At 45.4% G+C, this 48021-nt stretch carries 44 protein-coding genes, 1 pseudogene and 1 CRISPR repeat array; of the genes and pseudogenes, 19 read left to right on the forward strand and 26 right to left on the reverse strand.

Annotated features, from left to right (window positions below):
• The 3 genes from QUA80_RS23035 to QUA80_RS23045 form a co-directional block, all read left to right on the forward strand.
• Positions 1–339, forward strand: a 339-nt coding sequence (locus QUA80_RS23035; RefSeq protein WP_333427347.1) for a hypothetical protein, incomplete at its 5' end; no start/stop codon positions are given.
• Between the two features lie 12 nt (positions 340–351).
• Positions 352–834: a hypothetical protein gene (locus tag QUA80_RS23040; protein ID WP_015175484.1), complete on the forward strand. Its 483-nt coding sequence runs from the start codon at positions 352–354 to the stop codon at positions 832–834.
• A 4-nt stretch (positions 835–838) separates the two neighbouring features.
• Complete coding sequence (locus QUA80_RS23045; RefSeq protein WP_333427348.1) at positions 839–1237, forward strand: hypothetical protein; 399 nt, start codon at positions 839–841, stop codon at positions 1235–1237.
• A 78-nt stretch (positions 1238–1315) separates the two neighbouring features.
• On the opposite strand, the gene QUA80_RS23050 is transcribed toward QUA80_RS23045, so the two are convergent.
• Together QUA80_RS23050 and QUA80_RS23055 are read right to left on the reverse strand one after the other, a co-directional pair.
• Entirely contained in the window at positions 1316–1477 is a 162-nt protein-coding gene (locus QUA80_RS23050; RefSeq protein ID WP_333427349.1) for a hypothetical protein, read from the reverse strand.
• 16 nt (positions 1478–1493) lie between these two features.
• Positions 1494–2780 carry a Glu/Leu/Phe/Val dehydrogenase gene (locus QUA80_RS23055; protein WP_333427350.1) on the reverse strand — a complete coding sequence of 429 codons (1287 nt, stop codon included), beginning with the start codon at positions 2778–2780 and terminating at the stop codon, positions 1494–1496.
• A gap of 407 nt (positions 2781–3187) precedes the next feature.
• Between QUA80_RS23055 and QUA80_RS23060 the strand changes: the two genes are divergently transcribed.
• Positions 3188–3799 (forward strand): DUF4126 domain-containing protein, encoded by a 612-nt coding sequence (locus QUA80_RS23060; protein WP_333427351.1) that lies wholly within the window; start codon positions 3188–3190, stop codon positions 3797–3799.
• 208 nt (positions 3800–4007) lie between these two features.
• Here the strand turns inward: QUA80_RS23060 and hemH are convergent, their stop codons facing one another.
• Positions 4008–5171 carry a ferrochelatase gene (gene hemH, locus QUA80_RS23065; protein WP_333427352.1) on the reverse strand — a complete coding sequence of 388 codons (1164 nt, stop codon included), beginning with the start codon at positions 5169–5171 and terminating at the stop codon, positions 4008–4010.
• 94 nt (positions 5172–5265) lie between these two features.
• Here hemH and QUA80_RS23070 point away from each other — a divergent pair, with 94 nt between their 5' ends.
• The gene (locus tag QUA80_RS23070) at positions 5266–5439 is read left to right on the forward strand and encodes a hypothetical protein (RefSeq protein ID WP_333427353.1); all 174 of its coding nucleotides are present in this window, start codon (positions 5266–5268) and stop codon (positions 5437–5439) included.
• A 259-nt stretch (positions 5440–5698) separates the two neighbouring features.
• Positions 5699–5896: a hypothetical protein gene (locus tag QUA80_RS23080; RefSeq protein WP_333427355.1), complete on the forward strand. Its 198-nt coding sequence runs from the start codon at positions 5699–5701 to the stop codon at positions 5894–5896.
• 322 nt (positions 5897–6218) lie between these two features.
• Here QUA80_RS23080 and QUA80_RS23085 read toward each other — a convergent pair whose 3' ends face one another.
• The 3 genes from QUA80_RS23085 to QUA80_RS23095 form a co-directional block, all read right to left on the reverse strand.
• Complete coding sequence (locus QUA80_RS23085; protein WP_333427356.1) at positions 6219–7340, reverse strand: hypothetical protein; 1122 nt, start codon at positions 7338–7340, stop codon at positions 6219–6221.
• Between the two features lie 354 nt (positions 7341–7694).
• Positions 7695–8411 carry a GDYXXLXY domain-containing protein gene (locus QUA80_RS23090; protein WP_333427357.1) on the reverse strand — a complete coding sequence of 239 codons (717 nt, stop codon included), beginning with the start codon at positions 8409–8411 and terminating at the stop codon, positions 7695–7697.
• A gap of 116 nt (positions 8412–8527) precedes the next feature.
• On the reverse strand, positions 8528–9949 hold the full coding sequence (locus tag QUA80_RS23095; RefSeq protein WP_333427358.1) for a DUF2157 domain-containing protein: 1422 nt from the start codon (positions 9947–9949) through the stop codon (positions 8528–8530).
• Between the two features lie 191 nt (positions 9950–10140).
• Here QUA80_RS23095 and QUA80_RS23100 point away from each other — a divergent pair, with 191 nt between their 5' ends.
• Positions 10141–10794 (forward strand): Uma2 family endonuclease, encoded by a 654-nt coding sequence (locus QUA80_RS23100; RefSeq protein WP_333427359.1) that lies wholly within the window; start codon positions 10141–10143, stop codon positions 10792–10794.
• Positions 10795–10960: 166 nt separating this feature from the next.
• Here the strand turns inward: QUA80_RS23100 and QUA80_RS23105 are convergent, their stop codons facing one another.
• The 4 genes and pseudogenes from QUA80_RS23105 to QUA80_RS33910 all read right to left on the reverse strand — a co-directional run.
• Entirely contained in the window at positions 10961–11107 is a 147-nt protein-coding gene (locus tag QUA80_RS23105; protein ID WP_333427360.1) for a hypothetical protein, read from the reverse strand.
• A 23-nt stretch (positions 11108–11130) separates the two neighbouring features.
• The gene (locus tag QUA80_RS23110; protein WP_333427361.1) at positions 11131–11973 is read right to left on the reverse strand and encodes a GNAT family N-acetyltransferase; all 843 of its coding nucleotides are present in this window, start codon (positions 11971–11973) and stop codon (positions 11131–11133) included.
• 79 nt (positions 11974–12052) lie between these two features.
• Positions 12053–14875: direct repeats of the CRISPR family, unit length 37 nt; unit sequence GTTTCAATCCCTAATAGGGGTTTAGTTTGATTGCGGC.
• A 253-nt stretch (positions 14876–15128) separates the two neighbouring features.
• Positions 15129–15839: a DUF547 domain-containing protein gene (locus tag QUA80_RS23115; protein WP_333427362.1), complete on the reverse strand. Its 711-nt coding sequence runs from the start codon at positions 15837–15839 to the stop codon at positions 15129–15131.
• A 229-nt stretch (positions 15840–16068) separates the two neighbouring features.
• Positions 16069–16215 (reverse strand): annotated as a pseudogene (locus tag QUA80_RS33910) (pentapeptide repeat-containing protein); the annotation flags it as partial.
• 261 nt (positions 16216–16476) lie between these two features.
• Between QUA80_RS33910 and QUA80_RS23120 the strand changes: the two are divergent.
• Positions 16477–17955 carry a bifunctional orotidine-5'-phosphate decarboxylase/orotate phosphoribosyltransferase gene (locus QUA80_RS23120; RefSeq protein ID WP_333427363.1) on the forward strand — a complete coding sequence of 493 codons (1479 nt, stop codon included), beginning with the start codon at positions 16477–16479 and terminating at the stop codon, positions 17953–17955.
• A 220-nt stretch (positions 17956–18175) separates the two neighbouring features.
• On the opposite strand, the gene QUA80_RS23125 is transcribed toward QUA80_RS23120, so the two are convergent.
• Positions 18176–18322 (reverse strand): hypothetical protein, encoded by a 147-nt coding sequence (locus tag QUA80_RS23125; RefSeq protein WP_333427364.1) that lies wholly within the window; start codon positions 18320–18322, stop codon positions 18176–18178.
• A gap of 184 nt (positions 18323–18506) precedes the next feature.
• A complete protein-coding gene (gene leuB, locus QUA80_RS23130) occupies positions 18507–19592 on the reverse strand; it encodes a 3-isopropylmalate dehydrogenase (RefSeq protein ID WP_333427365.1) in 1086 nt (361 codons plus the stop codon).
• A 119-nt stretch (positions 19593–19711) separates the two neighbouring features.
• Here leuB and QUA80_RS23135 point away from each other — a divergent pair, with 119 nt between their 5' ends.
• Entirely contained in the window at positions 19712–20533 is an 822-nt protein-coding gene (locus QUA80_RS23135) for a Uma2 family endonuclease (protein ID WP_333427366.1), read from the forward strand.
• A 126-nt stretch (positions 20534–20659) separates the two neighbouring features.
• Positions 20660–21865, forward strand: a complete 1206-nt coding sequence (locus tag QUA80_RS23140) for a DUF4336 domain-containing protein (RefSeq protein WP_333427367.1) — start codon at positions 20660–20662, stop codon at positions 21863–21865.
• A gap of 157 nt (positions 21866–22022) precedes the next feature.
• On the opposite strand, the gene QUA80_RS23145 is transcribed toward QUA80_RS23140, so the two are convergent.
• The 3 genes from QUA80_RS23145 to QUA80_RS23155 form a co-directional block, all read right to left on the reverse strand.
• On the reverse strand, positions 22023–22664 hold the full coding sequence (locus QUA80_RS23145; RefSeq protein WP_333427368.1) for a HEPN domain-containing protein: 642 nt from the start codon (positions 22662–22664) through the stop codon (positions 22023–22025).
• A 13-nt stretch (positions 22665–22677) separates the two neighbouring features.
• Complete coding sequence (locus QUA80_RS23150; protein ID WP_333427369.1) at positions 22678–23925, reverse strand: DUF262 domain-containing protein; 1248 nt, start codon at positions 23923–23925, stop codon at positions 22678–22680.
• A 117-nt stretch (positions 23926–24042) separates the two neighbouring features.
• Entirely contained in the window at positions 24043–25866 is a 1824-nt protein-coding gene (locus tag QUA80_RS23155) for a metallophosphoesterase (protein WP_333427370.1), read from the reverse strand.
• 330 nt (positions 25867–26196) lie between these two features.
• On the opposite strand from QUA80_RS23155, the gene QUA80_RS23160 reads away from it, so the two are divergent.
• Both QUA80_RS23160 and QUA80_RS23165 read left to right on the forward strand, forming a co-directional pair.
• Positions 26197–27174 (forward strand): acetamidase/formamidase family protein, encoded by a 978-nt coding sequence (locus QUA80_RS23160; protein WP_333427371.1) that lies wholly within the window; start codon positions 26197–26199, stop codon positions 27172–27174.
• Between the two features lie 156 nt (positions 27175–27330).
• Positions 27331–27615, forward strand: coding sequence for a hypothetical protein (locus QUA80_RS23165; RefSeq protein ID WP_333427372.1), 285 nt, complete (start codon positions 27331–27333; stop codon positions 27613–27615).
• Between the two features lie 249 nt (positions 27616–27864).
• On the opposite strand, the gene galT is transcribed toward QUA80_RS23165, so the two are convergent.
• Together galT and QUA80_RS23175 are read right to left on the reverse strand one after the other, a co-directional pair.
• Positions 27865–28887: a galactose-1-phosphate uridylyltransferase gene (galT, locus tag QUA80_RS23170; RefSeq protein ID WP_333427373.1), complete on the reverse strand. Its 1023-nt coding sequence runs from the start codon at positions 28885–28887 to the stop codon at positions 27865–27867.
• A 238-nt stretch (positions 28888–29125) separates the two neighbouring features.
• Positions 29126–29785 carry a restriction endonuclease subunit R gene (locus tag QUA80_RS23175; RefSeq protein WP_333427374.1) on the reverse strand — a complete coding sequence of 220 codons (660 nt, stop codon included), beginning with the start codon at positions 29783–29785 and terminating at the stop codon, positions 29126–29128.
• Positions 29786–29902: 117 nt separating this feature from the next.
• Here QUA80_RS23175 and QUA80_RS23180 point away from each other — a divergent pair, with 117 nt between their 5' ends.
• The 3 genes from QUA80_RS23180 (at position 29903) to acs (ending at position 32850) form a co-directional block, all read left to right on the forward strand.
• Positions 29903–30418, forward strand: coding sequence for a DUF433 domain-containing protein (locus QUA80_RS23180; protein ID WP_445302280.1), 516 nt, complete (start codon positions 29903–29905; stop codon positions 30416–30418).
• Positions 30396–30758, forward strand: a complete 363-nt coding sequence (locus QUA80_RS23185) for a DUF5615 family PIN-like protein (RefSeq protein WP_015175460.1) — start codon at positions 30396–30398, stop codon at positions 30756–30758. The genes QUA80_RS23180 and QUA80_RS23185 overlap by 23 nt, the downstream gene beginning before the upstream one ends.
• A gap of 121 nt (positions 30759–30879) precedes the next feature.
• Positions 30880–32850 carry an acetate--CoA ligase gene (gene acs, locus QUA80_RS23190; protein ID WP_333427375.1) on the forward strand — a complete coding sequence of 657 codons (1971 nt, stop codon included), beginning with the start codon at positions 30880–30882 and terminating at the stop codon, positions 32848–32850.
• A gap of 110 nt (positions 32851–32960) precedes the next feature.
• Here the strand turns inward: acs and QUA80_RS23195 are convergent, their stop codons facing one another.
• Positions 32961–33248, reverse strand: coding sequence for a hypothetical protein (locus QUA80_RS23195; protein ID WP_333427376.1), 288 nt, complete (start codon positions 33246–33248; stop codon positions 32961–32963).
• Positions 33249–33267: 19 nt separating this feature from the next.
• Between QUA80_RS23195 and QUA80_RS23200 the strand changes: the two genes are divergently transcribed.
• Both QUA80_RS23200 and QUA80_RS23205 read left to right on the forward strand, forming a co-directional pair.
• Positions 33268–33870, forward strand: a complete 603-nt coding sequence (locus QUA80_RS23200) for an ACP phosphodiesterase (RefSeq protein WP_333427377.1) — start codon at positions 33268–33270, stop codon at positions 33868–33870.
• A 96-nt stretch (positions 33871–33966) separates the two neighbouring features.
• Complete coding sequence (locus QUA80_RS23205; RefSeq protein WP_333427378.1) at positions 33967–34857, forward strand: thermonuclease family protein; 891 nt, start codon at positions 33967–33969, stop codon at positions 34855–34857.
• A gap of 876 nt (positions 34858–35733) precedes the next feature.
• Here the strand turns inward: QUA80_RS23205 and QUA80_RS23210 are convergent.
• The gene (locus QUA80_RS23210; RefSeq protein WP_333427379.1) at positions 35734–37653 is read right to left on the reverse strand and encodes an iron uptake porin; all 1920 of its coding nucleotides are present in this window, start codon (positions 37651–37653) and stop codon (positions 35734–35736) included.
• Positions 37654–38475: 822 nt separating this feature from the next.
• On the opposite strand from QUA80_RS23210, the gene QUA80_RS23215 reads away from it, so the two are divergent.
• Entirely contained in the window at positions 38476–39255 is a 780-nt protein-coding gene (locus QUA80_RS23215; RefSeq protein ID WP_333427380.1) for a class II glutamine amidotransferase, read from the forward strand.
• 16 nt (positions 39256–39271) lie between these two features.
• On the opposite strand, the gene QUA80_RS23220 is transcribed toward QUA80_RS23215, so the two are convergent.
• The 7 genes from QUA80_RS23220 to gltB all read right to left on the reverse strand — a co-directional run bounded on the left by QUA80_RS23220 (position 39272) and on the right by gltB (position 47005).
• Positions 39272–39442 carry an element excision factor XisI family protein gene (locus QUA80_RS23220; RefSeq protein WP_333427381.1) on the reverse strand — a complete coding sequence of 57 codons (171 nt, stop codon included), beginning with the start codon at positions 39440–39442 and terminating at the stop codon, positions 39272–39274.
• 238 nt (positions 39443–39680) lie between these two features.
• Positions 39681–40538, reverse strand: coding sequence for a hypothetical protein (locus tag QUA80_RS23225; protein WP_333427382.1), 858 nt, complete (start codon positions 40536–40538; stop codon positions 39681–39683).
• 34 nt (positions 40539–40572) lie between these two features.
• Positions 40573–40797 carry a type II toxin-antitoxin system RelN family antitoxin gene (locus tag QUA80_RS23230; protein WP_333427383.1) on the reverse strand — a complete coding sequence of 75 codons (225 nt, stop codon included), beginning with the start codon at positions 40795–40797 and terminating at the stop codon, positions 40573–40575.
• Positions 40798–40819: 22 nt separating this feature from the next.
• A complete protein-coding gene (locus tag QUA80_RS23235) occupies positions 40820–41119 on the reverse strand; it encodes a type II toxin-antitoxin system RelE/ParE family toxin (protein ID WP_333427384.1) in 300 nt (99 codons plus the stop codon).
• The gene (locus tag QUA80_RS23240; RefSeq protein WP_333146877.1) at positions 41116–41370 is read right to left on the reverse strand and encodes a hypothetical protein; all 255 of its coding nucleotides are present in this window, start codon (positions 41368–41370) and stop codon (positions 41116–41118) included. The genes QUA80_RS23235 and QUA80_RS23240 overlap by 4 nt, the downstream gene beginning before the upstream one ends.
• Positions 41371–41790: 420 nt before the next feature.
• A complete protein-coding gene (locus QUA80_RS23245) occupies positions 41791–42345 on the reverse strand; it encodes a GNAT family N-acetyltransferase (RefSeq protein ID WP_333427385.1) in 555 nt (184 codons plus the stop codon).
• Positions 42346–42418: 73 nt separating this feature from the next.
• A complete protein-coding gene (gene gltB, locus QUA80_RS23250; RefSeq protein ID WP_333427386.1) occupies positions 42419–47005 on the reverse strand; it encodes a glutamate synthase large subunit in 4587 nt (1528 codons plus the stop codon).
• Positions 47006–47610: 605 nt separating this feature from the next.
• Between gltB and QUA80_RS23255 the strand changes: the two genes are divergently transcribed.
• A complete protein-coding gene (locus QUA80_RS23255; RefSeq protein WP_333427387.1) occupies positions 47611–47757 on the forward strand; it encodes a hypothetical protein in 147 nt (48 codons plus the stop codon).
• Positions 47758–48021 lie beyond the last annotated feature (264 nt).

Below are 48021 nucleotides of genomic sequence, written 5' to 3' on the forward strand. Positions count from 1 at the left end.
AGCAGACAACAGTCGCTAACTGACTCTCTGTCTTCATCTGGAGTGCTGGCGAGCGCGCGCAAACTTGACATGCTCCCGCAAATACTGCTGCAAGATGCTAAGGCTCAACCTGCCATCATGATTCAAGGCGGTTCCAGGAGACCGCTAGGAGATGCTCCCAGATTGGTTGCCAACTATGGCGGTCAGCCTGAAGATTGGTATAAAATGGCTAGTAACCAAAGCGCGATTATCGAAGGATCTGTCGTTGAAATCCATTGGTATAGAAATGCCCGCACTCTCCTAAATGTTGAGTACAAAATCAAACGTACATACCCCAAAATAGCACCTAAAAACCAGTGAGGTTAATATACTATGAAGATTCGCTGCATTGCCAATCAAGGGGCTTATTTGCCGGAAACTTACCTAAATCCACCGTTAGACATCACCAAAGAAACTGAATTTAAACTGATAGTAGGTAAAGAGTATATTGTCTATGCTATCTCTGAATGGCAAGGGAATTTATCGTACTATATTTGCGATGAGCGGTATACTTATTATCCCATACACAATCCAGCCCCGTTATTTGAGATAGTAGATGCCAGATATTCTCGATATTGGCAAGTGCAATTAGCAACTAACGGTTTGTTAGAGATTGCTTTTGAGCATTGGTTTTCCATACCTTATTTTTACGATAAACTAACGGACGGAGAAGAAGGAACAGTTTTGATTTTTGAGAAAATGAAAGAGCTCATGGATGCTGAAGCTGCAATTCCTCAACCCCAACCTTTCTCAGTTGAGGAATTGCTCGCGATGCCTCCATTGCAGCCCGACAAACTAGCAAAAGTCCCTGGTTGAAATCATGTCAAACCACCAAAATCAACCTAGAGAATACGATGCCGTCCTCGGCGGCCAAAATCCGCCCCCGATAGATGCTGCTGTCTTAGGAGGCATCTCTGGCCTTAAAAGCCGCTTAGCCTCGCCCGTTGTCTACATTAGAATCTCCGCACTCCCCGAAGCGCCTAAATATGGGGAAGCAGGCTTGGATTTGATAATTCAAGCATTGCAAGATCGGATAATGTCGGTGAGATTTGCTGCCTATTTGCTGCTAAAAGATCGCGATGAGGAGAAGATAAAACAATATTTACGAACCTATAATACATCTGACTTTGATGTCATCATAGAAGATGCTTATGGAAAAGAAAACAGCAGCAGTAACTCATTTGCTGACTTTTTTCCCAATATCGTAAAAAGGGATTGAAATCGGCGGTTTGAATCCCCTCTACACAAACTTTATTCCCCGCAACGCGAGACTAAGAGAACATAGCCGTGTTTTGCGTTATTTGAAAATATCTTTCCGCTTCTGCAACAGCAAAGTTGCGCTCAAATCAACGGCTGCGTGCAAACCTAAAATTCCCCAATTCAAAGCCAAGTTTTGCCAAGTTGGTTTGTAGACTGCGCTCTTCTCGAATAAGTGCGGTAAGATTGTACGATCGCACAATCTTACCGCGCTTCCCTCAACCCTTTATATAATAATCCCGCGTTCCCTTCGCATTCATCGCTTCTCCGAGTCGATTTAACCCGTACACGTAAGCAGCAGTTCTCATGGAAACAGACAATTCCTGAGATTTTTTCCAAATTGCTTCTGTTTCTTCGACCATTTTATGCTTCAACCGTTGGTTGACCTCATCCAGCGTCCAATAGAGTCCGCTGCGGTTTTGCACCCACTCAAAATAACTAACCGTTACGCCTCCGGCATTGACTAAAATATCAGGAATTACCTGAATTCCCCTCGCTTCTAAAATCAAATCAGCAGCCGAATCAATCGGGCCGTTAGCTACTTCAAAAATAAACTTAGCCTTAACATCATTAACATTGGCTTCCGTTATTTGATTCTCCAAAGCTGCTGGAACCAGCACGTCTACATCTAATGCTAAAAGTTGTTCATTTGTCAAGATTTCGTGTTCGATAATATTACAAACTGAACCTTCGCAGTAAAGAGCTTTGATACCTTTGTTAGACTCTTTAAAGCCTCGAATACTGGGGATGTCCAGCCCTTGTTTAGCATAAATTCCCCCTTGGGAATCGCTGACAGCAACAACTTTGTAACCTACTTTCCAGAGCAGTTCAGCTATTTCTGCACCGGCATTACCAAAACCTTGTACTGCGACAGTTGTATCTTGAGGATTTAGCTCAAATTTGGGCAAGATAGTTTGTACTACAAAAAAAGCACCCATTGCTGTTGCGGTATCTCTACCTAAACTGCCGCCGATTGTCACTGGTTTACCAGTCACAACCGCTGGAGAAAGCTGCCGCTTAATAATATTGTACTGATCCATCATCCAACCCATAATCATGGGATTGGTGTAGACATCCGGCGCGGGAATATCGACATCGGGGCCGATGAAATCTGCGATCGCATCGACATAGCCCCGGCTCAACCGTTCCAATTCCAGTTTGGACAATTCCTTGGGATTGAGAGTAATTCCGCCCTTGGCCCCTCCAAAAGGCAAGTTCAAAACTGCACATTTAAAAGTCATCCAAAAGGCTAAGGATTGCACTTCATCAAGGCATACTCCCGGATGATAGCGCACTCCTCCTTTAGACGGGCCTCTGGTATTGTCGTAGCGCACTCGATAACCTTGAAAAATTCGCAGGGAACCGTCATCCATCCGCACGGGAATCGATACCACTAAACTGGATTTGGGGTGTTTCAGCCGTTCGATTGTATCTTCGGAAAGCGACACATATTTTAAGGCTCGTTCTAATCGACGGCTGGCATCGGCAAATAATGAATCAGACATAATTGGAAGGAAGAAGGAAAGCACGACACGGATTTTGACACGGATACACGGATTAATTATTTAGTGTCCGTCAGATTTTTAAGTCAGAGGGAAGAAAGAAGAATAGCTGACATCTTAATTTTAAGTATCTCGGCTGATCTACTGGTTTTCCTATACATTTTAATTTAATCACAATCCAGGTGGAATTCTGTCAACTGTCAACGGTCAACTCTTCACAAACTGCCTGGTGTCGATCGACAATATCGCAGTGCCAAGCAGGATTAAGCAGATACACTTACAATAGAGGGTGATATTTAAGTTCAAGCCCCAATTTGAGTTCTATCGCTCAAATCACAGCCAGCCATCAGGGGAATTAAATTCTGAAATAGATCGAGGCTTTAGCTGACGTTAGAAACTGAATTATTATTATGGTTGGACTCCTAGCCGCACTCTCTGGGTCTGCGGCAGGGGGTATGAGAATTGCCCTGCCCCTGCTGTTAATTGGTTTGTTGCGGATTGACAAACTTTGGTCGGAAATACCTCTCTTGTCGGGGGTTCCCCCCCAGGTGGCGATCGCCATCTTGGTGAGTTGGTCGCTGTTAGAGTTATTTGCTTCTAAAACCTTTGTAGGACAGCGGGTACTGCAAATTGTGCAAATTATTTTCAGCCCCATTGTAGGAGCAATTATGGGAATTGCGATCGCTCAAGTAAGTTCGATCGAAGAAACTATTGCTCACCCTTGGATGCTGTGGATAATTGGTATTGTCGGAGGTTTGTTGGCTTTAGTGCTGCAACTGGTACAAGCCGGATGGTTTTACCGGCTGCGGGGTTTGCCGATTTGGGTGATTTTCCTCCAAGATGTTCTGTGCATTTCCTTGGTTTTGTTTGCCTTTGACGCCCCGCAGCAGGGAGGGTTAGTTGCTATGATGCTGCTGTGGCTGGCAATTCGCAGTTCTAAAGAGTGGTATCGCTGGTACAAAAGTCAGGGAATACCGGGCGATAAGGGAAATCCCCGCCGCCGCAAGCGCGATCCTGATTAATTAGTGATTAGTGATTGGTGATTAGTTATTGGTGATTAGTTATATCGTTTACGGTTGTTTCGGAATGATTTAACCGCAGAGACCGCAGAGGGCGCCCAGGAAGAGAATATAGAGATGAATAATTCCGATCCCAACGGATTTGATATCATTAGTCATTTGTAACAACAGTCAACAGTCAACGGTCAACTGTCAACTGTCAACTGTCAATTTAAAGCAATCCGATCGAGTGTAGCGGGCCCTGACCCGTAATTAACTCCATCAATAGTGCGATAAAACCAATCATTGCTAAACGACCGTTCCAGACTTCCGCCCCCGTAGTCAAACCCCACTCCCACTGCTCTTGAGGGTACATTTTCACTATTTTGGAAGGGCGTATAACATCAGAGAATTTAACGCTGGGAGATTCGAGCGACTCGATGACTAAATCGGCCAAGGCTTCAATAAACACCGGATGAGTATTTAGGGCGGGCACTCGGTAGAAATTCAGAATTCCCGATTCTTCTGCTAATTCTCGATACTCCATGTCAATTTCTTGTAGAGTCTCGATGTGTTCGGAAACAAAACTAATCGGAACTACCAACAAATCTTGGACTCCATTTTCTGCCAATTCGGTAATGGCGTCTTCGGTGTAAGGCTTGAGCCATTCCACCGGGCCAACCCGACTTTGATAAGCTAGAGTGTGTTCGTTCGATCGGTTCAAATTTTCCATAATCAGACGAGTGCAATCTTCTATCTCGCGCTGATAGGGGTCTCCAGCCTCTTCTACGTAGCTGAGGGGGACGCCGTGGGCGCTGAAAAAGATGTGAACTCGATCGGGATCAGGATTGTGGTCTAGTTCTTGGGCAATCAATTCCGACATTGCCTGAATGTAGCCTGGCCGCTGATACCAAGAAGGAATAGCGGTATATTCTATATCCTTGAGATCTGGATCTTTGCCCCACATTTCTTCTAGCTGCCGGAAGCTAGAACCGCTGGTGCTGATCGAAAATTGAGGATACAGCGGCAAAATGGTCAAATGTTCGATGCGATCGCGCTTAATTTTGGCTAGTGCCTCTTCGGTAAAAGGATGCCAGTAGCGCATCCCCACGTAAACTCGAGCATCCTGTCCCTTAGACTGCAAGAGTTCTTGCAGAGAAGCGGCTTGTTCCTCGGTAATCCGCCGTAAAGGAGAGCCGCCACCGATTTGGCGGTAGTTTTCCTGGGATTTCTGAAAACGCAGGGTCGAAATTAACCAGGCGAGCGGTTTTTGCATCCACGGAAACGGAATGCGAATGATTTCCGGGTCAGCAAACAAATTGAACAGGAAAGGACGGACATCCTCGATTTGATCTGGCCCGCCCAAGTTTAATAGCAATACTCCCACACGACCCATAGCGGTTACAGCTCTCCCATCGTCTCAGTTCTGTTACTTATCTTTATCATATAACTTAATAATATCTTAAATCGATAGCAAGGTATACATAATTTTGACTGTGGCAAGAATTTTGAGAGATTTAAGTTATCGGTATCAGTGGCTGTACGATACGATCGCGCGTCTGACTGCTTTGAGCGTAGGCGGCCAGGCTCGTTTGGGTCAACGACGCTGGGAAAATTTGACCGTCAGCGCGGAAACTAAAGTTTTAGACCTTGTGCTGCGGTAGCGGTCAAACTACGCAATTTCACGTGCAATATTCCCAGGATGTCACAGGACTTGACGCTTCGCCATTCTCTCTGTAACCGGCCAGGAAAAATGTGCCATCACCCAATTATGTAGAAGCTTTTGCCGAGTCGATGCCTTCTGCCGACTGTCAGTTTGACTTGGTATACAGCAGCGTTGCGATGCACGAAATGCGATCGCCACAGTTGCGATAAATCTTTCAAGAAGTGTACCGCGCGATCGATCCCGATGGTCTATTCATTTTGGTAGATTTTCATCGGCATACAAATCCGGTATTTAAGCCTGGGTTTGCTGTATTTTTGTGGTTGTTTGAGACTGAAACTGCTTGGAACTTGAGCGAAACAGACTTGGGGAGTTTGTTTGCCGAGGTGGGATTGCGATGTACAATTCCGAAGAAACTCAACAACCCAAAATTTTTGCTGGCGGCAGAATTCAAGTAATCCAAGTTCAAAAGTCATATCAAATCCGGTAGCATCGTCTGGCGTCAAATCCAGTCAACCGTCAACAATCACCAAAGGTGCAATCGGAATAGATATAATTTATCTGCGTTAATCTGTGTTTATCTGCCCTCATCTGCGGTAAAAACAAGAAAAATCAACCGCAGATGACAATGGATTGACGCTGATTCACGCAGATAAAGAGAATAGATATCTGAATAATTCCGATCCTAACAGATTTGATATCATTGCTTTCCGGATCAATCAAAAAATCGGCAGCAATAAGTCTACTACTGACTAATGACTACTGACTAACGACTGCTAACTAAACAAACTTTTTCGCTTCTGCCAAAGCCGCCTCAAACTTAAGCAATACATCCTTTTCTGTGTGAATAACTTTCTCTTGTTCCAGCAGCGGGCGGCCAAAGCGAAAAATGCCGTCCTGTTCTACGTGCTCTACATAAGGCAGCGTTTCTGGATGCGGCAAAAATTTTCTGCCGATGGTGTACGGCGTGTGGAAAGAAAAACTAAAATCGGGAAACTTGTCGCTTTTGATTTCAAGATAGTAAAGCGAGTAATAATCTTTGGTTTCGCAGTACAGACATTCGCGGCACTTATTTACAAGTTTGCGGTTCTGATAGAAAAAATCCCACTTGTCCCAATAGTAGCCATCTTTCATCATTTCCTGGTGGTCGTCGCACAGTTCGAGATATAATTTATCAGCATCCGCCGGACGGTAGAAGTAAAGCATGGCGTAGGGCATTTCAATCAGTAACTTGACTGCTTGATTTTTTCGCTGGTACCATTCCTGCTGGTGAGCTTCGTAAATTTCCTTATATTTAATTGCTTTAAAGCTGTTGAGCTGATTTTCTTTGGCCCAGCGCGATGCCCAAACAGTCCAGTAAGCTAGCTGGAAGGTTGCTGAAATTTCCGCCGAACCTTGTTCTTTCCAGTCGGCAATGATTTTTTCCCAAGCTGAACTAAAAGCTACTCGTGATTGTTCGTTTTCTTCAAGCTTTTCTGTATTGGTTGGGGTGGGTATTTGGCGATTATTTTTAATCAGCCCTTTGGGTTCTTTGCGCCAATTATTAATATCGGTTGGCGTTAGACTTAAGATTAATCTTCTGTCGTGAACGGGATATTCTAAATGGATTCCTGATTTGCGGAAAGAGCGGTATTCTAAAATAGGGAGTTTGTCTTGTTCAATCCACTGCTGGCGTTCTGCTGGCGAACACTTGAGTATTGCTTCTAATTCTACCGGATCGACGGCTAATTCACTTTTGAATGTCTCCCAAAATCTTTCTTGTTCGGCTGGATTTGTTTCCAGCAGGGATACAATTCGGTTGACGAGTTGATCGGTTTTGTCTTGGCAATTTTCGGGAAGTCCTAAGAAGTCGAGGAGTTTGGTCTTGACTATTCGTCTGGCAGAGATTAGCTCGGCTAACATGAGAAGCTCCAGTAGAGTCATGAGTTGCGCCCTTGAACTGGCAAGATTTGCACAAGTCTTATATATCTTAATAGATTCTCCTGGATTGTCGGCAATTGAAATGTCCGCGCGAGCGAAGCTATCCCCAACGCGCGTGCGAGCCCGTTGCGGTAGGGAATCGCCCAACCTCCGCACCCTCCCTAAGCTAAAATACTCAAAACAAGACAACCTTTTGGCTAAATTGGCTAAAACTCATAGGTTGCACCATTCTCAATTACTTGTTTAGGAACAGGCTTTTCGGCCCGTTCCGCGAGAAAATTTATATTTTGTGGAACAGGCAAGATGCCTGTTCCTGACAATGGTGCAAGATATCAGCTAAAATCGATAATTGCGATCGCGCACCCACAAACTCACAGGCACAGCATGGCCTGTTTTGTCAATCTTTACTTCTACCAAAAAAGATTGTCGCTGCTTCCTTTGAGCTTCGCTAATCTCCTGATTGACTTTTTCCCTTTCGTCCTCTGGCATATAATAAGTTTCTAAGCCGTATTCCATCCGCCAACCGTTATATTTGCCCTTAATTGCGATTTGGTTGGCGGGCAAATTGCCGGGATTTTCCAGACTGACGCGGACGGGTTTCCAAGCTTGGGGGCGGCCGGGATTAGTCGCGGTTTTTGGCGCTTCTAAGATTACATAAAAACTGGTTTTTGGCTTGACATTGTACGGATTTTTGGGACAAACAATTCCGGGCGGACAAGGTGTTTTTTCGGTAGGTAAATCTTTCCAGCCGGGAAGTTTTTGGAGATTTGTGAGATCGGAAATATCATAGCTCAAAACTTGGTAATATCCGCGCAAAAAGTCGTAAGGGTCTACTGGTGCTGTTTGCAGGACAACTGTTTTGCCAGTAATAAAAGTGTAAACTGCTGTCGCGGGTACGGCGGCAATTAGTCCGATTTGCAGCAGCAAAGGAACCCACAGCCGCCACGCGGGAAGGCGTTTCGCAGCGGGGGGAAGGGTGAAGGATGGAGGAGTAGCGCCGGTATCTGCTATTTCGGAACTTTTATCTGTTAAATCTTGCTGTTCGGTGTTCATATTGGGAATAGGGAATAGGGAATTGGTTCGCAGAATAATATTGTTGAGCTGTGAATCGGCACAATCATCTTCGGAGTGCAGTGCGAGGGGGACGATCGCACTATAGTAGAATGCTCCTATTCATGGGGGATTTTGGCGAAGTGGCGCTCGAACCACAAACCAGCAGCAATTACGCCAATTCCGCACAAAACAAATACAAAAGATTTGAGCAACAATCCTGTGTTGTATTCAAAGACTCGGCTGATAATTTGCAGGGTGATTAATACCAGGCCTCCCCAAAAACTCTGGCGGTTTCCTAAAGCTAAACCTTCTCGGATTAAGCCGACAGCGAGCAGAAATGATAAAACATTGAACAGAAAAGTCGCTAATTCGGGAATCCGAATAAAATTCAAGTGGTAAAGCGGTATTAAAGCGGTGATGAGTATCAAAAGTCCGATCGCACCTGTGGTCAAATCGACTCCTTTTTGTTTGTGCCGCCGCGGTTCCAAACGTCCCAAACGCAGCCATTCAAACACCGTTAAAGCGCCCAAAACAGCCACATTTGTTGTAAAAAGATTCCAACTCCAATCGGGCTGTGGGGGCGCAGGATTGAGGTAAGGATTGGGGGCATCCGGCCAAAACCAGTGGAAAGAAAGAATATAAAAAAGACTGGCGAGAAACACGAGTGCGAAACTGCGGGCGGTAGGTTGAAACAGCCTGCTGTCTATATTCGGCCACATTGCATCGTCGTATCCCCACAGCAAAGCGGGCGGTAGGGCGCAAAAAATTATCACAGCCCAAGTTTGATTTAACCCTTGGACGATAGAAACTTGTAGGGACAAAATTAGGACGATCGCACCTATGGCAAAAATAGCACGCGATCGACACCAATAAGCCAGCGGCACAAACATTATACTGGCTGCGATCGGCATTTGCCGCACCAAAACTTCCACCCAAGAAAACTCGACTTTGGAAGAGAAATCAAACACCGCCAGCCAATAGCCCAAACCGATCAAAAGTGCGGACAAAACGCCCAAGGAAGTCAACCGCAAACTGTAAGCCATTCCGAGCACGCCGATTCCCCAAGCCAGGAAAAGTCCGTAGGAAGAACCGCCTATGTGGAACATTTGCGCCATCAATGCCATATTTGCTCCTAAAATCAGAGCTCCTAATAGCAACAATGCTTCACCTAGGAGTTTGTTTCGCCCTTTTGTTGCGGGCATATTTGGATGGGAGTTTTTGCTTCGGGATGGGGGAATTCGCCACAGATAGAAACCCGCTGCATTGACTGCTACGAAAAGACTTAGCAGCAGCGCAACTCTCACTTCCCGCGACCAAACTTGCCAGTTTGCTGCTACAAAGGTGATGACTCCTATACCGAGGAGAATGCCGCCGAGACTCATCAGAATGCTGAGGAATCGGTTGCGGGAGGCGGTTTCGAGTGTGTTGAATTGGTAGCGTTCCGAAAGTTGTTGGTAGAATGAAGTGTCGATGAGTCCTTCTGCTTGCCAGAGTTTGGCTTGTTCTCGCAACTCGCGCCGAAATTTATCTGAAATCATTGTTTGTATTCCAGAGGATTTGAACTGTGATAGTTTTTAATATGTCACTTGTGGGGCGATCGTCAGTGGAGGCTGGGACACCTGCTGAACTAGCACAGCAGATTCGATCGATCTCCTTTGGCTGTTGAAACCGTTTCTACACAAACAAACTCCCAGCAGAAAGGAACGAATAAATCAAGGAATGTAATTTTATGGTACAAGCTCAATCTAAAAAAATAACTTTTGACGAGTACCTTAATTATTCAAATGATACGGGTCAACGCTATGAGTTAATTGATGGGGAGTTAATAGCTTTGCCGCCAGAATCTGAACCTAATAATTTCATTGCTAACTATCTATTTTTCTATCTTGCTAGCAGCGGGCTAGTGCCACTCAGGCTGATTAAAACGCATAATTGCGAGGTTCAAGTTGCTGTTTTGCGTTGGCGAAGCCCTCGAAGAGGATCGGGAGATGCGGCCAACCGCTACCCCGATTTGATAATTCTGGAACCCGAACACATTCCGCTGACAGCAACCAGGCTAACTATCACTTTCGATATGCTGCCTCCTCGGTTTGTTGTGGAGGTAGTGAGTCCGGGTAGAGTGGGCAGGGATCGGGATTACGATCCTCTTCGAGGGCTTCGCCAACGCAAACGAGCTCAGTACGCAGCGCGGGGCATCGCAGAGTATTGGGCGATCGATCTAATTGAACAAGTAGTGAAGGTTTTGCGGCTTGAGGAGGGACAATATGTTGAGGTTGGGGTATTTCGGGATGGAGAGGCGATCGCATCTCCGATGTTTCCACAGCTATGTTTGACGGTTCAACAGATTTTGAGTGGAGAGGTTGAAGGGCTGGCTAATAGCTAATTGGTTAGCATTCATCTAACCAGTCATTTTTCCTGGTAAGGCAGAATTTTGTTTCAATCCCCGATCGAGTTTTAGTTTGATTGCAACTATGAATCATTTGTTGTCGAGGATGATAATTATTGATGTTTCAATTCCTAATAATGTTTTACGGTAATTGCAACCGGAATTACTTCGCGCTGTCGATCGAACTGGCGATCGCCTGCGGACTGGGAATGTGGCAGGGGTTGTCGATCGGTGAAGCCAGTTTTGACAAAATAGCCGTATTAGCCACAATCACCGCAATACTGTTTGGCACGCGGCAATGGTGGCCCATCAGCTTGTGCTGTTAACTGATGTTTAACCCAGTTCTAAGGTTGTCACCCCAAACACTCGATTTAGGGGTAAAGTTGGTGGCGTTAACGTGTACATTCGTGCAGTTTCAAAAACTGGTTTCATTCGGTACTTCTCAGCCAGATTAATACCTTCTAAATTGGTATCCGGCACATCTAAAAATACAGTAGCATCAGGTACTTTTGCCATTAATCCTTGCAGTAATAATTCGGCAAAACCGACATCATCGGCAAATAACGGCCCTATTTTATACCCCTGACGGCAAACTCTTAAAACGCCATAACCGCTTAGTTTTCCCTGATGTTTGACACCGAAAGCGATTATTTCAGGTTGTTGAATCCAATGCTTTAAAAAAACCGGACGGGGAACAGGAAAATGTTGAGAATCATAGGCTAGAATTTCTTCCCAAGGAACGGTTGAAAGTGGAATCAGATCGTCAGGAACAACGCCAAATCCTAGACCTTGATAACGAATGTGACGGTGAGCTAATTTAAAACCAGATTTTTGATAATTTTCCTGTTGGGCAATAACGCCATCCAAACCAATATTTCGCGTTCCTAAATATTCGATCGCCGCTTGCCACAATTTTAATCCCCATCCCTGGCCCCGAAAGGAAGGTTTGACAATATATAAACCAATAAAACCAAAACTGGAATCATAGGCAACGGCAGAAATTGAACCAATAGGTTCATCATTCAAATAACCCATGAAAAATCCTTGAGGATCGGTTTGAAAAAAAGATTCGGCATCATAATATCCGGGGTTCCAACCTTCTGTGGCTGCCCAATCTACTGCTAAATTAAGTTCCGATATCGTCATCCGGCTAATCATCAATTGTTTTTGGGTCATGTTTTTTTTACTTAAAGTTATTGGATATGGGGTTTTTGGTGGTTGCAACATCGGCTGCCAGTTCATGCGCTGTTACTGCGTTTCAATCCCTAATAGGGGTTTAGTTTGATTGCGGCAAGAGCCTGCGAATCTCCCAAAAGCAATTAAGCTTACTTGTTTCAATCCCTAATAGGGGTTTAGTTTGATTGCGGCGGTCGCCATTCAACAAAGAGTGCTGGCAGTGGTGGGGTTTCAATCCCTAATAGGGGTTTAGTTTGATTGCGGCTTAAAACACGCACGTTTCCAGTTTCAATCAAGCCGAGTACGTTTCAATCCCTAATAGGGGTTTAGTTTGATTGCGGCGTTACAGTTGGTACAGAAAATTAGGGGAAAAAGAGGTTTCAATCCCTAATAGGGGTTTAGTTTGATTGCGGCGTGATCGGCTGTATTTGCGAGCTACCTTGCCACCAAGTTTCAATCCCTAATAGGGGTTTAGTTTGATTGCGGCGTTCTTCCTCCGCCAAAGTTTGTGATCGCGCTTCAACTTCGTTTCAATCCCTAATAGGGGTTTAGTTTGATTGTGGCTTCCTCCTCGATGCCCGGATTTTTTCGAGAGCGATGTGTCAATCCCTAATAGGGGTTTAGTTTGATTGCGGCGAATATCTCAGTAGCCTTGCCGCCGAACATCGGAGGTTTCAATCCCTAATAGGGGTTTAGTTTGATTGCGGCACTTCGCCCGCTCCGGTTGTTAAAAAAGCTGTTACTAAGTTTCAATCCCTAATAGGGGTTTAGTTTGATTGCGGCAATACGAGGTAGGAATTATTGATTTATACAATGTCAGTTTCAATCCCTAATAGGGGTTTAGTTTGATTGCGGCTTCAATCCTGTTAGTGGCACGGTTTTCTGCATTCTCTAGTCCGAGTTTCAATCCCTAATAGGGGTTTAGTTTGATTGCGGCAGACGATCGCGCAAAAAAAGGGGATGGGCCCCGAAGCGGTTGCTTACGTTTCAATCCCTAATAGGGGTTTAGTTTGATTGCGGCGTGGGTCGAGCAGTGGCAGTCGGCTCTTAACGTGGTTTCAATCCCTAATAGGGGTTTAGTTTGATTGCGGCATGATTTAGCATATTTTTGATTTATGCCCAAACAGGAGCTGCAGTTTCAATCCCTAATAGGGGTTTAGTTTGATTGCGGCTCGCAGTGTTTGTCAGGAGTTACGGAATGAGATTGATGGTTTCAATCCCTAATAGGGGTTTAGTTTGATTGCGGCCCGGTGACTATTTACCGAGGCGGTGCGCCCCTAAGTTTCAATCCCTAATAGGGGTTTAGTTTGATTGCGGCTAATTGCGGCCCAGCGCGTAGCTGTCAATCAAATTGTCGTCGCAAGTTTCAATCCCTAATAGGGGTTTAGTTTGATTGCGGCGAATGTCGAGCGCCCTCGGTTTTTTCCTTGGCTGTTTCAATCCCTAATAGGGGTTTAGTTTGATTGCGGCATACCCCGCTTCCAGCAAACCCATTGCAGGATTGAGTTTCAATCCCTAATAGGGGTTTAGTTTGATTGCGGCATAAAAGCAAAAAACACTGAACAATGATAGTAGCCTTTTTGTTTCAATCCCTAATAGGGGTTTAGTTTGATTGCGGCAAATTGAACAGTCCGGGCAAGGACTCTGTAAACTCACCTGAGTTTCAATCCCTAATAGGGGTTTAGTTTGATTGCGGCGCTTGCACGGTAAATTCCGATTTTGCATATCTTGGCAAGAGCGTTTCAATCCCTAATAGGGGTTTAGTTTGATTGCGGCTCACCGCGTCCGCATCTTGAATGTCGATTTGCGGGCTGTTTCAATCCCTAATAGGGGTTTAGTTTGATTGCGGCCTGTATCGCCTGTAAATGTTCCGCCCTCTCCGGGAGTGTTTCAATCCCTAATAGGGGTTTAGTTTGATTGCGGCTCGATTGTCAAGTATCGAGTCCGCCGAATGCCAGACGGGTTTCAATCCCTAATAGGGGTTTAGTTTGATTGCGGCGCGAGAACCGACGGTCAAAGAATCTCAAGCAATCCTGCGTTTCAATCCCTAATAGGGGTTTAGTTTGATTGCGGCTCGATTTGCCCTTCTGCTTCGTCTTCGTCAGAGGAATGTTTCAATCCCTAATAGGGGTTTAGTTTGATTGCGGCCCATGTCTACTATCAAAAACCATCACAGTGAACTGGTTTCAATCCCTAATAGGGGTTTAGTTTGATTGCGGCCCGAGTCACTTCCATTAGAGCTATAACTGCTTAAGTTTCAATCCCTAATAGGGGTTTAGTTTGATTGCGGCAGTAACTGGAGCGAGAATTTTCCCGTCTTGGTCGTAAGTTTCAATCCCTAATAGGGGTTTAGTTTGATTGCGGCGCGAGCTGGCGACTTTCCATTTTTCCCCTTAATTAGCATTGTTTCAATCCCTAATAGGGGTTTAGTTTGATTGCGGCAACAGAAAGTATCTGCTTAAGAACGAATTGCCAGCGTTTCAATCCCTAATAGGGGTTTAGTTTGATTGCGGCGATTGCGGCTCAGCGAGTTTCGATCAGGCAAGCTAAAAACTGGAGTGTTTCAATCCCTAATAGGGGTTTAGTTTGATTGCGGCGACTTCAGTCAGCGAAACTTCATACATTCCCGGTAATTCGTTTCAATCCCTAATAGGGGTTTAGTTTGATTGCGGCATAACTCCCTCGCCCTCGCCGTCAGGGTCTGCTAGGTTTCAATCCCTAATAGGGGTTTAGTTTGATTGCGGCTAAAAATCAAAATTCGACGGTGGAGTTTTGGAGAGGGAAATATGCTCGTTTCAATCCCTAATAGGGGTTTAGTTTGATTGCGGCTTAAGCCAGGGCGTCCAATCAAACTTTTCTCGAAGTGTTTCAATCCCTAATAGGGGTTTAGTTTGATTGCGGCCGCCATATTTGAAAGCCTTACTCTATTTAGTTTTCAAGGTACATTTCCGTGAACCGATCTAAAAAGTACCATCTCAGCGATCGACCTGTCAAGAGGCACAATTTTCAACAGCGCTCAAAACCAATCACAGCAAGCATTACAGCGTTTCCGCGAACCTATTTTTTCCCAAAAGTGGCTCAACTCCTTACATAGCAAGCGATACAGCAGAAAAAAAACCACCCCCCAAAAAAACACCTACCCATTCCCGGAAAACTCAACCGTCAACCCGATTCAAATTCCAGTCGTAAGGCAAAAAAACGATCGCCCATCCATCGCCCACAGCAGCCTCGGGCCCCAAATAACCGCCCACATACTCAGCCACCGAACCCGCCGCCTTTACAAAATCCTCGCCGTACCACTTAAAAATCTTGCTCAAATAAAGCGTCTTTTTCTGGGCATCGTACCGCACCTTATCAGGATTGTGAATAAAACGGATCGCATCCGCTTCTAGTTGAGTCCGTACCGACTCGGGAAAATAAGCCCCCCGGCGCAGCAGCGGGCACCCGACAGAAGCGCAAACTAATGCAAAATGAATGCGCGGTTCGGCAAATTCCGGCCGCAAAATTGCGTGTTCGATTTGATTGAGACTGTACTTTTTGCCGCCAACAATCGTATTTGAACGGGTGAAAAAATCCAAAAAACTCAGCCAGTTGGGAATTCCCAAAACTTTGGGACGGATCGACGCGATCGGATATACTTCCAGAACTTGAGAAATTGCGATCGCATTGTACGCATTCAGCCACAACGCCAGCCGCGCATCCGCATCAGTAAAATCCGCCAAATCCACATCCGCCAAACTTTCCAGCCACCCCCTCAAAACATCCGCCGCCTCAGCTTTCCAGCGCCGATAATTGACGCGGCCCAAATCGTCAACGTAGCGTTGCAGCAACTCGTCCCAAATCGTAAAGTCGATCGTACCGATCATTTATTACTATCCATCATATAAGGCGGGCATTGCTTTAACTTCTGCTTCTATTTAATACTACCGTCAATCGATTTTAGATTTTAGATTTTAGATTTTAGATTGACCCCACGGATAAATGCGGGGCTTGAGGATTTTCGATTTTCGATTGATTCCACGGATAAATGCGGGGGCTTGTACCACCTTTGAAATTCTTGGTCAACCCAAATAACACCTGCAACGGTAGCATTTTTTAGATTAGCCCCCTCAAACGGGCTCTGGTTAAATTAACTTGAGTCAAATTAGCACCTTGTAAATTAGCTTGCCGCCAAGCAGCCCCGCTCAAATTTGCCTCTTGCAAATTGGCATTTGCTAAACTCGCCTGCGGCAGGGAAATGCCGGTAAAATCGCCGCCCGGACACTGGTTAGTTTACCACAAGTAATTGACTTGCTGCGGCTTAGGTGCAATCACCGGTGCAGCCAACCCGAAAATCAGTTGCAATAAAACTGCTCCCAAAGTTACAGATTTCCTGCTCTTTACCTTCTACAATTTTAAAAGATTCTTAATTTCAATTTCAACGGGGATCGGTTGATTCCGGCACAACATCCCTCCCACTTTCACCTGCAATTTTTTAATTTCCCCTTACCTCCCTAACACACTATGAGCGATCGAACCGACTTTTTCGATAAACTGTTAGCGGCTGTTGAAAAAAATCAAAGTTTGCTGTATCTAGCCCTCGACCCCGACCCGGAAACCTTGCCCCCGCAGGTTTCCATGACTGGGGAAGAGACTCAAACTTTTGTAACAAATTTGTTTTCACAGCTAAAAAGTGCGATCGACCAAACAGCCGATTTAATCTGTGCCTGCAAAATTACCCTCGGTTTTTACCAATCTCTCGGTATTCCCGGTTGGGCATTGCTGCAACAAATTTTAAGCATTATTCCACCTCACCTGCCAGTAATTTTAGATACCAAACACTGCGATTTAAATACGAGCACAGTCTTTGCCAAAATTGTATTTCAAGACTGGCGAGTTGACGCTATTACTTTAAGTCCCTATGCCGGATTCGACCAAGTAGCGCCATTTTTGTTATACGCTGGAAAAACGGTTTTTGTCCTCTGTGCCACCGCCAACGCCTCAGCGGCAGCTTTGCAAGAATACCCGACGCCAGAAAACCCTTTGTACTTGCAATTAGTCCGACTCTCTCAACTTTGGGGAACTCCCGAAAAACTCGGTTTAGAAGTAGGAGTAATGCCGGATATGTTAGCGCGCATCCGCAAAGAGGCTCCCGAACGCCTAATTTTAGTCGAAGGAGACATCGCCGAAGAAAATGACCTCACAGAAGAAAACGAACTCGCACAACTGCTGGCGGCCGGTTTAAGCAAGAATGGTGAAGATTTATTGCTGCCAGTCCCCCCGAGTTTATTAGCGGGGAAACAGCCGCGCCGAGAAATTGAGAAATTGCGGGATAGTATTAATCAACAGAGGCTGCGGGCGATCGAAGGTAGTCCCACTTGCGAACTGTGGCTGCCCGATGTTTGCTTTTTACAACCGGAACCTCACCACGATTTAATCTTGCAACTTTATGACATCGGCTGCGTAGTTTTTGGCGACCACGTACAAGCATCGGGCGCCGTATTTCCATATTACATCGACTTGCGGAAAATTATCTCAATTCCGCAGATATTCCACCAAATTGTCAGCGCTTATGCAGACATTCTTAAAAATTTAAAATTCGATCGCATTGCGGGAATTCCCTACGGTTCTTTACCCACTGCAACCGGTTTAGCATTGCGGATGGAACGCCCGATGATTTTCCCGCGCAAGGAGGTGAAAACTTACGGTGCAGGTAAATTAATTGAAGGGCATTTTCAGGCAGGAGAAACGATTGTCGTAGTCGATGATATTTTGATTAGCGGCAAAAGCGTGATGGAAGGCGCAGGCAAGTTAAAATCTGCCGGATTGAATGTGGAAGATATCGTGGTATTGATCGACCACGAACAGGGAGTCAAAGATAAGATGCAGGCCAACGGTTATCGCGCCCATTCTGTGTTAGCCCTATCGAAAATAGCTGAAATTTTGTATCGAGCAAATCGCATCGATACCGAGCAATTTCAGCTTTTGACAGCCGAACATTAAAGCCCAATTCCTGTAGGGGCGGGTTTTACCAACCATCTGGGAAAAAAATTAATAATCTTATCAACCCGCCCCCTCTCAACGGTAAGCCTCAATGTACACTTTTTCCCTTCGATTAAAGTCAAGGTTGATATAGGTTATTAGTTGTCTGGGGGCGGGTTTATGAGATTGTGCGTGCGCGTCGAATATTATTGGTAAAACCCGCCCCTACCAGGTAAATAAATCAACCTTGCAGAACTTCAATTAAAGCATCGCCCATTGCCCGACAGCCGACGAGTATCGAGCAAATCGCATCGATACCGAGCAATTCAATCTTTTGACAGCGGAACATTAAACGCCAATTCCTGTAGGGACGGGTTTTACCAACCATCTGGGAAAAAAATTAATAATCTTATCAACCCGCCCCCTCTCAACGGTAAGCCTCAATGTACACTTTTTCCCTGCGCTTAAAGTCAAGGTTGATATAGGTTATTAGTTGTCTGGGGGCGGGTTTATGAGATTGTGCGTGCGCGTCGAATATTATTGGTAAAACCCGCCCCTACCAGGTAAATAAATCAACCTTGCAGAACTTCAATTAAAGCATCGCCCATCGCCCGACAGCCGACGAGTTTCATGCCTTCCGACATGATATCACCAGTGCGATAACCTCGATCCAAAACTTCGACAACTGCTTGCTCGATTTTATTAGCAGCTTCCGGTTGATTTAAGGCGTAGCGCAGCATCATTGCCGCACTCAAAACTTGGGCGATGGGATTGGCTTTATCTTGTCCGGCGATGTCCGGTGCGGAACCGTGCACGGGTTCAAAAACTCCCGGCCCGGTTGCTCCCAAACTAGCAGAAGGCAGCATCCCAATACTACCAGTTAGCATCGCCGCCGCATCGGAAAGAATGTCGCCGAATAAATTGCCGGTGACAATCGTATCGAACTGTTTCGGCCAGCGAATTAACTGCATGGCTGCGTTGTCAACGTAGAGGTGAGAAAGTTCGACATCAGGGTATTCTGAAGAAAGGGCAATAATACGATCGCGCCACAGTTGCGAAACATCCAAAACATTCGCTTTATCAACAGAACACAGCCTTTTGCCCCGCTTCCTGGCAGTCTCAAAAGCCACTCGCCCGATTCTGTCAATTTCCGACTCGGTGTAAGCCATCGTATTGACACCGCGTTTTTCGCCTGTTTCCGTCTCAAAAATACCTTTCGGTTTGCCGAAATAAATGCCGCCTGTGAGTTCGCGGATTACCATAATATCCACGCCTTCGACAACTTCCCGTTTCAAACTAGAAGCATCAACCAATTGCGGTAAAATAGTCGCAGGGCGCAAATTTGCAAACAATCCCAATCCGGCGCGCAGTCCCAATAATCCAGTTTCCGGGCGCTGTTCGCGGGGCAAATTATCCCACTTGTAACCGCCGATGGCTGCCAACAATACTGCATCGCAGTTGCGGCATTTTAAGAGTGTTTCTTCCGGCAGCGGATTGCCTGTTGCGTCAATAGCAGCGCCGCCAATTAAAGCTTCTTGAAATTCAAAGCCGATGTCCAATTGTTGACCGACAAGTTTCAGGACATCTACCGCCACAGCGATAATTTCAGGGCCGATGCCGTCTCCTGGTAAAAGAGTGATGCGGTAGTTTTGAGTCATATCGATTTTGGAGTTTTGATTGTAGATTTGAGATTGAGAGTTAATGGGAATTCTTTAGAAATGCCAGACATTCTCACAAGGCTATAATCATATCAGGATAAGCAACCTCAGAATTCATTATGACATTCCCGACTTACCCGCCTGCTCAAGCTGAACCGCCTCTAGACCCCCGGCAGAGTTTGCCAACAATGTACGATTTACCTAGCGAAGATCCAAAGGAGCCCGGTTTGCCAGATACATTTCATTTAGATCAGCCGCAACTCTTGGAATTCACGTTTTTGCCGCCGGGATGGGATGCGGAACAAGTCTTTACAGCGAGTGACCTAAATTTGTATTACGATGCAACACAACCGCGCTGGCATAAACGCCCGGATTGGTTTGCTGCGGTGGGTGTGCCAAGGCTTTATCAAGGGCGCGATATGCGTTTGAGTTATGTAGTTTGGCAAGAACGGGTAAATCCGTTTGTGGTGGTGGAATTGCTATCGCCGGGCACTGAAGATGAAGATTTAGGGCGGACTGTTCAGCAAGCTGGGGAACCGCCGACTAAGTGGCAAGTTTACGAACAAATTTTGCGGATTCCTTACTATTTTGTGTTCAGTCGCTACACGGATGAATTGCGATCTTTTCATCTTGTAGGAGGCCACTATGAACCTGCAGAATTAATTGATGGGCGGTTATTTATTCCTGAGTTGCAGTTGAGTTTAGGTTGGTGGCAAGGCAGTTATAAGAGTATGAATCGGTTGTGGTTGCGGTGGTTTACGGCCCAAGGAGGGTTGATTTTGAGTCCGGGTGAAAGAGCAACGGCGGCGGAACGGCAACTGATAGAATCTCAACAGCAACTCATAGCATCTCAACAGCAACTGACAGAATCTCAACAGCGAGAGGAAAGACTAGCGGCGCGGTTGCGGGAACTAGGCATCGATCCTGAACAGTTGGTTTAATAGTTTTCGCACCCTGGCCTGGTGAAACCCCTTTTCAACTCCTCGAATCCGCGCAACAGGAGTGAAATAAGATAAAAATAGTTCGATCGCACGCACGTACAAAAAAATCGGCAAGGAGTCGCACCAGTGGCAGAGGGCGAAGGCATACCAACATCAGCACAGATTGATTCTCGGGACTATTCTTGGGTCTTTTGGCCCATCGTCCCCCTCTATCCCTACAGCAAGCGGCGCACCATCCGCAAGGAAATAGTCAAGGACACAATCTGGACTTTTGACCAACTACAAGGCATTTTCTACGTAGTCGTCCCGATTCGGATGACAGTAATTAAACTAGAACCCGAAGGCCTTCTCGTCTACGCCCCCGTGGCACCGACTCCTGAGTGCATCCGCTTGCTAAAGGAGTTAGTAGCAGAGCACGGCGAGGTTAAGTACATCTTGCTGACAACGGTTTCGGGCATCGAGCACAAAGTTTTTGTCGGCCCCTTTGCGAGGTGTTTTCCGGAAGCGCAGGTGTTTGTCGCCCCGCAGCAGTGGAGTTTCCCCGTGAATTTGCCGCTGAGTTGGCTGGGTTTGCCGGCGAAACGCACGTCTGTACTGCCCTTTGACAGCAGCAACACGCCGTTAGCCGATCAATTTGACTGGGCAATTCTCGGCCCCATCGACCTCGGTTTGGGCAGATTTGCCGAAGTTGCGTTATTTCACAGGATCTCGCGCACGCTGATGCTAACAGATTCCATAGTTTCGATTCCCGAAAATCCGCCGGCGATCGTCCAACTCGACTCGTACCCGCTGCTGTTTCACGCCAAAGACAGCGCCTCGGACAAGGTGGCAGACACTCAGGAAAATCGGCGCAAAGGGTGGCAGAGAATCGCCTTATTTGCCATGTATTTTAGCCCCAGCGTGCTGGAAGTGCCGCCGTGGTCGGAGGTATTTGCCAGCGCGCGCCAAGCGCCAGAACGCTCTAGAAAAGCTTATTTCGGGTTGTATCCGTTCAAGTGGAAAAGAGATTGGGTGCGATCGTTTGAGGCTTTGCGGGGAGGGGGGCGGTTGTTGGTGGCGCCGATTTTGCAGACTTTGATTCTCAACCGCGCGCCGAGGGAAACTCTCGATTGGGTGGATAAAGTGGCGAGTTGGGATTTTCAAAGGATTGTACCCTGTCATTTCGATAGTGCGATCGACTCCCGGCCTCGTGAATTTCGGCAAGCATTCTCGTTTCTGGAAAAACACTCGCCTGTTAATTCTTTACCCGAAGACGATTTTAAATTGCTGAGGCAGATTGATGCGGGTTTGAATAAAACCGGTTTGGTTCCGCCTGCGAAAGAGAAGGTTTAATCTAAAATTTTGCACCCTTCTGAATAAGCTGTTTGAGCACAGGCAAGATGCCTGTGCCACAAAAAAATAAAGTATTGTGGAACGGGCAAGATGCCCGTTCTTGCTAGAAGCCTACCAAAAAAATTAAACTCTTGACAATTGGTGTCGGTTTATTCATTTATCTCATTAAATTATCAATCAGCTCATCCACCCTCAAAAGTTCTTGAATAATTTGCTCCACCCTCCGCAGTTCATTTATAGGATTTAGGCTTCTAATAGTTTTCGGGGATGTAGCTGAAGTATGTGCCGCAACACCTCTTTCTTCCCCAAACGTATTCATGGTAGCCAGCCAAGCAGGATCTAAATCATCGGTATCTATTCCTATTGGCAAAAGCAACGCCAGAAGATTAGCTTCTTTGATTCCATGATTCTGGTCAATGACTCGCTTAAAACTATTAATAGCTAAATCTATTTTTTTGTTGATTTTTATTTTTTCCGGTGGCAAAGCTTTACTTCCCTTAGTTGGACTCAGTGTATCTGGTGGTGCTTCCATCATTTGACCAGAAAAGCCAAGCAAGCAGATTAAAGTACGGCAAGTCTTACCCTGACTATCCCAATTCTTTTTAGCATTAAGGGCTACTTCCCAAACTCTGTCTTCAAAATAAGCCTCAATTTCGGCATGAACTAAAACTCTGTAGGCAAGAGTTAAGGCTAGCTGCCGATCGGAATATGAACCTAGAGGATTAATCTTAGGAAGAAATTGTTTTTTTAACCTATTTAACTGCTGGGTTAGAGTACGAAATCTAACTGATTTTGGCATACCTCTCAATAACTTACCTCAAACCGTTAAAGATAATATGGTTATCTACGAGTTCAGGTACATTAAACTTTACATCCAAAACCTTTAACAAAGCTTTGCCCCACAGTGAGAGACGAGTATGAGTTGCGCGAATGCTAGTTGTGGTTTTCTCAACAGCTTCTCTGAATTCGCTATTAGATGATGAACATAACTCTTTAAAAGCTTTTTCCACAGCCGCCGGATTATTCTCAGCAGCTTCTCTAATAACTGGATCTGAAAAATAAAAAACCATTACATCTAAAATAGCTCGATTAAACTTACCTCGGTAAGTATTATCACTGCTCAACCACACGCGAAATATATTTTCTTCTCCAAATATTGTAGTGGTTGTTTGCACTGCCTTTTCAAATTGGCTAACTGTATATCTGACCTCAGTTTCTTTCTCTTTCCAATCCTTGTTGAGTTTTTTGCAAGTCATATCCAGGAACACTTTAAGATTACCGCGATAATCGGATAAAAAATGATGGAATCCTACATATCGCAGTAAGAATTCGACATCGCGCATCCGAGGATCGGGATTTTGGGATTTAAGTATTTTTCTTAAAGCCTGATTTTTAATTGATTCGTCATCTAAAAAATTGATGAAATCACCTGGATGCAATGCTTGCCTGAGTTCTTGTGGAGATAGCGGAGTATTTTCTACATTTAGACGGAGAAAAATTTTGTAGAGTAAACTTTCTGTATGCCAATTCCGAATCAATGTAGTACGAAGAGTTTGATTATCGAGTGCATCAAGTACAGAACTATGGAGAATATCGTTTTTTATATCCTCATGCGTACAACCATTGAGTTCAGGTCTAAATTCTAAGTTTTTCAAAGCAAAACTATCGTTGGGAGTTTCGCTCCTTCCATAAAATTGCAGAATCGTAAGCAAGCGTTGCTTGCCATCAAGAACTACAAATTTTCCGCGCTTTTTATCTTGAGAAGCCAAAACTATATCTGGAATGGGAAATCCCAGAAAAATTGATTCAATAAACCTGCTTTTGCGAGTTATATCCCAAGCATCTCGTCTTTGAAATCTTGGATTAAGTTGAATATTGTCACGAACAAGTTGATCGAGTATGGTGGCTGTCGTCCAATCATTCCCAGCTACAATAATTTCGGAAATTTCGTCTAATACTGATTTGGGATTACCATTAGATTCAAGCTCATAATCTAGAGCTTCATCTTCCTCATCAAAGCTTACTTCTTCTTGTTTTTCTAAGAGGTTGAGTTCAGGCATGACCGCGCTCTACTGGGTAAGTTTAATTTGGATGCAGTATACCTAAGTATAGCAGAAGTCAAAAGCCTTAAGTTATCATAGCAGTAACTAATTTATCGATTATGAAAACGAGCGCTTTTAATTTTTACGGATTTTTAAGCTAGATGGCGAATTTTTCAACTTAAACTCATCAAACTTCACCACTTCCGACTCCGGTTTCCGCGTATCAAAATAGTAGCTGCTAACCGTACCCTCCCCCGTATCAAAAATAGTAAAAGCCGTAATATCATTGCTATCAATATACGGCAGCGGCCGCCCATCTTTCCCCAACAAAGGCGCAACAGTCGGCACCACAGGTTCCAATCCGTTCGGGTCTCCAATAGCGCTGTAATCTTCCCGATATGCCGGCGGCACAAATCGGCGCTTTTCCCCCACAAAAGCACCGTAACTGTTGCCGACATTAGAAGTCTCCAAAAAGTGCATTCCGCTGGAACTTACAAACCGATTCCACAAGTGCGAATGTCCGTAAAATACCAACTGCACCCCTGCTGTTTCTAGCAGCGGCACTACATCCCGAATCAGATAATCTTGCTGTTTCGGATACTCGTAACGCACCATGTTAATCTCGCCATCGAGAGCGCGATCGACTATTTGCACTGGATCGGTATAAGCAGGTACAATATTGTCACCCAGAGAATGCGGCGGGTGGTGAAACATCACAATTTTATATTTTGCCTGCTGGAATTCCGCACTCTTTAACTCTTGTTGCAGCCAATTATATTGAGCGCTGCCCTTGACAATCGGCTCAAAAATATGCTGTCCGTATCCCCATTTTTCGGGATTATTAAAATCTTCTTCTCGTTCGCGATACCTGCCTCTGGCACCCGGATCTAAATTCGGAGTCCGCCAAATATTCGTAACATACAAAGTAACTAACCGCACGTCGCCAAAAGTCACAGCATAGTAATTTTTCCCTCCCGGTAAATTGAAAATTTCGTCATAGGTATCGCTATTAAAACTATTGTTTTTCAGCCAAATTTCGCGCACTGAAGGGTCATTATTGGGATTCCAAGATGCAGCACGTTGAGCGTATATTTTCTCGGCAGCGGCGCGGGGAAAAGGATCGTTAAATTGGTCGCCGAGTGTGCTGTTGGTTGCAAAGCGACCCATGATTTCGTGATTGCCAATGGCGGGAAATAAAGGCGCGTGTTGGATCAGTTCGCCGCCGCTGTAAACGGTTTTGATGCCGTTTTTGTCGAGTTCTGAAAATGCGCGACCTTGCAGGGCGGGAAAGAAGGCGCGCCCTCGGTAGTCGTCAAACCATTCAGAAGCGCGATCGGGTATATTAATTAAATCCCCTGCCATAAAAACCGCGTCAACTCTCGCAATTGTTTCGGCTACTTTCTGGAGATTTGCTGCTGTCATAGGCATCAATTGATGGTCGGAAGTGAGGAGAATTTTGAGCGCAATTCCTGCTGCTGGTGTCGGAGAAAGAGTGAATATTTTGCTGCTGACAGATGCGCCGTCTTTCCTTTCGCTGGTGACTCGATAAGGAATGCGAACACCGGGCATTAAATTGGGGACTTCTGCTTCATGGCGCCAGATGTCGCGGACAATTGGATTGCTGTCAATTATGCTTTGTTTCATTTCATCGGAAATGCGCGAGTCTTTGTCTTCGCGAGTGCGGCTTAGCTTGGTAGTATGTGCGGCCGCAATTTCATTCATATTTTCGCCGTAAGCAACTGTGTTGCGAGTACCGGCAAACTCTGTGAACCAGACAACTCGCACCGAGTTTGCTGTTGGGAGTTGCAAAAACGGATCGGTTAAAAGCTGAGGTTTGTTAAGGTAAGATGGCATCATGAAACCTAGCAAGAGGACAATCAAAATCAAACCGGCAAAAAACCAGGGATTGCGAGAATAACTTTGAGAAAATTCTACTTTATTAGGCAAAGGCGTTAACATACGTCATTCGTCATTAGTTGTAGGGGGGGTTTCACCAGCAAAACAGAACTCCCCACCCAAATACATATAAACCCGCGCCACCAACTTTAAATTTTAAACTACCAACGTTATCAAAAAGTTAAGAAATTAGTAAAATATCTCACATCTAACAAACTTTAACCATTTTTTCACATCTTCCGATCTCTCCATTCTCTTTCTCTGCGCCCTCTGCGCCCTCTGCGCCCTCTGTGGTTCATTAAAAAAATTATCAAAAATGATTGAGACTTGCGATATAAAATTCATAACGCCCTTGCTTCAATCTAAAATCTAAAATCTAAAATCTAAAATCCCATGACCCGCCACCTTCTCAAGGCTAACTGCAAAACCGTACACTTGGGCGGTTTTTCTCCGAATATCGAACCTGCTTTAAGGGTGGATTCGGGCGATCGCATCGATATCGAAACCTATTCAGGATATTATGTTGCTGACAAGGCCCCGCCCGAATTTCTCACGCCCGAATTTTTAGATATTTGTCAGAATTTGCCTCCCAACCGCAAAGTTGGCCCGGGGCCCCACTTGCTGACAGGCCCAATTTATGTTAACAATGCCGAACCGGGAGACGTTTTAGAAATTCACATTGAGGATGTTTACCCGAGTTTACCAGTAGGATTTAATGCAATTCGCGCCGGATGGGGTTCTTTGCCTGAGTATTTCTCCGAACCTAAATTGCGGTTTGTTCCGCTAGATTTAGAGCAAAAAATTGCGGAATTTCCCCCAGGTAGCGGCATTCGGATTCCCCTGCATCCTTTTTTTGGAATTATCGGCGTTGCCAATTCAGAAATCAACCGTTCTTCTATTCCCCCACAGCGCTACGGCGGCAATATGGACAATCAGGAACTCCAACCAGGAACGCGGTTATTTTTACCTGTTTTTCTGCGCGGCGGTTTACTGTCCGTGGGCGACGGGCATTCGGCACAAGGAGACGGTGAAGTTGACGGTACTGCCATTGAAACTTCGATGAACGGCACTATTAAAATTATTTTACGAAAGGATTTATTTCTGGATTTTCCTTTTGCGGAAACGCCTGCTGATATTATGGTTATGGGGTTCGGGCGGACGTTAGATGAGGCTTTTGAGTTGGCACTAAAACAGATGATTTATTGGCTGCAAACTTTTGGGGGTTTGAAAGAGGAAGATGCTTATGTTTTGTGTTCGATAGCTGCCAATTTTCGGATTACGCAGGTGGTCAACCAGCCTCAGAAAGGAGTTCACGGGATGCTGCCCAAGTGTATTTTGCCGGAGGTGAAAATAATGGGTCATCGAGTTTGATGCGGCATAATAACACGGAAGTGATAAAAATATCACGATCGCGATCGCACAAATTACACGAATTTGTCACAGCAGTGGTCGATCGCGATCGCGATCCGGTTGAAAATTAAGCTTAATATTGGATCGGTTGCACATTTTATCTAAATCGAGCTCAACATGAAAAACCAGACTGACGATGTTGCCAAAAAAGATTTAGCCGATCGAGCTTTTGCGAGTGCAGCAATACCAGATCCGACAGCGTGGGTGCAGGAACATTATTTTCTGGCTAATTTCGCCGATACTCTCGCCCACCTCCAAGAACATTTGTCTGATGACAGTTGCGAAATCAACGAGAATGGGGACTCTGGGGAGGCGATATTGTCGATCGACGCTAAAATTAGAGATATGTTGAGAGCTACTTTTAGCGACGACTGCTGGCAGTATGTCGAAAGTTTATTGTGAGTTGGGTAAAATTCATAAGTCTTTCGTCTTTGTATGTTCATAGCTTGAACTTGTAAATGATACCAGTCTCAAAAAAGAATGCAACTGTAAGCTGCGATCTAAACTCTTAGATCGTCCCTCATTCCCAACTTTCTAATCTCAAATATCAAATTTCAAATAATATCAGTTTCCTTCCCCAACACAGACTCGCAACTCAAAATGCTTGCGTGCATTTCCACTACAATTTGAGGTATTGTGATGCAGGAAACTTTATATCGGCGGGAAATGGCTTTCGCTAGGAAATTCGACCGATCGCAAAAACGCCGCACTTTCTTCTGGCAAAGCAGTATTGATAAACATCCCGCTGCCCAACTCAAATCCAGCTTGCTTGGTGACTCTGGGAATAATTGCTATATACCAGTGAAAGTATTTTGTACCCCCTTCGGCGATCGGCATCGATCGAATAGTATAGTTGTAATCGGGATTGTTCAATCCGTAATAAAGCTTAGCCAGTACAGTTTTCAAAGTATCAGCAAGATCCGTAATTTCCCCATCAGTAAGGTCATCAAATGAAGAGGAATGTCGGCGCGGAAAAATCCAAGTGTGAAACGGTGAAAGTGCAGCGTAAGGGATAAAAGCCACAAAATCTTCACTCTCACAAATCACTCTTTCTCTCGCCGCTAATTCATCTTCCACAGTCCGGCAAAACAGACATTCTCCCGTGTCGTCAAAATATCTAATAGCTTCGTCGATGCGGCTGCGAAATTGGCTGGGTACAACGGGCGTCGCTGCTATCTGCGAGTGGGGGTGTTCGAGAGAAGTTCCGGCACTTTCCCCGTGATTTTTGAAGATAATAATTGTTTCAATGTGGGGATTTTTTCTGATTTCTACATAGCGCTGGCGGTATACTAAAAGTATGTTGGCAACTTCTTCAATGCTCAACAAAGCTGTCGTCAAATCGTGTCGCGGGTGTTCTACAATTACTTCGTGCACGCCGATTCCCGCCATCGTGCGGTGAATTCCCGATGATATCCTCATCCATTCTGCTGTCGGGGAGAGTGCGGGATATTTGTTGTAAATTGCCCTGACTTTCCAGGCAGTGCGATCGCCCAAACGGCAAGTTTCTAAGGTTGCGTCTTCCTCATTTCCCACGCAAAACGGGCAATCGGCACGGTGCGGCGGCACTAATGTTTCGCACTTTTTTGGGTTAGCGAATTGATCCGGTCTTTTCGCCCGTTCGGTGGCGATGATTACCCAATCTCTGGTAATTAGATTTTGTCTAAGTTCAGACACTTTCTTAGGTTCAGTTTCAGGGTCTCTCCGTTTCTAATTCTAGAGAACGACTTGTATTTTGTCACTCGGTTTTGTAAATTTTTAACAAATCTTGATTTCTAATTTTAGCAGCAGTTTCCCAACAGCAGTTAACAACATTTAGAACCAGCGATACAGGGCGATTAGGGACTCAAGGGGTTTCTCCCCTACAGAATATCTGTCTAGGCAGTAGGTTAAGCACAGATTTTAACCTGAGAGATTAAGCCAATTGCAACTGCACATTCTGCAACTTGCAAATCGCTTTCAACACTTGCGCCAACAAGAGCGCTCGCTCTCGGTCAATCAAATTCAATTCCGGTAAAATCTGATAAGTACAAGGATTTCCCCGCGTCACCCGCACAAACCGATAACTTTCGCCATTCGTCGTCAATCCCCAAACAGACGATTGCTGCTGCAAACTTTTATAAGTATAAGTCAGGAGTTGCGGCAAACCAGTCAAAGGTGCGATCGCACTATTTTTCGCCTCGACTACCAAAATCCAAAACTGTGCAGCCGCGAGGTCTGCATCCGGCTGATTTACGGCTAAAACATCCAAGCGCCCTTTAATTAAAGTATCCCCATCCTCAACCTCGATCGGGATGCTATCTTCCATTGTCAGCACCACAGGAACTTGAAAAAATCCCGTTAATCTCATTAACGGTGAAAGTGCTAAAAACTTAACCAATTCTTCAGAAACTTTACCTGCTTCTAGATACCGCCAAAAGTCATTGCTGATTTCCAACAGTTGCTGTTGTTCAAAATCCGTCAGAGGTTCCAGAGAGAAAAAATCAGTAAAACCTCCTCCTGTTTGTCTTTCCAGTTTGAGAAGGCGGCGAACGTCGTTTAGAGAGAGTTGGCTTGCTTCTAAATTTTGCGTCATGGCTTTTGTGCGATCGGCTGTTAATGTCAGTTATCAAATCAATTATAAAAGCATTACCATCGGATTTGTTATGATATAATCCTACCAGATATCGCTCCTGTAAATCGGGTAGATTGTATGAAAGCAATTAAAGTGATGGCAACGATCGACGATCGAGGACAATTGTGCGTTGGTGAACCACTCAAGTTATATCGCAACAGCCGAGCCGAAGTAATTGTGCTGGTTCCCGAAGTAACAGAAATTAATAAAGAGAAGCAATCTCATGAAGCCAACCACCAAACCACGCAACTAGAAGACTACTTCAACTTCCTAAGACCTGACGATATTCGGCTCAAAGGTTCCCGCATTGGCATCGAAACCATTCTCTATGAATACCTGTTTCGCGCTCGAACTCCCGAAGAAATTGCTAACGTTTATACATCGCTCACCCTGGAACAAGTTTATGCGACTATTTTGTATTACCTGCACAACAAAGAAGCAGTCGGTAAATACATAACCGAATGGCTGGAATGGGGCGAAGAAATGCGAGAAGAACAACGTCGCAATCCTCCTCCAGTGACAGAAAAACTTCGCAAATTTAAAGCAGAAAGAGAGGCAAGGAGCAAAGCTGATGCCAATCCAGTATCTCTTTGATGAAAATGTCGATCCTGCGTATGTTAACCAAATTCGCAGGCGCAATCCCGATCTGGTTGTTCTAGCAGTGGGAGAACTAACAGCACCTTCTAAAGGCACTCTCGATCCAGAAATTCTTATTTGGTGTGAAATCCACAATTTCATTCTTGTTACCAACAACCGCCGCTCTATGCCAGTTCATTTAACAGAGCATTTAGAGCAAAATGGTCATGTCCCAGGAATCTTTATCCTGAATTCCAAGCTGAGTATCGGTCAAAATATTGAACTACTGCTTCTGATTTATGAAGCATCATTTGATAATGAGTACCAAGATATAATTTACAATTTACCAGTGCTATAATTTCTAATACAGTCCCAACATTTACAAATTTCCCCAAAGTCTTAAGGAAAATAAACATACTTTTGCCCCAACTTATGCAAACAATAGTTAAAAAGACGAACCGAAGTGAAAGTTAAAAGCAATGTCACAAGATACCATCGAATCAATTCTGCATGAAAAACGGCTATTTCAGCCGCCCGCTGAATTCTCCCAAAAAGCTCACATCAAAAGCCTAGAAGAATACCAAGCCCTCTACGACAAAGCCAAAGCTGACCCCCAAGCATTCTGGGCAGAACTTGCCGCCGAAGAATTGCACTGGTTCCAAAACTGGGATACCGTGCTAGACTGGCAGCCGCCTTTTGCTAAATGGTTTGTCAACGGTAAAATTAATATTTCTTACAATTGTCTCGATCGCCACTTAACCACTTGGCGCAAAAATAAAGCCGCCCTGATTTGGGAAGGCGAACCCGGAGACTCCCGCACCCTCACCTACGCGCAACTCCACCGCGAAGTCTGCCAAATGGCGAACGTCATCAAAGAATTGGGAGTCCAAAAGGGCGATCGCGTCGGCATTTATATGCCCATGATTCCCGAAGCTGCGATCGCCATGCTAGCCTGCGCCAGAATCGGTGCAGTACACAGCGTTGTTTTTGGCGGTTTTAGTGCAGAAGCTTTGCGCGATCGGCTTAACGACGGCCAAGCAAAACTCGTCATCACCGCTGACGGTGGCTTCCGCAAAGATACCGCCGTCGGCCTCAAAACACAAGTAGACAAAGCATTAGCAAATAATGCCACACCCAGCGTTACCAACGTTCTCGTAGTTCAGCGCACCAAACAGAAAATTGACATGGAACCAGGGCGCGATCATTGGTGGCACGATTTGCAAAAAGGTGCATCGGCAAATTGTCCCGCCGAACCGATGGACAGCGAAGATATGCTGTTCGTACTCTATACCAGTGGCAGTACCGGCAAACCGAAAGGTGTCGTCCATACAACCGGTGGTTATAACCTTTATACCCACATGACAACCAAATGGATATTCGACCTCCAAGATACCGATGTTTACTGGTGTACTGCTGATGTCGGCTGGATTACTGGACACAGTTATATTGTCTACGGGCCGCTGTCCAACGGTGCGACAACTTTAATGTATGAAGGTGCTCCTCGCCCTTCAAATCCTGGCTGTTTTTGGGATGTGATCGAAAAATACGGCGTCACCGTTTTCTACACTGCACCCACTGCGATCAGAACATTCATGAAAATGGGCGAACACTTGCCCAACGCGCGCAATTTGTCCTCTTTACGATTGTTAGGAACCGTCGGCGAACCGATCAATCCCGAAGCTTGGATGTGGTATCAGCGCGTAATTGGCAAGTCGAATTGTCCGATCGTCGATACTTGGTGGCAAACAGAAACCGGGGGAATTATGATTACCGCTTTGCCCGGTGCAATTCCTACAAAACCCGGTTCTGCAACCCTACCGTTCCCCGGAATTGTGGTCGATGTTGTTGACCAAGATGGCGAACCAGTCACTAACGAAAGCGGCGGTTATTTAGTGGTGAAACATCCTTGGCCGGGAATGATGCGTACACTTTACAACGATCCCGATCGCTTCCGCCGCACTTATTGGGAATATTTGCACCCGAAAGATGGCGAATTCGTGTACTTTGCAGGGGACGGGGCGCACAAGGACAAAGACGGTTATTTCTGGGTAATGGGCCGCGTTGACGATGTAATTAATGTGGCCGGACACCGACTCGGCACAATGGAAGTCGAGTCAGCTTTGGTATCGCATCCAGCCGTGGCGGAAGCTGCGGTTGTCGGCAAACCTGATGAGATTAAGGGTGAGGAAATTGTGGCGTTTGTGACGCTGGACAACTCGCAGCAACCTAGCGATGAATTGGCTAAGGAATTGAAGCAGCACGTTGTTAAGGAAATTGGGGCGATCGCCCGTCCCGGCGAAATTCGATTTACTGATGCTTTGCCGAAGACTCGAAGCGGGAAGATTATGCGCCGGTTGCTGCGTTCTTTGGCGGCGGGACAAGAGGTTTCTGGGGATACTTCGACTTTGGAAGACCGGACGGTTTTGGATAAGTTGCGGGGAGGTGCGTAGGGGTATGCAACCGCAGATTTTAGCTGATTAACGCGGATGAACGCAGATAAAATTCCCATCAGCTCATCTGCGTTTATCTGCGTTTATCTGCGGTTTAATTGTTAATTGGTTTATTTACCGCGCCACAGATGAACGGCATCGGCGTTCATTTCAGACCTTACCTGTAGCCAATCCTCTAGCAAGCAGTCATCATCAACTGCTTGCTTGTGCTGTTCGTCTTTGAGAATTTCCAAGACGTGAACTCCAGACGGATAGTTGACATGACGAATTTCTGGGTCATATCCCAAGTCTTGAATTTTTGCCAGAACGCGATCGACAGCACCGGCAACAGTAAGATCGACGGCAAGAATAATTTGATCGAGTTTAGCACCCGGTTTTACACATTCTAGAACCGCCATTATTCTTTATCCTTATGCTATGTTAGATATTTTTACTGTAGCAATGAATTATTTGGCTCATCTATTCTTATCAGAAGGCACGCCAGAATCCCTGATTGGCAACCTCTTAGGAGATTTTGTCAAAGGAACGGCCGTCAACCTTTATTCCGAGGAAATTAGAAAGGGCATCGATTTGCACCGCAAAGTAGACAGCTACACGGACTCTCACGCAATAGTGCGATCGAGTAAAAGCCTGATTTGCGCTGATAGACGTAGGTTTGCTGGAGTTTTGATAGACGTGTTTTACGACCACTTCTTGGCTAAAAATTGGCTGGAATATTCAGAAATTCCGCTTCCGGATTTTTCTCGCCATGTCTATCAAGTCCTGCAAGACAATCGCGATATATTGCCTGAATCTCTCCAGCGCCTGCTGCCAACAATAATTGCCCGCGACTTGCTTTCATCTTATCAGGAAATTGCCGAAATCGGCATCACTCTTACAAGAATGTCTGCCCGAATTAAGCGGACAAATAACTTAGCAAGCGGCATAGAAGATTTGACAGCTAACTATCAGCGCTTAGAATCTGATTTTCGAGATTTTTTTCCCGATTTGATAAAATACGCGACTGTTAGCAAATATTAATACAAACAACAAAAATTATAGTTGCTCTTGATAGCGAACTCGTGTATAATTACACCCATATGTGCATCAAATTTCAAGTGCAACAGGGTTCAAAATATGGCCACCAGAATTCCGAACCTGCAAGTAACTAAAGTAATTGATGGTGACAGCATCAAAATTTCTCTCAACGGCAAAACCGAGGCTCTGCGCCTGATTTGCGTCGATACAGAAGAAAGTCATTCGGGAGGCTCCAAACCTGTAACTGCTGCGGGGAAAGCAGCTTCGGAAATGGCTAAAAAATACTTTGCGACCGCTGGCGGCGGACTTACTAAAATTGACATAGAATTTGATACAGATGATTCGGTTGAAGTGGCTCTAGAAAAACACCGCGATAACTACGGGCGTCTCCTCTGTTACGTACATAAAGATGGAGAAAATTACAATCTTAAACTGATTGAAGAAGGCTGGAGTCCCTACTTTGTCAAATACGGGCGCTCCCGATTGTATCACCGCCAAATGACTGAGGCTGAAGCTGTAGCAAAAGCCTACAATTTGGTGATTTGGAATCCGATTACCAATGCTAAAAATATCTCTCGCAATTATGCTAATTTACTGCCTTGGTGGTCGATGCGAGGCTCTATTGTTGAAGAGTTTCGGTTGGCAGAAGCAACCGCAGGAGCACTTTCTGTCAGGTTGGACTACCCGAAAATCTTAGCTGCTTCTGAGAGAGCTAAATCTATTACTATTTTCTGCGATTTACAGGCTGGGATTAATAAATGGATCGGCGGAAACGCTCTGATTTATGCTGGATCAGTTTATCATAAATTAGATTTGTGGATACCGGATGCTAAAACCGATGAAATGGCTCCATTGAAGAGGCTAATCGAGAAGCGTTATGCGGGTCTGGGACGCGGATATGTGTATGTCAGTGGTAAGGTAGAACTATACAAAGGGAAGCCTCAAATAGTTTTGAAGGATATCAAACAACTTTCAGACTTTCCACGATAATATTTTAACTATTGTTAGTTTCATCAATCGTTTTTACTGCATCTAATTTTCTTGAGAAGTACGATCGCACAAATAAATAGAGGATGATGCTAGGAAGCGATCGCCCTCTATTCAGCCATGATATTCTATTTATCTAGAGATGCAGGAAAGTTTATTGTTGCATTGAAGGAGTAGTGAAAAATCTACATCCTAAGGGATTTGTCCGTGCAGATTGATTTTGAGGAGTGGTTAGAGAAGGACTAGAGTTAGAAGGTGTGCTATTCAATTTTGAGACGGTAAAAGATTTAGAATTGTTAGGATTTTTTCCCATGTTGCTAACAGAACTGTTAGTAACATCGGGTGACTCAGTACTTGTGATATCCTGTGTTTCAGTTACATTTATCGGCGATTTTACCGTCGTTTGTGCCTGACACGGATAGGCAGTCATAGCAGAAATTACAGCAAAGATCGGACACCAAAAATAGCCCGTTGATTTAATCATATTTATCTAAACCTAAACTTAAAGAAGTCTTACTACTGCTTATTAATAATAGATTAAGTTAGAAAAAATCCTATTTCAAGCGTGTTAATGCGTATTTTTTTAAATTTAACAATTACGTATTTGTAGGGAGGAAAAAAAGATACAAACGGAGAAATTACTATTAAGTGTAAAGTTTCAGTAAAGATAGCGGGTTTTTACTGAGAAAAAATATTAAAACATCCCGCTGTGGTTTTAATTACTGTCGGCTGGCCGAAAAGCACCTTTCTCGCTTAACAGGCTTTCCGGCCTGTTCCACAAAATAAAATTTTCTTGTGGGCGCTTCCTCCGGGGGGTTCACCAAAATTGTTTGCAATTCGCGATCGATCTAGTAAACCCGCCCTCACAGCATTAGACTCTTAAAAAGAAAATGAAGTTCTCAATACACCAACTGAGATCGGGTCGCTATCGGGAGTGTGACCGGGTTGAAAAATCAAGATTAATCCAGGGGTGACGCTGATATTATCATTCACCTGCCAGCGGTAGAATACCTCTACATGAGTAGTCGTTCCGGGTTGCCCGCCCGATCGCCCTAAACCCGTATCTAAAAAATCAGGAACGTTATTGCCTGTAGGTAAATTGCTGCTGACAATTTTAGGTGGTTGCCCGATATAAATTCCTCCTAAATTCCCTGATTTAAACAAATCAGGAAAATTTAAAAAAACCATATAATTTGTAGTTGCTACTGTACCAGATTTACCCGGAATGCGAGAATTAGTATAACCAGCCCAACCTCCCAGAGAAACTCGCGATGAAATGCGCCAGTTTAAACTTGCTCCAACTGCATTTGTTTCCAGAGGTTCGGACTTATTTGTGCTAGGATTGATAGCAGTCAATTGGCGATCGCCTGCCAAACTAATCAAATTACCATCTGGCGAATAATCGTTAACATAATAGACAGTAACATCAACTGGATCTGCTGGCGTCAGAGTTAGTTGTACGCCCAATGTATTGTGTCCTTTAGGTCCGTTAGAACTGACAAAAAATCCCGGAATGTTAGTAGAATAAACTGCTTGCAAACTGGCTCGATTCGCAAATTGCCAGTCAATGCCAATGCCGCCTAAACCTAAACCAGTGTTCAAAATTGGGTTTCTTTGGGCGAAGGCAGAAAGGGGGCCGGAAGCTGCACTTTCCGCCCGATTCGGCCCTCGAAAACCGGTAATCATGTTAACTCCTGCTGTCCCTGCAAAGACTGCCAATTTGTCACCGACCAGAAAGCGGTAGTTGAGGTCGCTAATAGTTAATCCAGGAGTTTCGCCTAAATTATAAGCAAGGTTTACGTCTTCAGTTAATTGTGGTGAATTGCTTCCCTTCTGGTTGTAAAAACCGATTAATAAGTTACTGCGAGGGCTAAATTGAGTGGTTAAATATAATTGAGTGAAGTTGATCGAGTTGACATTTGTACCGGGGTCTTTGGTATCCCTTTTGCCGTCTCTGGGAGCGCGATCTGCACGGTTGGGAGTGCGCCCTTGTATTCCAAAAACGGTGAATCCTGATAGCTTAGTTGTTGTTGAAAATTGATTTGCTTCTAGTTCGCTAGTTCGCGCTTCTAGGACATCCACTCTGCCTCGCAGTGTGGCAATTTCGGCAGCAAATTCTTCTTGCAATTTTTGCAGTTTTATTAAGTCGTCTCGCTTAGCTAGACTTTCAGTTGATTTGGCGATGGACTCGCGGATTTTATCTAAACAAGCATTGATTCCGGCTGCAAATTCATAGCGGGTGAGGGCGCGGTTTCCGCGATAGGTTCCGTCGGGGTATCCAGCTATGCAGCCGTATTTTTCTACTAAGGATTGCAGTGCTTGAAATGCCCAGTCTGTCGGCTGTACGTCGCTGAGTTGGGAAACTGATGTAACTTGTTCTATTGAGTTATCAGCAGGGTAAATTAATGGGGAATTTTCTAATTTATTTTCTTCAACTAACGGAGGTATTTCTGCGGGCTGGGTTTCGCTGGCTTCGGATATGTGAGTTTCTCTCTCACTCGCTATAGGTAGGGGCGACTCCGATGTAACGTTTATCGGTGAAGTTACATCTACATTGTGAGAAGTTTCTACTAATTGTCGATCGGGATTACGATCGAAATTATCCGGTAGATTATTTGTCGGTGCGGGTAATTGATACCGTTCATTAACTGGATCTTCGGAATTTGCACTATTTGCTGTTGTTTCAATATCTGTCGTTTCTGCTAAGGCTGAAACGCTGAATAATGCCTGCAATCCGCATCCTACTATTAAGCTGCTAAGGATTTTCCAAATTTGTCGATCGCACTTGTGATTTGGCATTTTATTATATATATATTGTGAGTATTTGACCGAAGAAGTGAGAAAAAGGGCGATTCGCTACGGGATAGCTACCCTTCACGCACTATTCTAGATGAAGGGCGATCGTAAATTCCGTTTCTTCTCCCAAAACTGACGAACTAATTAAACGGCGACCCTCGGTTTATTCAACTATTTGACGGGTGATTGACAATCCGGTTCCCGTTCCTTTCCCAACAGCTTTTGTAGTGAATCAAAATTTAAAAATTTGCGATATTATTTCCTGATACATTCCCGGTCAATGGTCTTTTATTTTAATTAAAATGTTTCGCTATCGAGCAGATAATTAAGTAGCAATATTAATGATGTTGAGTGCGGATGCAATCGATGCCAAAATACACCAGTGCTTAGCTTTTTATAAAACATCGATCGTTTTTTCAGTACGAGTCACGAACACCTGATTCAGTTCCAAAAGCATTTAATCCAATTAATTTGTCACTAATTTTTGATAATTTTAATTGCTGGCTGGTTATTATGGATCTTCAAACGGTGCTACCAAATCATCAAAGCGCTATCAATTCCTTCCCGGATATCGGCTAACACTTGATACTCGCTGTCTGCACGGTAAACAGTGCGGAGCCAGTTATCGGTTAACATCGTTTGGGAAACACGAGCGATTTTTTTAGCAATCGCCAACGTTCTAACTTCAGTATCATTACGGTTGACAAAGCAAAAATATTAAGAGTCTTTAACTTATTTGACCCGTTAATACTATAATATTATCACCGCAAATCTTTAGCTGCCAATAGCAGCGCGATCGATCCACACTCCAGAGACTTAAAAGCTATGTGCCAATTACTGGGAATGAACTGCAATGTTCCGACAGATATTTGCTTTTCTTTTGAGGGTTTTTCTGCAAGAGGCGGCAAAACGGACATTCATCAAGACGGTTGGGGAATTGCTTTTTTTGAAGGTTTGGGATGTCGCATTTTTATAGACTCTAAACCTGCGATTGCTTCTCCGGTTGCTGAAGTAGTGCGCCGCTATCCCATTCATTCAACTAATGTCATTGCTCACATCCGCCAAGCTACCCAAGGCAAAATTGCTCTGGAAAACTGCCACCCTTTTATTCGGGAACTTTGGGGGCGTTATTGGGTGTTTGCTCACAACGGAAATCTGGAAAATTTTCATCCTGAAAGTGCAGGATTTTACAAACCAGTTGGTCAGACTGACAGCGAAAAAGCATTCTGTTTGATATTAGAAAAGCTGCGATCCACTTTTCCTCAAAGCAAACCTGCTTTAGCGGAAATTTACCCGGTACTGGCGGAAATTACTAAAACTTTCGCACAACACGGAATTTTCAATTATTTACTTTCTGATGGAGAACACTTGTTCGCACACTGTTCTACTAATTTGCATTATATTGTGCGACAAGCACCTTTTGCTAGCGCGCACTCGATCGACGAAGATGTAACTGTTGATTTCCGGGAACTAACAAAGGAGGACGATTGCGTGGCTGTTATTGCCACTTTGCCGCTGACTGATGACGAAGTGTGGACGCAAATGCAACCAGGAGAATTGCTGGTATTTCAGGATGGTTTGCCGCTCAAGTTTTGGTCGCTATAGTTAAGTTAAATAAGTGCTAAGAAGCGGCTGCAAAATCGGTGTATTGCCGCATCCCTGGCTCGTGAAATGCCAACACAATATCTTCCTTGGGAACCCCTGCACGCACCAAATCCGTTGCAATCCCATTTTCTGTCCAGTCTTCCTCGATCCAGAATTTGCGATCGCGAATCCGAACGTAAACAGTCAATCGATTTTAGATTTTAGATTTTAGATTTTAGATTGAAGGATAGGAGAATAAATCACCGTTTTGTTCGTCGGTAATTAAGAATGTTTCGATGTCTGGTTGAGGATGGCGGTACAATTATAGATACTCGGTTAAAATATGCTCTATTACTTTGGGATACTCAGTTAGTTTATCCATTGCACAATTTTCTCTACTATCGATCGCTCTTTTTTTCCATCGCACTGCGCGAATTGCGATCGCCTCAAATCCCTGATTCAGTAAAAGCTAGGTTCAAATCATCAATCAACCCCAATTGTTGGGCCCACTCTGTTAAGTAACCCCGCTGCAAATTATCAGCTTGGACTTTCATAATTCCCAAAATATCATTCCATTGTTTTTGAGACTGAGATTGTTGCCACAAGAGCAGTTTTGCCAACACAATATCTTCAGGAGAAGCCACCCAAAATTGTTCTACACCAGCTTCGTCAAGCGCTTCTAATCGTCGTCTTGCCATTTTTGAGCTATCGAATTCAGTATTAGAATTAAGCACAATATCAGCGTTCAATACTAAAGTCATGTGAGTGACGCTCAACACCATCCCTCTACCCTCTTGAATATCTTTTACCGAACCCGGAGGGCAGTAAAAACCAGCCGTTTCTAGTGCTTCAACTAATTGAAAAATATTGTCCCGGAGCAATTCAATTACTAAATCTAAATCGCGTGTTGTTCTCGGGTCGCCATAGACAGAAGCGGCAACGCCTCCTGTAATATAATAAGAGACGCCTAATGTTTCAAAAAGTGGGTGCAACAGTCTAGCAATTTCTCTGGGGTCTTGCGTCCACATAGAGGGATCACTGGTGGCGGTTAAAATTGGCAACCACTTGCTACCTAATATCGATCGAGCAAATCGCTCTTTGTAGGTTGAGGGACAAGCTTTTTTCATCCCGCGCAAGCTAACAGTTTTTGCCCAACGATTTAATTTTGCCCCCATTTGCCACCGTTGGGAATTGGTGAGTTGCCGCAGTAGGTAAAAATCAATTGCATCAGCTTCAGGAGTTTTATCATCCGACTGGGCACGGTATCCAGGTTTGATGGATATTTTCGGTATGGATTGAATCATTTTGCTTGTTGATTTCCCTAATTCTATATCAATTCTACAGTTGGGACAAGGGGAGAGTTTGTCCGGTAATTGCCTCATGGAAGCCTTGCTGAAGCCCTTCGAGGACAGTTTCAGTCGGGTCATCATCCGGATCGATGTCAGTGTCTTCCGGTACTAAAACAATAATCCGAACGTAGCTGTGGCTGACAATAGCAAGGGGTCGATCGATACAAAGCATCCCTCGATGGTCAATTTTTCCAGTGGTTTCAATCGCTTTCATAATATAAGAAACTCGATACAGTTCACTCAGAGAATAAATCTTCTAAATCTCGGTAGCCGCTAACAACCCGCAGAACTTCAATTCCTGCTTCGATCGGACTGTAGAAAATGAGGTAATCATCGATCGGAAAACTCCGTACATTTTCCATTAACTCATCGCGATTCCGTCCCATACTCGGAAACTGCGAGAGAGTTTGACACTTATCGTTAATTCTGTCCAGAAAGCTTTCTGCTGCATCGAAACCGCTGCGATCGGCAATATAGTCCATAATCCTTTCTATATCCCGACTTGCCGGAATTGTAAATCTACAAATCCGATTCATATATCTGCTTGCGTGCGACGTTGTTGTAGCTTTAAGCGCAAACTCCGAAACATATCTTCAGCATCAATTACTTCACCCCGCCCGGCCGCATCCATTCCCAGACGAATTTCTTGCTGGAGTTCTTTGAAGCGTCCTTTATAGATATCTTCCCATTTATCGGACTGCAAGAATTTGATGAAAGCTAAGACTTCTTGTTGCTGGTCTGGCGATAAGACCTTCACATTTTCCAAAATGGCTTGTTCGACGGTCATAATTATCCCTTTATTTTGATTGCTATTCTACAATCTAGTAACAACATTATATCAAACGGGTGGCTTGACAGCAATTCAGGGGTGACTTCAATTAAATTAGCTTGGGATACTCAGTTAGTTTATCCCTTGCACAATTGCCTCTACTTACGCAGCAGAACTATTAACCAGTCTAACTGTAGGTCTGTCTGCACTTGTGGGCGATCGCAAATAACTTTCAAGTAGCGTCGCAACTGCTACAGTGTTTCCCAACAGATCGAAGAGCTCAAGTCGAAGAGCTCAAGGCTATAACCTATTTCTAGCCCCTCAACGTGATGCTGTTCTACAACTGTACCCCTCTCGCCGACATAAAGTCATTCTTCAGGAATATCGCATAACAAGATGACATCTGAATAAAGTTTATAGTTTATAGTATCCTCGGATTCAAGTTTCTTTAAACAGCAAAATACTTTCATAATTTTGTAAATCGAGAAATAGATCGATTTGCAAAGTTCCTATTTGTTCAAATCCCTGTTTTTGGTGAAACATGAGTGAACGATTATTAGCTATTGGGTGGGTAACAATAAACAGCGAAATAAATGAATTTGGAAAAACTTTATAAATTTCTTCATACATAAATCGAGCAACACCTCTACCCATGCAATCTAACTTTGTTGCTACTACTTGGAGATAAAAATGCCGATCGCTTGTGACTATTTTCTTAAAACCCTCATCTTTCCAGATAATTTTATTCAACATTTCCTCAGATATTTTCGGTTGTGATATAGCCACAAATCCCAGAATTTCCCCATCGGTTGTAGCTGCAACAAAATATCTGCCTGAATTATTTAAGCTTTTGACAATCTCATCTTCAGTAATTTTTGTTAGCAAAAAGCCTCGCTCGATCGACGTATTTTGACTGCGCGCATTAGAATTGTGAATATTGACGATCGCCTGTATGTCCTCTCGATCGGCTTCTCTAAAAGTTAGATATTCCATTGCATAGTGTGTAGGAACTCGGACAAGGGGCTTTAAGCCCCTTGCTACATGAGTAGAATTCTACCGCAGAACCCTAGCTGCCGCCAATTCGGGCGACATCGCGAGCGTTTTCTTCAAATGCAGCCGTCAGCGCATCATCACCGCTTAAACCCGCAGCGATCGCCCTTTCAATAGCCTGCAACACCCGCTTGTAATCCTTCGGCATCACCTTCACAAACACCGGCACCATCGAGTCCCAATTTGCCAAAACCTTCGATGCTTTCGCACTTCCAGTCAAATCACAATGAGTCTGAATTAACTGCCGCAAATCGCTAATTTCTTCAGCATCCTCCAACTTTTCTAAACCTACCATCGACATATTGCAGCGAGTTGCAAAATCCCCCGCTTCATCCAAAATGTAAGCAACACCGCCACTCATACCCGCAGCAAAATTGCGCCCGGTTTTGCCCAAAACTACAACTTTGCCGCCAGTCATGTACTCGCAACCGTGATCGCCCACACCTTCAACTACTGCGTTGACGCCGGAGTTACGCACAGCAAAACGTTCGCCCGCCATCCCTCGGATGAAAACCTCGCCGGATGTCGCGCCGTAAAGCACTACGTTACCGACAATCACGTTTTCTTCCGCGACAAAGGTAGAAGCTGGTGACGGATACAGGATGATTTTGCCACCGCTGAGCCCTTTGCCCAAATAGTCGTTAGCTTCGCCTTCGAGTTCCAGGGTGACTCCCTTGGGCACGAATGCGCCAAAGCTTTGCCCGGCGCTGCCTTGGAAGTGCAGGTGCACCGTGTCATCCGGCAAACCTTCCCAGTGGCGTTTGGTGATTTCGTTGCCGAGAATTGTGCCGACAACCCGGTTGACATTGGTAATCGGCAGCTTGGCGCGCACTTTTTCGCCGTTTTCGATCGCACCTTTGCACAAATCCAGCAGTACACTCATGTCGATCGACTTTTCTAAACCGTGATCCTGCGCCATCTGACAGTAGCGCCCGACATCCGCGCCCACCTCCGGCTGGTAAAGGATTTTCGAGAAATCCAAACCCTTAGCCTTCCAGTGTTCCACAGCTTGTTTCGCTTCCAAAACATCAGTCCGCCCCACCATTTCATTCAGCGTGCGGAAGCCCAACTGCGCCATAATTTCCCGGACTTCCTGCGCGACGAAGGTCATAAAGTTTACCGTGTGCTCGGGGTCGCCGGTAAAGTTTTTCCGCAACAGCGGGTCTTGCGTCGCTACGCCCACCGGGCAAGTGTTCTGGTGGCAAACGCGCATCATGATGCAGCCCAATGTCACCAGCGGCGCGGTCGCAAAACCGAATTCCTCAGCACCAAGCAAGGCAGCAATTGCTACATCGCGGCCGGTTTTCATTTGACCGTCAGTTTCTACCACAATCCGGCTGCGGAGATTGTTGAGTACCAAAGTCTGGTGAGTTTCAGCCAGTCCCAATTCCCAAGGTAATCCCGCGTGTTTGATCGAAGTCTGCGGCGACGCGCCGGTTCCGCCGTCGTAGCCGGAAATCAGCACGACATCGGCGTGGGCTTTTGCAACCCCGGCCGCGATCGTCCCGACTCCAACTTCCGACACGAGTTTCACGCTGATCCGCGCTTCCCGGTTGGCATTTTTCAAGTCGTGAATCAATTCGGCCAAATCTTCGATCGAATAAATGTCGTGGTGAGGAGGAGGCGAAATCAAACCCACACCCGGAGTCGAGTGCCGCACCTTCGCAATCCACGGGTATACTTTTTTACCGGGCAACTGTCCGCCTTCTCCGGGTTTTGCGCCTTGCGCCATCTTGATTTGGAGTTCCTGCGCTTGGGAAAGGTACAAGCTGGTAACGCCGAAACGCCCGGAAGCAACTTGTTTGATCGCGCTGTTTTTCGAGTCGCCGCGATCGTTCGTCCAAGTGTAGCGTTCCGGATCTTCCCCGCCTTCACCGGTGTTCGATTTGCCACCAATGCGGTTCATCGCCACAGCTAAAGATTCGTGGGCTTCCTTAGAAATCGAACCGTAACTCATCGCCCCAGTTTTGAAGCGTTTGAGAATAGATTCAACGGGCTCAACTTCCTCAATCGGTATCGATTCCCGCTGTTTGAATTGCAACAAACCGCGCAAGGTAAAATGCTGCTGGTTTTGTTCGTTTACCAGCGCAGAATACTGTTTGAAAAGCGTGTAACTGCCCTCGCGCACCGACTTTTGCAGCGCGTGAATTGTCTGCGGGCTAAACAAATGCGCCTCGCCTTCTTTCCGCCACTGATATTCGCCGCCGACATCGAGAGTATGTCCGCTGGATGGACGGTCTGGGAATGCGTGATTGTGGCGCAAAATTGCTTCTTGGGCGATGACTTCGAGGTCTACACCTTCAATCCGCGATGCCGTCCAAGCAAAGTATTTATTGACTACGGATTTGTTTAAGCCGATCGCCTCAAAAATCTGCGCGCCGCGGTAACTTTGAATGGTGGAAATCCCAATTTTCGAGGCAACTTTCGTCACACCTTTAGTTGCGGCTTTGACGTAATTTTTGCAAGCTGTTTTGTAATCGACATTTACCAGCAATCCTTCGCGGATCGAATCGGCGATCGTCTCGAAGGCCAAATACGGATTGATCGCGCCGCAACCGTATCCAATAAGTGTCGCAAAGTGATGCACTTCCCGAGGTTCGCCGGATTCGAGCACGAGTCCCGCCCGCGTGCGCGTACCTTTGCGGATCAAGTGGTGGTGCAGGCCCGCAACTGCCAGCAGCGCCGGAATTGGGGCTTGGTCTGGATTGATACCCCGATCGCTCAAAATGATGATATTCACCCCCGAGTCGATCGCGCTGTCTGCTGCTGCAAAAACCTCTTCTAATGCTTGTTCTAGACCTTTCACGCCGCTTTTGGGGTCGAACAAAATCGGTACGGTCAGCGACTTGAAATTGCCCTCATTTACGTGTTTGAGCTTAGCTAATTCTTCATTGCTGAGAATTGGCGTTTTCAGTTCAATCAAATGGCAGCTTTCCGGTTCCGGTTTGAGCAAATTGCGTTCAGCGCCGATCGTAGTTTCGGCAGAAGTTACAATTTCTTCGCGGATAGAATCGATCGGCGGATTGGTAACTTGAGCAAACAACTGCTGGAAGTATTCGTAAAGCAGTTTTGGGCGGTTGGAAAGCACCGCCAGCGGCGTATCCGCACCCATCGCGCCGACAGCTTCCACCCCATCTTTCGCCATCGGCGCTAACAGCAACCGCAGTTCTTCAAAGGTGTAGCCAAAGGCCATTTGCCGCTGCAATAATGTTTCGGGGTCGGATTCTGCCACTTCCGGCGCATCTTTGAGTTTGGCGATTTCGACCATGTGCTTGTCGATCCACTCGCGGTACGGGTGTTCCGAAGCAATTTGATGTTTAATTTCCTCATCAGAGACGATGCGGCCTTCCTCGGTATTTACCAGGAACATCCGGCCCGGCTGCAAGCGGCCGTTGAAAGCGATTCTTTCCGGGGCGATCGGCAAAACTCCAGCTTCCGATGCCATAATTACCAAGTCGTCTTTGGTGACGCAGTAGCGGGAAGGGCGCAAACCGTTGCGATCGAGCACTGCCCCGATCGAAGTACCGTCAGTAAAGGCGATCGAAGCCGGCCCGTCCCAAGGTTCCATCAAGCAAGAATGGTATTCGTAGAAAGCCTTTTTCTCGTCACTCATCGACTCGTGGGCCGTCCAAGGTTCCGGAATCATCATCATTACGGCGTGGGGCAAAGAACGCCCGGCCAAAGTCAGCAATTCTAGAGCATTATCAAAGATAGTCGAGTCGCTGCCTTCGATATTGATTAAATTGGGGATTTTCTTTAAGTCATCGCCGAACAGTTCCGACTCGAACAGCGATTGCCGCGCGTGCATCCAGTTAATGTTGCCGCGCATCGTGTTGATTTCGCCGTTGTGGGCGATGTAGCGGTAAGGGTGCGATCGTTCCCAACTCGGAAAAGTATTCGTGCTGAAGCGCGAGTGAACCAGGGCTAGAGCGCTTTCCATGTCGGGGTCGTGCAGTTCGGGATAATAATCCCCCACCTGCACCGGCATTAACATACCCTTGTAGACGATCGTCCGGCACGAGAGAGTGGAATTGTACCAGTAGGGGTCTGTGTTAGTCCTGCGGATGGCATTGTGAGCCCGTTTGCGGATGACGTACAGTTTCCGCTCGAAAGCCGCCTCGTCAATACCAGCAGCCCGCCGCAGGAACACTTGCTGCATGAAGGGTTCGCTAGATTTAGCGGTGTCGCCCAGGGACGAGTTGTCCGTGGGAACATCCCGCCAGCCGAGCACTTCCTGGCCTTCTTCTGCCGCGATTTCCTCAAAAATGCGCTGCCCGTTTTCCCGTTCAGTTCGATTGGGCGACGAGTAAATCGCGCCAACGCCGTACTCGCCGGCTTCGGGAAGTTCGATGTTTTGCGCGGCAGCCGCTTTCTTGAGAAACTTGTGGGGCACTTGCATCAGAATCCCCGCCCCGTCTCCCGTGTTGGGCTCGCAGCCGCACGCGCCCCGGTGGTCGAGGTTCAGCAGGATTGTCAGTGCCTGCTCGACAATTTCGTGGGATTGCTGACCCTTGACGTGTACAATAAATCCGACTCCGCAAGCGTCGTGCTCGAACTGCGGATCGTACAAGCCTTGTTTTTGTGGCAGTTCGTTGCTGTTCATTTTGATGTTTTCCTAAAAGTGACGAAAAAATTGCGATCGACAGAGTGCCAAGCTCTTTATTGTACCTAATATGTATTTTCTAATCATGTGAGCTTGGAAGTTTTCAGCTTAAGAAAATTGTTAGATCTCAGCAGTCATTAGTCATTAGTCATTAGTCACAATAAAAATACTCCCCTTCCCTTACTCTCCCCTCTCCCACTCGTGACAGGTCGAGGTTTGTTACAACCGCATGAGTTATGAACTTCCCTCCCAGGGCGAAAATCAAGTGATGAAATGAAACTGCATCCAAAACCCCCATCTTGAAAAATCAGGATCTCCAGGATTAGTCACGTATCGCGTCCAAACAAATGCCTCAAGCGATTTGGTTGGCGACGTGGAGCTCTTCCTTGTACACTCCTAGATCGTTGCGACCCTGACTGCAAAGACCCGCGGTTGATTCTGACTGACCTGAAGCCCCAGTAAGCCGACCTTCTCTCCTATGGGCTACCTCCTGTTACCTCACGCCCAGAATACCATTCTCGCTTCACAGACCTTTCGAGCCCGTTCCGCCAAGAGTATATTTTCTTGTGGGCCGTTGTTCCGAGCCCGTAAAAGACTTATTAACAATGGTGCAAGATGTAAGTTTACCGAATGTGTTTACCGCGCTGTCAAATTTCATCGTTGGCAATGCCATCATACCCGTTTACTTGACCAAGAATTTCAAAGGTAGTACCCGCCACGCGATCGATCCGTGGAATCAATCCAAAATCTAAAATCTAAAATCCTCAAGCCCCCGAATTTGTCTCGCGCAAGTCAATCCAAAATCCAAAATCTAAAATCTAAAATCGAATGACCCACAAAGGACTCAACGAATGCGGTTAGTGCTCGCTGTTTCCACTCTGTCGATGGCGATCCGGGCGTGGTGCTTTGGAATCATCAATCACCTCACCTCAACTCTCGAACCCACATTCCGCACCCCCAACTGGCACATAGGCAGATGGAGGGGATAAAAGTGAATCATCCGAGATAATAAGTAA

Source organism: Microcoleus sp. F4-D5, from assembly GCF_036704885.1.
Classification (GTDB): Bacteria; Cyanobacteriota; Cyanobacteriia; order Cyanobacteriales; family Microcoleaceae; genus Microcoleus.

What these genes read in the sequence shown, in the direction of transcription:
- QUA80_RS23040 (WP_015175484.1), top strand. Translation starts at nt 352, where the DNA reads ATGAAGATTCGCTGCATTGCCAATCAAGGGGCTTATTTGCCGGAAACT.
- QUA80_RS23045 (WP_333427348.1), top strand. Translation starts at nt 839, where the DNA reads ATGTCAAACCACCAAAATCAACCTAGAGAATACGATGCCGTCCTCGGC.
- QUA80_RS23055 (WP_333427350.1), bottom strand. Translation starts at nt 2,780, where the DNA reads ATGTCTGATTCATTATTTGCCGATGCCAGCCGTCGATTAGAACGAGCC.
- QUA80_RS23060 (WP_333427351.1), top strand. Translation starts at nt 3,188, where the DNA reads ATGGTTGGACTCCTAGCCGCACTCTCTGGGTCTGCGGCAGGGGGTATG.
- hemH (WP_333427352.1), bottom strand. Translation starts at nt 5,171, where the DNA reads ATGGGTCGTGTGGGAGTATTGCTATTAAACTTGGGCGGGCCAGATCAA.
- QUA80_RS23085 (WP_333427356.1), bottom strand. Translation starts at nt 7,340, where the DNA reads ATGTTAGCCGAGCTAATCTCTGCCAGACGAATAGTCAAGACCAAACTC.
- QUA80_RS23090 (WP_333427357.1), bottom strand. Translation starts at nt 8,411, where the DNA reads ATGAACACCGAACAGCAAGATTTAACAGATAAAAGTTCCGAAATAGCA.
- QUA80_RS23095 (WP_333427358.1), bottom strand. Translation starts at nt 9,949, where the DNA reads ATGATTTCAGATAAATTTCGGCGCGAGTTGCGAGAACAAGCCAAACTC.
- QUA80_RS23100 (WP_333427359.1), top strand. Translation starts at nt 10,141, where the DNA reads ATGGTACAAGCTCAATCTAAAAAAATAACTTTTGACGAGTACCTTAAT.
- QUA80_RS23105 (WP_333427360.1), bottom strand. Translation starts at nt 11,107, where the DNA reads ATGGGCCACCATTGCCGCGTGCCAAACAGTATTGCGGTGATTGTGGCT.
- QUA80_RS23110 (WP_333427361.1), bottom strand. Translation starts at nt 11,973, where the DNA reads ATGACCCAAAAACAATTGATGATTAGCCGGATGACGATATCGGAACTT.
- QUA80_RS23115 (WP_333427362.1), bottom strand. Translation starts at nt 15,839, where the DNA reads ATGATCGGTACGATCGACTTTACGATTTGGGACGAGTTGCTGCAACGC.
- QUA80_RS23120 (WP_333427363.1), top strand. Translation starts at nt 16,477, where the DNA reads ATGAGCGATCGAACCGACTTTTTCGATAAACTGTTAGCGGCTGTTGAA.
- QUA80_RS23125 (WP_333427364.1), bottom strand. Translation starts at nt 18,322, where the DNA reads ATGGTTGGTAAAACCCGTCCCTACAGGAATTGGCGTTTAATGTTCCGC.
- leuB (WP_333427365.1), bottom strand. Translation starts at nt 19,592, where the DNA reads ATGACTCAAAACTACCGCATCACTCTTTTACCAGGAGACGGCATCGGC.
- QUA80_RS23135 (WP_333427366.1), top strand. Translation starts at nt 19,712, where the DNA reads ATGACATTCCCGACTTACCCGCCTGCTCAAGCTGAACCGCCTCTAGAC.
- QUA80_RS23145 (WP_333427368.1), bottom strand. Translation starts at nt 22,664, where the DNA reads ATGCCAAAATCAGTTAGATTTCGTACTCTAACCCAGCAGTTAAATAGG.
- QUA80_RS23150 (WP_333427369.1), bottom strand. Translation starts at nt 23,925, where the DNA reads ATGCCTGAACTCAACCTCTTAGAAAAACAAGAAGAAGTAAGCTTTGAT.
- QUA80_RS23155 (WP_333427370.1), bottom strand. Translation starts at nt 25,866, where the DNA reads ATGTTAACGCCTTTGCCTAATAAAGTAGAATTTTCTCAAAGTTATTCT.
- QUA80_RS23160 (WP_333427371.1), top strand. Translation starts at nt 26,197, where the DNA reads ATGACCCGCCACCTTCTCAAGGCTAACTGCAAAACCGTACACTTGGGC.
- QUA80_RS23165 (WP_333427372.1), top strand. Translation starts at nt 27,331, where the DNA reads ATGAAAAACCAGACTGACGATGTTGCCAAAAAAGATTTAGCCGATCGA.
- QUA80_RS23175 (WP_333427374.1), bottom strand. Translation starts at nt 29,785, where the DNA reads ATGACGCAAAATTTAGAAGCAAGCCAACTCTCTCTAAACGACGTTCGC.
- QUA80_RS23180 (WP_445302280.1), top strand. Translation starts at nt 29,903, where the DNA reads ATGAAAGCAATTAAAGTGATGGCAACGATCGACGATCGAGGACAATTG.
- QUA80_RS23185 (WP_015175460.1), top strand. Translation starts at nt 30,396, where the DNA reads ATGCCAATCCAGTATCTCTTTGATGAAAATGTCGATCCTGCGTATGTT.
- acs (WP_333427375.1), top strand. Translation starts at nt 30,880, where the DNA reads ATGTCACAAGATACCATCGAATCAATTCTGCATGAAAAACGGCTATTT.
- QUA80_RS23195 (WP_333427376.1), bottom strand. Translation starts at nt 33,248, where the DNA reads ATGGCGGTTCTAGAATGTGTAAAACCGGGTGCTAAACTCGATCAAATT.
- QUA80_RS23200 (WP_333427377.1), top strand. Translation starts at nt 33,268, where the DNA reads ATGTTAGATATTTTTACTGTAGCAATGAATTATTTGGCTCATCTATTC.
- QUA80_RS23205 (WP_333427378.1), top strand. Translation starts at nt 33,967, where the DNA reads ATGGCCACCAGAATTCCGAACCTGCAAGTAACTAAAGTAATTGATGGT.
- QUA80_RS23210 (WP_333427379.1), bottom strand. Translation starts at nt 37,653, where the DNA reads ATGCCAAATCACAAGTGCGATCGACAAATTTGGAAAATCCTTAGCAGC.
- QUA80_RS23215 (WP_333427380.1), top strand. Translation starts at nt 38,476, where the DNA reads ATGTGCCAATTACTGGGAATGAACTGCAATGTTCCGACAGATATTTGC.
- QUA80_RS23225 (WP_333427382.1), bottom strand. Translation starts at nt 40,538, where the DNA reads ATGATTCAATCCATACCGAAAATATCCATCAAACCTGGATACCGTGCC.
- QUA80_RS23230 (WP_333427383.1), bottom strand. Translation starts at nt 40,797, where the DNA reads ATGAAAGCGATTGAAACCACTGGAAAAATTGACCATCGAGGGATGCTT.
- QUA80_RS23235 (WP_333427384.1), bottom strand. Translation starts at nt 41,119, where the DNA reads ATGAATCGGATTTGTAGATTTACAATTCCGGCAAGTCGGGATATAGAA.
- QUA80_RS23240 (WP_333146877.1), bottom strand. Translation starts at nt 41,370, where the DNA reads ATGACCGTCGAACAAGCCATTTTGGAAAATGTGAAGGTCTTATCGCCA.
- QUA80_RS23245 (WP_333427385.1), bottom strand. Translation starts at nt 42,345, where the DNA reads ATGGAATATCTAACTTTTAGAGAAGCCGATCGAGAGGACATACAGGCG.
- gltB (WP_333427386.1), bottom strand. Translation starts at nt 47,005, where the DNA reads ATGAACAGCAACGAACTGCCACAAAAACAAGGCTTGTACGATCCGCAG.
- QUA80_RS23255 (WP_333427387.1), top strand. Translation starts at nt 47,611, where the DNA reads ATGGTGCAAGATGTAAGTTTACCGAATGTGTTTACCGCGCTGTCAAAT.